This is a genomic window from Acinetobacter sp. GWC1_38_13, from assembly GCF_001767535.1.
Lineage (GTDB): Bacteria > Pseudomonadota > Gammaproteobacteria > Pseudomonadales > Moraxellaceae > Acinetobacter > Acinetobacter junii.
Genome location: NZ_MELG01000035.1, coordinates 1 through 57,671 on the forward strand (window position 1 = coordinate 1; position 57,671 = coordinate 57,671).

At 40.7% G+C, this 57,671-nt stretch carries 55 protein-coding genes and 1 pseudogene (1 of these 56 running past the window's edge); 28 read left to right on the forward strand and 28 right to left on the reverse strand.

Annotated elements, in window-relative coordinates; translation table 11 throughout:
- The first annotated feature begins 542 nt into the window (after window positions 1-542).
- Complete coding sequence (locus tag A2003_RS03345) at window positions 543-1,334, forward strand: hypothetical protein (protein WP_286686799.1); 792 nt, start codon at window positions 543-545, stop codon at window positions 1,332-1,334.
- Between the two features lie 104 nt (window positions 1,335-1,438).
- Here the strand turns inward: A2003_RS03345 and asd are convergent, their stop codons facing one another.
- From asd to pncB, 3 genes are all read right to left on the reverse strand, one after another.
- Window positions 1,439-2,290, reverse strand: a complete 852-nt coding sequence (asd, locus tag A2003_RS03350) for an archaetidylserine decarboxylase (protein WP_286686800.1) — start codon at window positions 2,288-2,290, stop codon at window positions 1,439-1,441.
- Window positions 2,287-3,135, reverse strand: coding sequence for a sulfurtransferase (locus A2003_RS03355; RefSeq protein ID WP_005403448.1), 849 nt, complete (start codon window positions 3,133-3,135; stop codon window positions 2,287-2,289). Before A2003_RS03355 ends, asd begins: the two co-directional genes overlap by 4 nt.
- Window positions 3,136-3,521: 386 nt before the next feature.
- On the reverse strand, window positions 3,522-4,724 hold the full coding sequence (gene pncB, locus A2003_RS03360) for a nicotinate phosphoribosyltransferase (protein ID WP_286686801.1): 1,203 nt from the start codon (window positions 4,722-4,724) through the stop codon (window positions 3,522-3,524).
- Window positions 4,725-4,873: 149 nt separating this feature from the next.
- Between pncB and dtd the strand changes: the two genes are divergently transcribed.
- Complete coding sequence (gene dtd / locus A2003_RS03365) at window positions 4,874-5,314, forward strand: D-aminoacyl-tRNA deacylase (protein ID WP_004951153.1); 441 nt, start codon at window positions 4,874-4,876, stop codon at window positions 5,312-5,314.
- A 47-nt stretch (window positions 5,315-5,361) separates the two neighbouring features.
- Here the strand turns inward: dtd and A2003_RS03370 are convergent, their stop codons facing one another.
- The 3 genes from A2003_RS03370 to serB form a co-directional block, all read right to left on the reverse strand.
- Window positions 5,362-5,841: a hypothetical protein gene (locus A2003_RS03370; protein ID WP_004910100.1), complete on the reverse strand. Its 480-nt coding sequence runs from the start codon at window positions 5,839-5,841 to the stop codon at window positions 5,362-5,364.
- 150 nt (window positions 5,842-5,991) lie between these two features.
- Window positions 5,992-6,327: a ciprofloxacin tolerance protein AciT gene (aciT, locus tag A2003_RS03375; RefSeq protein WP_004951151.1), complete on the reverse strand. Its 336-nt coding sequence runs from the start codon at window positions 6,325-6,327 to the stop codon at window positions 5,992-5,994.
- Between the two features lie 407 nt (window positions 6,328-6,734).
- A complete protein-coding gene (serB, locus tag A2003_RS03380; protein ID WP_286686802.1) occupies window positions 6,735-7,955 on the reverse strand; it encodes a phosphoserine phosphatase SerB in 1,221 nt (406 codons plus the stop codon).
- A 61-nt stretch (window positions 7,956-8,016) separates the two neighbouring features.
- Between serB and A2003_RS03385 the strand changes: the two genes are divergently transcribed.
- From A2003_RS03385 to glmS, 8 genes are all read left to right on the forward strand, one after another.
- Window positions 8,017-9,303: a hypothetical protein gene (locus tag A2003_RS03385; RefSeq protein WP_286686803.1), complete on the forward strand. Its 1,287-nt coding sequence runs from the start codon at window positions 8,017-8,019 to the stop codon at window positions 9,301-9,303.
- Window positions 9,304-9,695: 392 nt separating this feature from the next.
- Window positions 9,696-10,817 carry a bifunctional 3,4-dihydroxy-2-butanone-4-phosphate synthase/GTP cyclohydrolase II gene (gene ribBA / locus A2003_RS03390; RefSeq protein WP_004951142.1) on the forward strand — a complete coding sequence of 374 codons (1,122 nt, stop codon included), beginning with the start codon at window positions 9,696-9,698 and terminating at the stop codon, window positions 10,815-10,817.
- An 11-nt stretch (window positions 10,818-10,828) separates the two neighbouring features.
- Entirely contained in the window at window positions 10,829-11,299 is a 471-nt protein-coding gene (gene ribH, locus A2003_RS03395) for a 6,7-dimethyl-8-ribityllumazine synthase (RefSeq protein ID WP_004637206.1), read from the forward strand.
- 3 nt (window positions 11,300-11,302) lie between these two features.
- A complete protein-coding gene (nusB, locus tag A2003_RS03400; protein WP_004679125.1) occupies window positions 11,303-11,752 on the forward strand; it encodes a transcription antitermination factor NusB in 450 nt (149 codons plus the stop codon).
- Between the two features lie 15 nt (window positions 11,753-11,767).
- Window positions 11,768-12,685 (forward strand): thiamine-phosphate kinase, encoded by a 918-nt coding sequence (gene thiL / locus A2003_RS03405; RefSeq protein ID WP_286686804.1) that lies wholly within the window; start codon window positions 11,768-11,770, stop codon window positions 12,683-12,685.
- Complete coding sequence (locus tag A2003_RS03410) at window positions 12,663-13,184, forward strand: phosphatidylglycerophosphatase A family protein (protein WP_004910111.1); 522 nt, start codon at window positions 12,663-12,665, stop codon at window positions 13,182-13,184. The genes thiL and A2003_RS03410 overlap by 23 nt, the downstream gene beginning before the upstream one ends.
- 22 nt (window positions 13,185-13,206) lie before the next feature.
- Window positions 13,207-14,571 carry a bifunctional UDP-N-acetylglucosamine diphosphorylase/glucosamine-1-phosphate N-acetyltransferase GlmU gene (glmU, locus tag A2003_RS03415; protein WP_286686805.1) on the forward strand — a complete coding sequence of 455 codons (1,365 nt, stop codon included), beginning with the start codon at window positions 13,207-13,209 and terminating at the stop codon, window positions 14,569-14,571.
- A 12-nt stretch (window positions 14,572-14,583) separates the two neighbouring features.
- Window positions 14,584-16,422, forward strand: coding sequence for a glutamine--fructose-6-phosphate transaminase (isomerizing) (glmS, locus tag A2003_RS03420; RefSeq protein WP_286686806.1), 1,839 nt, complete (start codon window positions 14,584-14,586; stop codon window positions 16,420-16,422).
- A gap of 60 nt (window positions 16,423-16,482) precedes the next feature.
- Here the strand turns inward: glmS and A2003_RS03425 are convergent, their stop codons facing one another.
- From A2003_RS03425 to pncA, 3 genes are all read right to left on the reverse strand, one after another.
- The gene (locus A2003_RS03425; protein WP_112986312.1) at window positions 16,483-17,121 is read right to left on the reverse strand and encodes a YitT family protein; all 639 of its coding nucleotides are present in this window, start codon (window positions 17,119-17,121) and stop codon (window positions 16,483-16,485) included.
- Between the two features lie 212 nt (window positions 17,122-17,333).
- Complete coding sequence (locus A2003_RS03430; RefSeq protein ID WP_042892121.1) at window positions 17,334-17,798, reverse strand: Lrp/AsnC family transcriptional regulator; 465 nt, start codon at window positions 17,796-17,798, stop codon at window positions 17,334-17,336.
- Window positions 17,799-17,876: 78 nt separating this feature from the next.
- A complete protein-coding gene (gene pncA, locus A2003_RS03435; protein ID WP_286686807.1) occupies window positions 17,877-18,509 on the reverse strand; it encodes a bifunctional nicotinamidase/pyrazinamidase in 633 nt (210 codons plus the stop codon).
- 289 nt (window positions 18,510-18,798) lie between these two features.
- Between pncA and dapA the strand changes: the two genes are divergently transcribed.
- Genes dapA through purC form a run of 3 tightly spaced genes read left to right on the forward strand, consistent with a single transcriptional unit; the run spans window position 18,799 to window position 21,065 of the window.
- Window positions 18,799-19,692, forward strand: a complete 894-nt coding sequence (gene dapA / locus A2003_RS03440; RefSeq protein WP_004951127.1) for a 4-hydroxy-tetrahydrodipicolinate synthase — start codon at window positions 18,799-18,801, stop codon at window positions 19,690-19,692.
- Between the two features lie 15 nt (window positions 19,693-19,707).
- Complete coding sequence (locus tag A2003_RS03445; protein ID WP_130576323.1) at window positions 19,708-20,310, forward strand: lipoprotein-34 precursor (NlpB); 603 nt, start codon at window positions 19,708-19,710, stop codon at window positions 20,308-20,310.
- Window positions 20,311-20,345: 35 nt separating this feature from the next.
- A complete protein-coding gene (purC, locus tag A2003_RS03450; RefSeq protein ID WP_005403468.1) occupies window positions 20,346-21,065 on the forward strand; it encodes a phosphoribosylaminoimidazolesuccinocarboxamide synthase in 720 nt (239 codons plus the stop codon).
- Window positions 21,066-21,135: 70 nt separating this feature from the next.
- On the opposite strand, the pseudogene A2003_RS03455 reads toward purC, so the two are convergent.
- The 6 genes and pseudogenes from A2003_RS03455 to A2003_RS03480 all read right to left on the reverse strand — a co-directional run bounded on the left by A2003_RS03455 (window position 21,136) and on the right by A2003_RS03480 (window position 28,308).
- Window positions 21,136-22,855, reverse strand: a pseudogene (locus A2003_RS03455) (amidohydrolase).
- 176 nt (window positions 22,856-23,031) lie between these two features.
- Complete coding sequence (gene yddG / locus A2003_RS03460; protein WP_286686808.1) at window positions 23,032-23,916, reverse strand: aromatic amino acid DMT transporter YddG; 885 nt, start codon at window positions 23,914-23,916, stop codon at window positions 23,032-23,034.
- Between the two features lie 100 nt (window positions 23,917-24,016).
- Entirely contained in the window at window positions 24,017-25,291 is a 1,275-nt protein-coding gene (locus tag A2003_RS03465) for a replication-associated recombination protein A (RefSeq protein WP_017397391.1), read from the reverse strand.
- Between the two features lie 83 nt (window positions 25,292-25,374).
- Window positions 25,375-26,562, reverse strand: coding sequence for a class C beta-lactamase (ampC, locus tag A2003_RS03470; protein WP_286686822.1), 1,188 nt, complete (start codon window positions 26,560-26,562; stop codon window positions 25,375-25,377).
- Window positions 26,563-26,587: 25 nt separating this feature from the next.
- Window positions 26,588-27,745: a PQQ-dependent sugar dehydrogenase gene (locus tag A2003_RS03475; RefSeq protein ID WP_286686809.1), complete on the reverse strand. Its 1,158-nt coding sequence runs from the start codon at window positions 27,743-27,745 to the stop codon at window positions 26,588-26,590.
- A 110-nt stretch (window positions 27,746-27,855) separates the two neighbouring features.
- Window positions 27,856-28,308 carry a YcgN family cysteine cluster protein gene (locus A2003_RS03480; protein WP_099947846.1) on the reverse strand — a complete coding sequence of 151 codons (453 nt, stop codon included), beginning with the start codon at window positions 28,306-28,308 and terminating at the stop codon, window positions 27,856-27,858.
- Window positions 28,309-28,492: 184 nt separating this feature from the next.
- Between A2003_RS03480 and A2003_RS03485 the strand changes: the two genes are divergently transcribed.
- The 7 genes from A2003_RS03485 to ahr all read left to right on the forward strand — a co-directional run bounded on the left by A2003_RS03485 (window position 28,493) and on the right by ahr (window position 33,285).
- Window positions 28,493-28,651, forward strand: coding sequence for a DUF1328 family protein (locus A2003_RS03485; RefSeq protein ID WP_004910276.1), 159 nt, complete (start codon window positions 28,493-28,495; stop codon window positions 28,649-28,651).
- A gap of 161 nt (window positions 28,652-28,812) precedes the next feature.
- Window positions 28,813-29,550 carry a dienelactone hydrolase family protein gene (locus tag A2003_RS03490; RefSeq protein ID WP_075695988.1) on the forward strand — a complete coding sequence of 246 codons (738 nt, stop codon included), beginning with the start codon at window positions 28,813-28,815 and terminating at the stop codon, window positions 29,548-29,550.
- Window positions 29,551-29,771: 221 nt separating this feature from the next.
- Window positions 29,772-30,809, forward strand: coding sequence for an A/G-specific adenine glycosylase (mutY, locus tag A2003_RS03495; RefSeq protein WP_112986317.1), 1,038 nt, complete (start codon window positions 29,772-29,774; stop codon window positions 30,807-30,809).
- Between the two features lie 15 nt (window positions 30,810-30,824).
- Window positions 30,825-31,385 carry a M23 family metallopeptidase gene (locus A2003_RS03500; protein ID WP_374050024.1) on the forward strand — a complete coding sequence of 187 codons (561 nt, stop codon included), beginning with the start codon at window positions 30,825-30,827 and terminating at the stop codon, window positions 31,383-31,385.
- A 9-nt stretch (window positions 31,386-31,394) separates the two neighbouring features.
- On the forward strand, window positions 31,395-31,640 hold the full coding sequence (locus A2003_RS03505; protein ID WP_004910282.1) for a hypothetical protein: 246 nt from the start codon (window positions 31,395-31,397) through the stop codon (window positions 31,638-31,640).
- Between the two features lie 35 nt (window positions 31,641-31,675).
- A complete protein-coding gene (locus tag A2003_RS03510) occupies window positions 31,676-32,230 on the forward strand; it encodes a DNA-3-methyladenine glycosylase I (RefSeq protein WP_112986319.1) in 555 nt (184 codons plus the stop codon).
- 29 nt (window positions 32,231-32,259) lie between these two features.
- Entirely contained in the window at window positions 32,260-33,285 is a 1,026-nt protein-coding gene (gene ahr / locus A2003_RS03515) for an NADPH-dependent aldehyde reductase Ahr (protein ID WP_112986320.1), read from the forward strand.
- Here ahr and A2003_RS03520 read toward each other — a convergent pair.
- Window positions 33,282-34,709 (reverse strand): aminotransferase-like domain-containing protein, encoded by a 1,428-nt coding sequence (locus tag A2003_RS03520; protein WP_112986321.1) that lies wholly within the window; start codon window positions 34,707-34,709, stop codon window positions 33,282-33,284. The genes ahr and A2003_RS03520 overlap by 4 nt on opposite strands.
- A 90-nt stretch (window positions 34,710-34,799) precedes the next feature.
- On the opposite strand from A2003_RS03520, the gene A2003_RS03525 reads away from it, so the two are divergent.
- Complete coding sequence (locus A2003_RS03525; protein ID WP_286686810.1) at window positions 34,800-35,210, forward strand: hypothetical protein; 411 nt, start codon at window positions 34,800-34,802, stop codon at window positions 35,208-35,210.
- Here the strand turns inward: A2003_RS03525 and A2003_RS03530 are convergent.
- Window positions 35,158-36,060 carry a LysR family transcriptional regulator gene (locus A2003_RS03530; protein WP_286686811.1) on the reverse strand — a complete coding sequence of 301 codons (903 nt, stop codon included), beginning with the start codon at window positions 36,058-36,060 and terminating at the stop codon, window positions 35,158-35,160. The genes A2003_RS03525 and A2003_RS03530 overlap by 53 nt on opposite strands.
- Window positions 36,061-36,193: 133 nt before the next feature.
- On the opposite strand from A2003_RS03530, the gene dkgB reads away from it, so the two are divergent.
- A complete protein-coding gene (dkgB, locus tag A2003_RS03535; RefSeq protein WP_286686812.1) occupies window positions 36,194-37,000 on the forward strand; it encodes a 2,5-didehydrogluconate reductase DkgB in 807 nt (268 codons plus the stop codon).
- A gap of 2 nt (window positions 37,001-37,002) precedes the next feature.
- Window positions 37,003-38,190, forward strand: a complete 1,188-nt coding sequence (locus tag A2003_RS03540) for an MFS transporter (protein ID WP_286686813.1) — start codon at window positions 37,003-37,005, stop codon at window positions 38,188-38,190.
- A 35-nt stretch (window positions 38,191-38,225) separates the two neighbouring features.
- Here A2003_RS03540 and A2003_RS03545 read toward each other — a convergent pair whose 3' ends face one another.
- The 6 genes from A2003_RS03545 to A2003_RS03570 form a co-directional block, all read right to left on the reverse strand.
- Window positions 38,226-38,873 (reverse strand): START domain-containing protein, encoded by a 648-nt coding sequence (locus A2003_RS03545; protein WP_194596946.1) that lies wholly within the window; start codon window positions 38,871-38,873, stop codon window positions 38,226-38,228.
- A 100-nt stretch (window positions 38,874-38,973) separates the two neighbouring features.
- Complete coding sequence (gene dapB / locus A2003_RS03550) at window positions 38,974-39,795, reverse strand: 4-hydroxy-tetrahydrodipicolinate reductase (protein WP_004910297.1); 822 nt, start codon at window positions 39,793-39,795, stop codon at window positions 38,974-38,976.
- A gap of 251 nt (window positions 39,796-40,046) precedes the next feature.
- The gene (gene dnaJ / locus A2003_RS03555; RefSeq protein WP_286686814.1) at window positions 40,047-41,159 is read right to left on the reverse strand and encodes a molecular chaperone DnaJ; all 1,113 of its coding nucleotides are present in this window, start codon (window positions 41,157-41,159) and stop codon (window positions 40,047-40,049) included.
- A 141-nt stretch (window positions 41,160-41,300) separates the two neighbouring features.
- Window positions 41,301-41,678, reverse strand: a complete 378-nt coding sequence (locus A2003_RS03560) for a hypothetical protein (RefSeq protein WP_004910303.1) — start codon at window positions 41,676-41,678, stop codon at window positions 41,301-41,303.
- Between the two features lie 132 nt (window positions 41,679-41,810).
- Complete coding sequence (locus tag A2003_RS03565) at window positions 41,811-44,939, reverse strand: efflux RND transporter permease subunit (RefSeq protein ID WP_286686815.1); 3,129 nt, start codon at window positions 44,937-44,939, stop codon at window positions 41,811-41,813.
- Window positions 44,940-44,941: 2 nt separating this feature from the next.
- A complete protein-coding gene (locus A2003_RS03570) occupies window positions 44,942-46,042 on the reverse strand; it encodes an efflux RND transporter periplasmic adaptor subunit (protein ID WP_286686816.1) in 1,101 nt (366 codons plus the stop codon).
- A 153-nt stretch (window positions 46,043-46,195) separates the two neighbouring features.
- Between A2003_RS03570 and A2003_RS03575 the strand changes: the two genes are divergently transcribed.
- From A2003_RS03575 to A2003_RS03585, 3 genes are all read left to right on the forward strand, one after another.
- Window positions 46,196-46,819, forward strand: coding sequence for a TetR/AcrR family transcriptional regulator (locus tag A2003_RS03575; protein WP_112986328.1), 624 nt, complete (start codon window positions 46,196-46,198; stop codon window positions 46,817-46,819).
- Between the two features lie 83 nt (window positions 46,820-46,902).
- Window positions 46,903-49,584, forward strand: a complete 2,682-nt coding sequence (gene ppc / locus A2003_RS03580) for a phosphoenolpyruvate carboxylase (protein ID WP_112986329.1) — start codon at window positions 46,903-46,905, stop codon at window positions 49,582-49,584.
- 300 nt (window positions 49,585-49,884) lie between these two features.
- Window positions 49,885-51,174, forward strand: a complete 1,290-nt coding sequence (locus tag A2003_RS03585; RefSeq protein WP_004910321.1) for a solute carrier family 23 protein — start codon at window positions 49,885-49,887, stop codon at window positions 51,172-51,174.
- A gap of 36 nt (window positions 51,175-51,210) precedes the next feature.
- On the opposite strand, the gene A2003_RS03590 is transcribed toward A2003_RS03585, so the two are convergent.
- The 3 genes from A2003_RS03590 to ilvD all read right to left on the reverse strand — a co-directional run bounded on the left by A2003_RS03590 (window position 51,211) and on the right by ilvD (window position 54,938).
- Window positions 51,211-51,618 carry a DUF4259 domain-containing protein gene (locus tag A2003_RS03590; RefSeq protein ID WP_286686817.1) on the reverse strand — a complete coding sequence of 136 codons (408 nt, stop codon included), beginning with the start codon at window positions 51,616-51,618 and terminating at the stop codon, window positions 51,211-51,213.
- A 42-nt stretch (window positions 51,619-51,660) separates the two neighbouring features.
- Window positions 51,661-52,947, reverse strand: coding sequence for a hypothetical protein (locus tag A2003_RS03595; RefSeq protein WP_286686818.1), 1,287 nt, complete (start codon window positions 52,945-52,947; stop codon window positions 51,661-51,663).
- Window positions 52,948-53,108: 161 nt separating this feature from the next.
- Window positions 53,109-54,938, reverse strand: a complete 1,830-nt coding sequence (gene ilvD, locus A2003_RS03600) for a dihydroxy-acid dehydratase (protein ID WP_125272764.1) — start codon at window positions 54,936-54,938, stop codon at window positions 53,109-53,111.
- A 211-nt stretch (window positions 54,939-55,149) separates the two neighbouring features.
- On the opposite strand from ilvD, the gene fmt reads away from it, so the two are divergent.
- Both fmt and rsmB read left to right on the forward strand, forming a co-directional pair.
- The gene (fmt, locus tag A2003_RS03605; protein ID WP_136700137.1) at window positions 55,150-56,112 is read left to right on the forward strand and encodes a methionyl-tRNA formyltransferase; all 963 of its coding nucleotides are present in this window, start codon (window positions 55,150-55,152) and stop codon (window positions 56,110-56,112) included.
- Entirely contained in the window at window positions 56,109-57,416 is a 1,308-nt protein-coding gene (rsmB, locus tag A2003_RS03610; protein WP_286686819.1) for a 16S rRNA (cytosine(967)-C(5))-methyltransferase RsmB, read from the forward strand. The genes fmt and rsmB overlap by 4 nt, the downstream gene beginning before the upstream one ends.
- Window positions 57,417-57,458: 42 nt before the next feature.
- On the opposite strand, the gene A2003_RS03615 is transcribed toward rsmB, so the two are convergent.
- Together A2003_RS03615 and A2003_RS03620 are read right to left on the reverse strand one after the other, a co-directional pair.
- Window positions 57,459-57,602: a methionine/alanine import family NSS transporter small subunit gene (locus A2003_RS03615; protein WP_004910340.1), complete on the reverse strand. Its 144-nt coding sequence runs from the start codon at window positions 57,600-57,602 to the stop codon at window positions 57,459-57,461.
- A gap of 12 nt (window positions 57,603-57,614) precedes the next feature.
- Window positions 57,615-57,671: the end of a sodium-dependent transporter gene (locus A2003_RS03620; RefSeq protein WP_004910343.1), read on the reverse strand. The gene runs 1,422 nt beyond the window's last position; the window shows 57 of its 1,479 coding nt (coding positions 1,423-1,479); its start codon lies off the right edge, out of view; the stop codon is at window positions 57,615-57,617.

Sequence of the window (57,671 nt, forward strand, 5' to 3'; positions counted from 1 at the left end):
CATGCGATTTGGCCTAGTTATAAACCTCTCACTAAAACGCTTCAATTGCTGATAGAACTTTGGGCAACACAACAGCTTTAAAGGAAAAGAAAAAAGCCCGACATCCTGTCGGGCTTTTTCGTATTTCTTTCACTAGATACAACTCCTGTCATATCTCACATCCTGATGCTCAAACTTATTATTATTGTTTTATGTTTTGGAACTTCCTGTTCCTGATGAGTTCATATTAGGGAATTTAACTTAGGTTGAAAATGGGACATTGACGTTAATCGGTGTAGGAAATGGCTTACAGAATTAGTTTTATGTTTGGCAAGAAATATCAAACATGCTCAAAAAGCAGGCGACTTGTGTCTAAGTCAGTTTCTTTATCTTTTTTAGGACGGTATAAAAACCATTAAGGAACTGATTTAATATAATTTTTCCAATATGTGTTTCACATAACGCCCATTATGTTAAATGGATTAAAAATCAGTGGATATTTTACCTTTTTACAAATTAGTAGCTAAAATCACTTTAAAATTTAAACTTATAAGGAATTTAAAGTGCAAAGCCCTTTTTCTAAAATATTTATACTAAATATTTTCATAATGATAGGCAGTGTTTCGCATGCTATTGAAGTCAAACCATTCAAATCTATAAGAAATAATGATGGTCATCCAGAAAATATTTCTTTATATAAAATAACAAATAAATATAGTGATTTATATGTAAGACAATATCCATTCTCTATTGAGAACAGTAATCGCAATGCTGATTTTATTAGTGAGATAGATCCACAATGTGAAATCTTAGAAAAGATATATAAGCAGCAGACTACTTATGTTGTGACAAGTACATGTGGCTCATGGTTTGGTATGAGTAGCCCAGAAAGCCATTATTTTATATATGAGTTTAACGATCTAGCAAAATTAATTAAATCTGAAACTATTGAATTCAAAGAGTCATTAGATATTACTATTTCAGAGCTTAATTCAGGTATAAAAATAACATCAAGCCAAAGTCCCAAAACTGGGAAAAAATATGATTATGAATACAAAAATGGGAGCTTATATGACTTCTCAACATCTATGAATAGAAATTTAGTTTCAAAAGAAAATGATAGAATCTGTAAGGGATTCTATGATCAAGTTTATACTCAATTTAAGTATTCTTATGTACCAGGTATGAACAATCTTTTTGAAATTTTACCTAGACATGGTTATTCATGGGTTCCCAACAAGATAAAATCTAATGAAGAATTATCAGATAAATTAGCCAATGATTTAAAAGGGAAAGATCTTACACAACGTAGAAATATTCCTTATTCAATATTTAAACAAGACTATTGTTCTTAACTAACTTAAGCATTCCCAAAATTAACATAATACGCCTTATGCGAAATACAACAACAACATAAAATAAAAAGCCCCTATCTAGGGGCTTTTTATAATTATATAGATTAAATCGAATGTCCTAAACGCTCACCCATCACCACAGTCGAGTTCGCTTTAAACTGCTCTTCCCATACTATTTTATCTTTTTCAAATAAAACCACAGCAGTAGAACCTAAGTAGAAACGACCTAACTCAGCACCTTTATCTAACTGCATTTGATGATGCTGTAATTCAACTTTACCTGAAGGTTTTACCTTGCCTGTCGCAACAGTTTCAATCCCAGCCACAATCATCGCGCCAACTAAAACCACTGCCATACGACCAAGTTCTGTATCAAACAAACATACCATACGCTCATTACGCGCAAATAAACCTGGTACATTTTCAGCAGTCGTTTGATTAACTGAGAACAACTCTCCTGGAATGTATAAAGTTTCAGTCAATGTACCTGCAAATGGCATATGTACACGGTGATAATCTTTCGGTGATAAATAAACTGTTGCAAACTGACCATCTACAAATGACTTCGCAAGTTGCGGATCACCAATCAATTTCTCTACAGAAAAACTTTGACCTTTGGCTTGGAAAATATCCCCTGCCTCAATCTTACCCAACTGAGAAATTGCACCATCTGCAGGACAAACAATACTATCCGCACGCTCGTCCACACCACGTACACCTTCCTTCAATGCACGGGTGAAGAACTCATTAAATGATTTATATTGATTCGGATTAGTCTGCTCAGCAATGCTCATGTCAATGCCGTATTTCGCTTTGAATGCCTGAATCACAGCAGTTTTTACCAAAACATTTTCACTGGCTGCCACTTTGCCGATAACACGGCTCAGTTGATGTTGAGGTACTAAGTTTTGTGCTTTGATAAAAAGTTGTTTTTTTAGGTCTGCTGAAAAACTCAAGATGGTGACTCCCCTGAAATAATAGGACTATCGAGGCGATTGCCCCATTCACTCCACGCACCATCGTAGGCTCTCACTTGCCAATTGAGTAATTTTGCCAAGATATACGCCAAGCCCGAACGGTGATGTGACTGACAATACACCACCACAGGTTGTTGTAAATTAAAGCCTAATTGTTCCAAACGTTGTTGAGTGCGTTCAAGCGGGTGTAATTTTAGATGATTTTCACGATTTAGGGCAGTACTCCATTCAAAATGCAAAGCATTTGGGATGTGACCACCGCGTCGCGCAGCAAGACGTAAACCCGTATATTCATCTATGGTACGGCAGTCCCAAAGTTGAATATTCTTATGATTGACTGCATTGAGGAGTTCATCATATTCAATACGATGCTGTTGTACTGCCTGCTCATCAATAGCAACTAACTCTGCAACAGGTTTGTATGGTTCAACTTCAGACGTGGTTGGTAAACCTGCACCTAACCAGCCGTGAATACCACCATTAATCAAACTGGTACGTGTGAAACCTAAGCAGTGTAAATTCCAAATCAAACGCCCTGCCCAAGCACCACCCTCGTCGTCATACACCACTACATGATGTTGCGGTGAAATATTTAATTTCTCAATCAAGGTTTTTAAACCATCGACATCTGGCAATACACCATTCGCTTGTTCATTCTGTGCAACTAAATATTTAGGTTGCAAATGAATGGCATGTGGAATGTGCAATTGCTCATAAACCGAAGCTCGGCTTAGATCGATCACTCGAATCAACTCATGACCCAAGTATGGTACAAGTTGTTCAGGTTCAATCAATAAACCTAATTTAAAATCTGTGTCAGTCATTGTTATGGTGTCTTGTGATTACAGCATTGCATCAAATTTTAGCATAGCTCACTTTTTATCTTTGTCTGATTTTTCGTATTCATTTAGCAGAAAACAAGATATAGGAAAAAACCCAACGATTTTAGATTTAAAGCATAAAATTTGCTGACAATTGCGAAAGTTAAGCCATATAAACCTGTCGAAAAAACTTAATGGTGCAGAGGCGACATGAATGCCGCCTGTGTGGCTGCCTTGCGTTGCTTTGAAATTGCTCAGGATGTGCCAACAGTTCAACAAAAGATTTTTGCTACTTTGGATCTTTCAAAAGTAAAGAGTACCTATTACAGATCTCTCATAACATTTGAGCTATTCAATAGCCGTACCAAATTTTGAGTATGAAAGAATAACTAGGCCTCTTCAATCTCAAACACCTGACGCAAATACGCCAAAAACGTTTCATTATCGCTCATGGTCTTGCCTGAACTATCAGAAATTTTTGCTACCGATTGCCCATTACATTCCACCAGTTTTAAAACAATATTAAGCGGTGTCTGTCCCATGTCATTGGTGAGATTAGTTCCAATACCAAAACTAACCTGAAAGCGATCTTTAAAATATTGATGCAATAACCATGCTTTCTCTAAATTTAAACCATCACTAAAAGTTAACATTTTGGTCTTGGTATCTATTTTTAATTTGCGATAGTGCGCAAAGGCTTTATCACCCCATTCATAAGGATCACCACTATCATGGCGCAAACCATCAAATAATTTGGCAAAATACAGATCAAAATCTCGCAAGAAAGCATCCATCCCAACCACATCGGTCAATGCGATACCCAAATCCCCTCGATACTCTTGTACCCACGCTTCTAAAGCCGCTTTTTGGAAATTACGTAACCGAACATCCAATGCCTGAAAAGCCTGTAAAAACTCATGTGCCATGGTTCCGATCGGGCTAATGCCTAATTCTTTCGCTAACAGCACATTGCTGGTGCCACGAAAAACTTTGGGTGCAGCTGAGTGAAAGGTTTGAACTACATGTTTTTGCCATTCAAAACTATAACGTCGTCGTGTTCCAAAATCTGAGACTAAGAATGGAGGATCACTTTCTTGCTGTTGCTGAGCATAATCTTGTAGTTGAACCAGCTTCTGCTGTAAACGGCGCTCGCCTTCTACAAAAACGTCATCATTACGGATGCGTTGGAAATACAGCTCATTGACGATAGCTAAAACGAAAATCTCAAACATCATGGCTTGTACCATTGGACCTTCGATTCGAATATCGAGCCGACCTGCCTCATCCATACTGGCTTGGATAAAACGACGTTTAAGTTGAAATAACTCTAAGTAATCAACAAAATCACTTTTAATAAAACGCAAGGAACGTAAATACTGTAACTCATCATCGGTGAAGCGCAGCTCACACAACAAATCAAGTTGATAGTTCAAATCATCCAAAATCTCAACTAGCGGATAAACCGTGTCATCTAAATTGCGGCAACGAAATAAATAAACACTGTGAGTTTGCGGAAACTGATGTAGCACGACTTGCAACATCGTGAATTTATACAAGTCCGTGTCGAGTAAAGATCGAATAATGGCAGGCATAAAGGATGGTTTTAACCAATTTTTATTAGATATCTGTTGTTATACAACCAAACGCTGGAGATTGAATAGTAGACTTTTGCTGCACGACTCATTTTTATCCTTTTGCTCTGCTAAAATTGCGCATCTCCTATCATCCAATTTTTAAAGTTATGCGTGCATTAATTCAGCGAGTTCTTGAAGCAAAAGTGGTTGTGGACGGACAAACCACGGGCGAGATTGAAAAAGGCTTATTGGTTTTTCTAGGCTTAGGGAAAGACGATACTTTAGAAAAGGGTAAGAAACTGATCGATAAGATTCTCAAATATCGAATCTTTGACGATGAAAATGGCAAGATGGGGTGGAATGTGAGTCAAGCCAGTGGCGGTATTTTATTGGTATCTCAATTTACCCTCATGGCACAAACTCAAAAAGGGTTACGACCAGACTTTGGACCTGCGATGCCACCTTCAGATGCCAAAGCACTCTATGAGCAATTGGTTGAATACGCACAACAGCAATTTGAAAATGTACAAACAGGTATTTTTGCTGCGGATATGAAAGTACATTTGGTGAATGATGGACCTGTGACTTTTAACCTAGAGATTGAATAACTTTAGGCAATAAAAAACTCCCATCTAGGGAGTTTTTTTCAGGCTTGTTATTTACCTGTTTTTTCTTTAATAAACGCACGTGCTTGGCGAATTTTTTCTTTTACAGGTTTTGGTACTTTAGGTGGAATCAATTTCGCTGCTTGGTTGAACCAAACCAATAAGCTAAAGTCACCTTCCATTTTAATGCTACCGTCTTGCATACCTGTCATGAATGCTGTTGGGTCGCCTTTTACTAAAGTTTTTACGCCTTGCTCACTTGAAGCAAATTGCAAAATAAAATCCGCTTTTTCAGGATTGCCCGCAACTGTATCGATCTTACCGTGATTGACAATAATCTGACGTGCCATACCCAAGTCTGTACCAATTTGAATACGAAATTCACGATCATGAACTAACTCAATAAACTTAGGGCTAGTACGTGCCAATTGCTTCATACGCAACGCCAAACCTGCCACCAACAAATCCAGTGGATCTGTACTTACATCAACGATAGGTAACTTAACCACAGGTAGAGAAGAAAGCTTCATGACAATTATGCCCACAGTATAATGATGAAAATTAAGACAACCCGTATCCTAGCACAATTGTGAAGAACTCTGTAAAAGCTTTGTTTCAGAAAGTGAATGTAAAAAAGGCGTGCTGAGCACGCCTTTGATGTGATTAGAATTATTATGTATTTATCGACTAGAACATTGTTGTTGGTCATCCTTATAAACAGGCGTGTGTTCAATATACTGGCGATTAGCCAGTTGTTTTTGTGCTTGTTTGTCTTCACGTAAAAGAATAAATGTCACCGTCACCATCGCAAGGCTGAGCGCTGTCAGATAACTATAAGCGACAGACATTTCGAACATGGTTTGCACACCAAAGCGTACCACTTCGAGCAGTCCCCAACTAATCATACCCGCCAACATAAAACCTAACCAACGACGATAAGGAGAGAAGAAAACAGCAATAACTGCGACAGCGATCAAGCCAAATCCAACCCACATGGTGAAATTCGCTGCTTCCATAGAAACCTCCGTCTTTAAAAGGATGTCTGAATCAACGTTCAGACCTTATATTGTTCTGTAATCTCTAACAGTACTTCGTGTTGCATTAACGTCTTTATGCATTATGGAGCGTTTTTTTTAGAAAAAAAGAGCTTAAAATTAACGATACGACACAAGATGTCGCAATATGCTTTTGTAATTACATTTTTTAAAAATCAAAATTCTGAAATTTCTATATAGCATCAATTACTGAGTGTCATTACAAAAAAATACGCTTAATTTTGACCTCAAAAAAACTTTTTTCTGAATTTTTTAATTGTAGGTTTTCTATACATTTAGACATAAATATGACGAAGTGATGACAGCCAATAAAATCAATAAAGCCACATGATCTGTGGCTTTATTTGAGGGCTCAGATCTACATTTATCTATGCTCGATTGAGGTCTTTATCATGCATACCTAAAAGATAAAGCACGCCATCTAAACCCACACTCGAAATTGCCTGATTGGCATTTTGACGAACTAGAGGTTTGGCACGAAAAGCCACACCTAGCCCAGCGATTGACAGCATTGGTAAATCATTTGCGCCATCACCAACAGCCATCGCCTGCTCTAATGAGATACCCATTTTATCAGCCAACTGGCGTAACAGCTCTGCCTTACGCGCACCATCAACAATCGCACCTTTCACTTCACCAGTGACAATCCCATCTTGCACATCCAAAATATTGGCATGCACTTCATCAATGCCAAGTTTAGCTTGTAAATACTCTGCGAAATATTGGAAGCCACCTGAAAGAATTGCTGTCTTATAACCTAAGGCTTTCAACGTTGAAATTAAGCGCTCTGCACCTTCTGTCACAGTTAGACGCTCAGCAATTTTAGGCAGAACAGATGCATCTAAGCCTTTTAACAACGCAACACGTGCACGGAAACTTTGTTGGAAATCAAGCTCACCTTGCATTGCACGTTCTGTAATTTCAGCAACTTGCTCACCTACACCCGCTTCTAATGCAAGCTCATCAATCACTTCTTGCTCAATCAATGTAGAGTCCATATCAAAGCAAACCAAGCGACGATTACGGCGATAAGCATTATCTTCTTGTACGGCAACGTCGATGTTTAACTCACCTGATAAACTCAAACAAGCAGCACGCATTGCTTGTGCATCAAGCATTTGTCCACTTAATCCGAACTGAACGCAAGCGCGTCGTGGGAACTGACTTTGTTCTTCTAGTTCTAAACGTCCTGATAAACGTGTTACCGTTTCTATGTTAAACCCTTGACCCGAAACAATTTGAGTCACAGCTTGCAAATGTGCAGCGGTCAGTTCAGGTGCAAGAGCCGTCACGATATAGCGTGTACGTCCACCCTCACTCACCCATTGGTCATATTCTGCGTTGCTGATTGGTTTAAATCGCACAGTTAAGCCAATATCATGTGCTAAAATCAGAATCTCTTTCATTGCTAATGCTGTTGCAGTCTCGTTATCTGATGCAACAACGATCCCAAGGGTCAGTTGATTGTGAATAACCGCCTGACCGACATCGAGTATTTGCAAAGAATGTACGGAGAGTACCTGCATTAATCGAGTAAACTGATTCGGTTGATCTGGTCCTAAAAAGGATATAAGAATGATTTCTCGCATGAATTGACTCGTGTTAGAGCGACAACTATTGTAAGAATCATAACATAACCCATGAATCTATTTGCCTTGGAAGTTTAACTTGAATGCGCCTCGCCAAGGGCTATTTGCTAGCCTACTGATCGTTAGTTTTGCCTTGCATACCTTTTTATTGGTGATTGCAACGACTCATCAACTCAATGAAAACCGCGCCAGCCAAGGACAACTGATGACCAGTCAGTTAGTGGCAGATACTCTTTCTGAAATGGAACCCGCCAATACTGTTTCTTTAGCATTGGTTGCTAATCGCTATGCGACCAATCCAAGTGTTGCCTCAATCCGTATTTTGGATGCCAACAAACAAGTGTTAGCAACTAGCGGTATGGCTAAAACTCGTCAAGGCGAAGTATTTGTCCGTGATGCTTTACAGAATGAAAAGAAAGTGGGAACAGTCGAAATAACGCTGATACAACCAAGTATTGGTGAAATTTTGCGTACACAGTGGTTGGCGATTCTATTGTCTCTATTGATTCATGGATTAATTTGGTTAGGCTACCGTGCTATTGCACGCCCAACGCGAACCGAATATCTTGCTCGTATCAATCAAGAAAATCATCTCAAGCATGAAATTCAACGTTTAACTCAAGCTTTGGCATTAGAAAAACAAAATACGGTTACTTTGGTCGCTCAAGCACAACAACAAGCAAAAGTACAACCCAAAACGCGAGTTGAAAAAGTCAGCACTGAAACACCTCCAGTTGATCAGCATACATTGGCGCTTAACATCCAGTTTTATGATCCAAAACAACTCTTAAATAGTGTTAACCAATCCGTTTCATTGCCTTACTTTAAGCTTTGTCAGTTATTTTTGGATAAAAGTATCGATCTATGTGCTAAACATTATCAAATTGATCCATCTAAAATTTGTGTTGAACAAGAGTTTAATGCTGAAGGGGCAACCTTAAGTACTCAGTCAGATCAAACACATGCTTTAGAATGTCTTATGATGATTGGTGCTGTTTTCCAACTGCTCGCAGAGGTACTGTATAAACGTTATCGCGAAGACAAACGCTTTGCCTTGCAAACGCGTGGTTCTGTTGCTAGCCCTGTAGATGCCATGCAGCTCGATGCAATTGAAGCTTCGAAACGCCTAACTCAACATTTACATGCAAAAGAAGCTGCCTTGCATTTGAATCACGAGCAATTAAAAGCGATTCAACATAGCTATGAATTAGTTGCTATGCCTAACCCAAGCAACATCATGACACGTCATGCATTTATGATTAATGGTATGAATGAGGAGTGTGCAACTTTAGCTCAAAATCTGCGCACTGAAATTTTAATGGGTAAAAAGGCAAAAGTCTCATCTTGAATCATCCAGCCTTTCTTAATTCACTTCGATAAAATAGCCCCATTTTTTAAGTATAGAATGGGGTTTATTATTTGAATAACTATTAAGTTTATTCCATCAAAAAGTGCTTGATTTGCATAAAACAACAACACACTCAAACTATATTCTTAAATCGATTCAGCGCAGCTTGAGTTAAAAAATTATTGCAAAGCAATGAAATTTTTAGAAAAAACAAAATATTATATTCTGAATCAAAACCAAATATTTAGATCAATAAAAGCGTTTACTCAGCATGATGTATAAATTCGTCACGTGCGATAAGAAGCACAGGCGAAAAGTTTTAAAATGCGGTAAACTATGCCAAATTTATCGAATACTAATGCCTTAAAAGGCTGCTTAAAAGGTGAAAGCGAATGCCGCTGAGTCGTGTTGAAGAACTTGTCGCAGATATTCGTGCAGGCAAAATGGTTATCCTCATGGATGACGAAGATCGAGAAAATGAAGGTGACTTAGTCATCGCTGCTACCCATGTTCGTCCTGAAGACATTAACTTCATGATTACACATGCACGTGGTTTGGTCTGTCTGACATTAAGCCGCGAACGTTGTAAGCAACTCAACCTTCCGCTTATGGTTGATCAAAACGGCGCTCAACATGCCACGAACTTCACCCTTTCAATCGAAGCAGCCGAAGGCATCAGCACAGGTATCTCAGCAGCAGAACGTGCACATACTATTCGCACAGCTGTAGCTGCCCATGCTAAACCAAGTGATATTGTTCAACCTGGTCATATTTTTCCATTAATGGCTCAACCAGGTGGTGTCTTACATCGCGCAGGTCATACCGAAGCTGGATGTGACTTAACACGCTTAGCAGGTTTAGAGCCTGCTTCAGTGATCTGTGAAATTATCAATGAAGATGGCACTATGGCGCGCCGTCCTGATTTAGAAGTATTTGCAGAAAAGCATGGTCTCAAGATTGGTACGATTGCGGATTTAATTCACTACCGTATGACCAACGAGCAAACTGTTGAACGCTTATCTCAAGAAACCATTCAAACTGAATACGGGACTTTTGATCTTTATAAATACCGTGAAATCGGTAACCCAGACATTCATTTAGCTTTGGTAAAAGGTGAGCCGAAAGAAGGCGTGACCACTGTTCGTGTTCATGGATTCAATCCTGTTCGTGATCTTTTAAAGCTCAATAAAGCTGATGGTTCTCCAGCATGGAATCTTGATCTTGCAATGAAAACGATTGCTGCAAGTGACCGTGGTGTATTGGTTTGGATTGGACAAGATCACTTGGAAGATTTAGGTCATGCCATTCATCATTTGAACCAACCAAAGCCACTGAAATCAAATGCAGCGCTATCGCAGCAATATCAAACAATTGGTGTCGGTGCACAAATTTTACGTGATCTTGGTGTTGAGAAAATGAAGTTGTTGAGTTCTCCGCTTCGTTTCAATGCTTTATCAGGATTTCATTTAGAGGTGGTGGAATACATCACTGCCGATCAAATCACAGCAAAATAATCGAGGTTGCTATGGCAATTCGCCGAATTGAAGGTTTATTACATCTCGCAAGCGAAGGTCGTTATGCGATCTTAGTTGGTCGTTTCAACAGCTTCGTTGTAGAACATTTACTTGAAGGTGCGATCGACACATTAAAACGTCACGGCGTTGCAGAAGATGCGATCACCGTGATTCATGCACCAGGTGCATGGGAGCTGCCGATCGTTGCGAAGAAATTAGCGGCTTCAAACAAATTTGATGCCATCATTGCTTTAGGTGCAGTAATTCGTGGTAGCACACCTCACTTTGACTTCGTTGCTGGTGAATGTGCTAAAGGTCTAGGTGTTGTAGCACTTGAAAGCACAATGCCTGTGATCAACGGTGTTTTAACTACCGATAGCATCGAACAAGCGATTGAACGTTCAGGTACGAAAGCAGGTAATAAAGGTAGCGAAGCTGCACTTACTGCTATCGAAATGGTTAACTTATTAAAGGCAATTTAAAGCATGTCGCAAACACTTCAGGCCGCTTATGCAGCGAAACGCAAAGCACGTCGTTTTGCTGTACAAGGGATTTATGAATGGCAAATGAGTCAAAATCCTGTTCATGAAATTGAAGCACGTACACGTGTTGAAAATGCCATGCACAAGGTTGACCTCAACTACTACCATGAATTACTCACTCAAGTGGTTGCTCAACATGAAGCTTTAGATGAGTTACTCATTCCTGTACTTGACCGTGAGCTATCTGCACTTGATGGTGTAGAACTTGCAACCTTACGATTGGGCGCTTATGAATTACGAGATCATCTCGAAGTTCCTTATCGCGTTGTACTTGATGAAGCAATTGAGCTAGCAAAACACTTTGGTGGTGCAGACAGTCATAAATACATCAATGGTGTATTAGATCGTCTTTCTTCAAAGCTTCGTGAAGCTGAAAAACAACAAGCGAAATAATAGGCTTGATGTTTCATGGCTGAGTTTTCAATTATTGACCGTTACTTTAAACGAGCATCTCATCAGGATGTCAGTTTAGGTATTGGTGATGACTCAGCCATCCTCACCCCTCCTTCCTCGCAACAACTCGTCATTTGCACAGACACTCTAGTCGCTGGGCGCCATTTCCCTTTAGACACCTCAGCACATGCTGTGGGTTGGAAAAGTGTAGCCGTGAATTTATCAGATATCGCGGCAATGGGAGCTCAACCACACAGCATCTTGCTTGCACTCAGTTTACCAAGTGTAGATGAGGCATGGTTGGCTGAATTCAGTCGAGGACTCTTTGAATGTTGTGACCAATTCAATGTTGCATTAATCGGTGGAGATACAACGCAAAGTTCCCAATTAACGATTACAGTGACAGCGCTAGGTTGGATAGAACAAGGACAAGCAATTACGCGAGCTGGTGCGCAAGTCGGTGACTATATATGCGTGAGTGGGCAAGTCGGTGATGCTGCGTATGGACTGCACCATTTAGGTCATGCACTACAACAACGTTTAGATTATCCAACACCACGTTGTCAGTTAGGTCAGCGACTGAAAGGTCGAGCGACCAGTATGATCGATGTCTCGGATGGTTTAGCACAAGACTTAGGACATATTCTGAAAGCTTCTAGCGTGGGTGCGACCTTATTTTTAGATCGTTTGCCAATAGATTCAGCACTAAAAGCATTAGACCAACAACAAGCTTGGCAATATGCGCTCGCTGGTGGGGATGACTACGAATTATGCTTTACAATATCACCGCAAAAATTCGAAGAACTATCGCGACATCAATCTGATGTACCGTTTACAATAATCGGCGAAATTACCCAACAAACTGGATTGTTATTTAAGTATATGGGCGAAGTTTACCCATTACATGTTCATGGATATCAACACTTTGCATAAACCCCCTATTCACTTTAGCCAAATGACTTGGTTTGACCGCTTTATTGTGTTCTGCGGTGTAGGATTTGGCTCTGGTCTCAGTCCCAAAGCCCCTGGTACTTTTGGGTCAGCGTTTGCTCTTCTTTTCGTCCCCCTGTGGCTAATACTTGGCTTCAATGCCAGTGTTTTTGCAATCCTACTCATGTCGATTGCAGGCATTTATATTTGTGGTCACACTGCTAAAGTGATTAATGTCCATGATGATGGTCGTATCGTTTGGGATGAATTTGCTGGACAATCGATTACCTTTTTACCTCTGCTCTACTTACAGCAAATGAATTGGTTATGGGTCATTGCAGGTTTTGTCTTATTCCGTATCTTCGACATCTGGAAACCATTTCCAATTAATTGGGCTGACCAAAAAGTTTCTGGCGGCTTTGGTATTATGCTTGATGACCTGATTGCAGGACTTTGGGCTGCATTATGTATTTTTCTTATTCAATTTTATTTTTTGACCTAACACATTAATATTAGGGTTAATTATGTCAACAACCGTCATTATTCTAGCTGCAGGGAAAGGAACGCGAATGCGTTCAAAGCTTCCTAAAGTATTACAACCACTTGCAGGTCGTCCACTTTTGGGACACGTCATTGAAACCGCAAAAAAACTCAACGCCCAAAATATTATTACCATTTATGGGCATGGCGGTGAACTTGTTAAACAAAGCTTTGCACAAGAACAGATTGAATGGGTTGAACAAGCTGAGCAATTAGGTACTGGTCATGCTGTACAGATGACATTACCAGTTTTACCGCAAGATGGTATCTCACTCATTTTATATGGTGATGTGCCTTTAGTTCGACTCAGTACTCTTGAACAATTACTAGAAGCATCTAGCCAGTCGGGTATTGGGATGATCACACTCGATGTCGAAAATCCAACGGGCTATGGTCGTATCGTTCGTCAGGCAGGAAAAGTTCAAGCCATTGTTGAGCATAAAGATGCCAATGAAGAACAACGTCAGATCCAAGAGATCAATACGGGGATCTACTGCGTTAGCAATGTAAAATTACACCAATGGCTACCAAAGCTGTCGAATAACAACGCACAAGGTGAATATTATCTTACCGATATCGTAGCGATGGCGGTTGCAGATGGTCTAGAAATCGCTTCCATTCAACCTGAACTGGCATTTGAAGTTGAAGGCGTAAATGATCGTCTACAACTCGCTACGTTGGAACGTCAATTTCAACAACAACAAGCCAAAGAATTAATGCAACAAGGCGTTCACTTAATTGATCCAAATCGTTTTGATCTACGTGGCACATTAAAATGTGGGCAAGATGTTCAAATCGATGTGAATGTTATTATTGAAGGTCACTGTGAGCTCGGTGATAACGTACAACTTGGTGCAGGCTGTATCCTAAAGAACACGCGTATCGCAGCAGGCACTAAAGTTCAGGCTTATAGTATTTTTGAAAATGCAGTAGTAGGCGAAAATACTCAAATTGGTCCTTTTGCTCGTTTACGTCCAGGCGCAAATCTTGCAAATGATGTGCATATCGGTAACTTCGTAGAAGTTAAAAATTCTAATATTGGTGTAGGTTCTAAAGCCAATCATTTCACTTATCTTGGTGATGCTGATATTGGTGCGGATTGTAATATCGGTGCAGGTACGATTACTTGTAACTATGATGGCGCAAATAAGCATAGAACTATTATTGAAGATCATGTATTTATTGGCACCAATAATTCACTGGTTGCTCCGATCAAAATCGGTACTGGTGCTACAACTGGCGCTGGTTCAACCTTAACACGAGATGTGGCTGACCATAGTTTAGCTGTCGAACGATCTAAACAGTTTGAAAAAGCAAATTATCAACGTCCCCAAAAGCTGAAAAAATAAGAGGATAAAATTATGTGTGGTATTGTTGGAGGCGTTGCTGAACGTTGCGTAACTGATATTTTGATCGAAGGACTTAAGCGTCTTGAGTATCGTGGTTACGACTCTGCTGGTTTAGCATTACTCAATAATCAAAAAATTCTACGTGAGCGTCGCGTAGGGAAAGTTGCCAATCTTGCCGAAGCTGTTTCAGAACAACATTTAACGGGTAATATCGGAATTGCACACACACGTTGGGCAACTCATGGTAAACCAACTGAAAATAATGCACATCCACACGTTTCTGGAAATGTCGCTGTCGTACATAACGGTATTATTGAAAATTACCAAGAATTAAAAGACGATCTACAAGCCTTAGGTTATGTATTTACCTCTCAAACAGATACCGAAGTTGTTGCTCATCTCGTACATGATGCATTAAAACAGACCGATAGCTTGCTTGAAGCCGTACAAAAAGTTATTCCTCAACTGAAAGGTGCTTACGCGCTTGGGATTATTCATACTGAACATCCAGATGAATTAATCACTGTCCGTGAAGGTTCTCCTCTCGTGATTGGTGTGGGTATCGGTGAAAACTTTATCAGTTCAGATCAATTGGCTCTACTTCCAGTCACGAATCGCTTTGTTTATCTAGAAGAAGGCGATATTGCTCGCTTAACTCGTACGAGCATTGAAGTTTTTGCGCAAGGTGAAGCTGTTCAACGCCCAGTGAAAGAACTGGATGCTACGGTTAGCAACGCATCTAAAGGTGAATATAAGCACTTCATGCTCAAAGAAATTTATGAGCAGCCAGAAGCGATCCAGCAAACCATTTCACAAGCCTTAAATGGCAATTATTTGCGTGAAGATTTTCTTCAATATGCTAATGCTGATTTTGCTAAAATCCAACAGGTACAAATTATTGCCTGTGGAACCAGCTATCACGCAGGTATGATTGCAAAATATTGGTTTGAACAATTAATCGGCGTACCTTGCCAAGTCGAAATTGCCAGCGAGTTCCGCTATCGTACGCCTGTCATTGTGGCAAATACGCTGTATATCTGTATTTCTCAATCTGGTGAAACGGCAGATACCCTAGCAGCCTTACGTGAAACCCAAAAACGCGCTAAAGCCAACTCGATTGACACTAGCACGATGACGATTTGTAACGTTGCGACATCATCGATGGTTCGCGAAACAGATCATCATTTACTCACCCTTGCTGGCCCTGAAATTGGTGTTGCTTCAACCAAAGCATTTACCACGCAACTTGCTGCATTAATGTTACTGATTCTAAAAATCGGTCAAGTGAAGCAACGTCTCTCTGATGCCCAGTTAACAGAAATTACTGAAGCTTTATGGCATTGCCCGAAAGTAATTCTAGATACTTTGCAGCACAATACTTCGATTCTTCGTTTGTCTGCGTTATTTGTAGAAAAGAACCACTGTTTATTCCTTGGTCGTGGAACACACTTCCCAATCGCACTAGAAGGTGCTTTGAAGCTCAAAGAAATTTCATATATTCATGCTGAAGGTTATGCGGCAGGTGAACTCAAACATGGTCCATTGGCATTAGTTGACAATGAAATGCCTGTGGTGATTTTGGCACCAAATGATGACATGCTCGATAAATTAAAATCGAATATGGAAGAAGTACAAGCGCGTGGCGGCGAGCTTTTTGTTTTTGCTGATGAAAATAGCGGAATCCAAGAAAAAGATCGCCAACACGTGGTTCATATCCCAGCAGTCAATGAATGGTTGGCACCTATTGTTTACAGTATCCCTGTACAGCTTCTGTCATATCATGTCGCTGTATTGCGTGGTACTGATGTGGATCAGCCACGTAACCTTGCAAAAAGTGTAACGGTCGAATAATAAAAAATGGAAGAAAGGTTCGCCTTTCTTCCATTTCCTTTTGAGAAACTTTTAATCGTATTAAGCAATATAACGACTGGTTTTATGATTCAATAAAATAATTAAATTTAAAATTACCGCACCCAAAATTGAAAATAGAACTAACTTCCAATCCACATAAAATAACGATGCCAGTAAAATTGCAACATCGATGCCCATCTGTACTTTTCCAGCAGGAATTTTAAATCGCTCTTGCAGATATAAAACCAACAAGTTAATTCCACCTAAACTCGAACGATGTCGAAATAAGATTAAAAAACTGACTCCCATCAACACATTTGCAAAGATAGTTGCATAAATCGGATTGACATCAGACAACTGAAAAAAATGTGGAATGGTCTCTGTAAAACTAGCCAGCAAAGCAACAGCAATGAAGGTTTTGACCACCAATCCCATACCCATCTTTTTATAAGCAAAATAATAAAATGGAATATTAATCAGGAAAAAGAGTACTCCGAATTTAATATCGGTCACGTAGTGGATCAATAAGGATAGACCCGCTGTACCACCTGTCATAATGCCCGCTTGCTGCAATAGGGTCATCGCAAAAGATAAAATGAAGGTACCGATTAACATGGCCAAGGCATCCTCAATCTTAGAATGCTGATCTATTGCAGACATGACTGGACTTACCAAAGATACATTTTGATCGGTATTCATAATGGTATAACTCAATAGGAGAACAACAGAAGGGAGAGATCTTTAAAAAAGATATGACATATTTGATCATTTTTATTCAATTTTCGCAATTTTTTCTTATATTTTTATCATAAATGCAATTTATATTCACAATAACGGATTCCGAATGATCAATCAGATATGAATATACAGCAATTTGACTAATCAGCTTTTAGCGTCATAGATCAAATTTTTTATTTCATCGCGATGCCATTTTCTTTTAATTTTTCTAAAACAATTGAGGTATTTAAGTTACTTACACCAAAATCACTTGAGGACAAGATCCCAATCAGTTTTACCATTTCATCTAAGCTTTTAACAGCGACTTTAAGTGCAAAGTCATAACTGCCTGTAAGTTTATGAATATCTTTAACCGCAGGTTCTCTTAAGAGAAAGTCGACAAAGCGATCATGCGTCGCATCATTATAATTCTGCAATTTAACTTCAATAATTCCCATAATTGGCGTGGGATCTGCGCTCAGAGCCACCTGAGCATAATATCCTGTAATCACTTTGGTCTGTTCTAAATAGATTCGTCGACGAGAACATTGCGAGGTTGAAAGCCCCACCAGCTCAGCTAATTCTTGATTAGCTAAACGACCGTTGAGTTGTAAATGATGAATAATTTTTTTATCAAAATCATCTAATTCGTCAATCATACAACTCTCAAATAAATCTGGGTAAATACAAAGCATCACTCGATAAAGTGTAGCTTTTTTGGGATATAAACCACAAGTTTAAAGCAAAATACTGGAGGCTTCGATGCGATGCACACCCTTTTGCAACATATCTTGCCATGCTTGTTGCAAAGAGCCGTTTAAATCAATTGCCTTGCAGGCATCTTCTATCACATAAGTATCAAAACCCAGTTCAACAGCATCAATCGCAGTCCAAGCGACACAAAAATCTGTAGCAATCCCAACGATATACACAGTATTTATCTGATGTTCTCTCAAATATCCATTCAATCCAGTTGGTGTCTTACGATCTGCTTCCATAAAAGCTGAATAACTATCAATATTTTGATGGCAACCTTTTCGAATAATCAGTTGGGCTGTCGGGATATTTAAATTGGGATGAAATTCAGCATCATGCGTCCCTTGAACACAATGTTTAGGCCATAATACTTGGCGACCATAATCCAATTCGATGGTCTCAAAGGGCTTTTTATTGGGATGATTATCTGCAAAAGAAATATGTTGGTCAGGGTGCCAGTCCTGCGTTAGCACAATATGCTCAAACTTTTGTGCAAGTTGGTTAATCTTCGGAATAATTTCATCGGCGTTTGCCACCGCTAAATTTCCTCCTGGCGTGAAACCATTTTGCACATCCACTACAATTAAAACACTTTGTTTTACTTGCTTAAGCATTTGATCACCCTATTTAAATTCCATCATTTTAAAATACGCTGCTGCTTGTTCTATGACTAGTCATGTTTAACTTTTTCAGCAAATGAAAAGAATTCAATACAAAGATCAATTAAAGTTTTCCACAGTTTAACTAAAGCATATTGTTCTTATGTCGCTGATCAGTCATAATTTGCATAATTGTCATTCAACTCACCATATTGATTGAGTGACGAATCAAAATACTGCAACCATCCAATATTTCGTTTCAAATACTTCAATCTCGGATGGGAAAATAGGATATTTTTTCAAAATGACTCAGCTAGCACAGAATATTCAAGGCTCAATTGTCGCAATCGTCACCCCTATGTATGAAGATGGCAGCGTAGATTGGAAGAGTCTTGAGAAGCTTGTTGAGTGGCACATCCAACAAGGTACTCACAGTATCGTTGCGGTCGGCACAACAGGCGAAGCATCGACCCTTAGTATGGAAGAACATACTCAGGTCATTAAAGAGGTGATTCGTGTTGCAAACAAACGCATTCCGATTATTGCGGGTACAGGTGCAAACTCAACACGCGAAGCGATTGAGCTGACCAAAGCTGCGAAAGAATTAGGCGCAGATGCAGCATTACTTGTAACGCCATATTATAATAAACCAACTCAGGAAGGCTTATACCAACACTATAAAGCTATCGCTGAGGCCGTTGATATTCCACAAATTCTTTATAATGTTCCAGGTCGTACAGGCGTGGATATGCAAAATGAAACTGTTATTCGTCTTGCAGATGTGAAAAACATTATTGGTATCAAAGATGCAACAGGCGATGTTCCTCGCGGACAAGCTCTCATCGAAGGTTTAGCTGGTAAAATGGCTGTTTACTCAGGCGATGATGAAACTGCTTGGGAACTGATGCTACTAGGTGCTAAAGGCAACATCTCTGTAACTGCGAATGTTGCACCAAAGCAAATGAGTGACGTCTGTGAAGCTGCTTTAGCTGGCGACAAAGAAAAAGCTCAACGTTTAAATCAACAAATTGCAAATCTACACAATATTTTGTTTTGCGAATCAAACCCAATTCCTGTGAAATGGGCTTTGCATGAGATGGGTTATATCAGCACTGGTCTTCGTTTACCGCTAACCCCTCTCGCTGAACAATATCGTGAACCTATCCGTAACAGTCTAAAAGCTGCGGGAATAATTTAATACGAGCAATTTATGATGCAATTACGTCTTGGTGTTGTCCTTGTTATTTCAGCTTTAAGTTTGGCTGGTTGTGGTCGCTTTGCCCTCAATAATCATTCATTAGATTATAAAAATGCGAAAACACTGGAACCTCTCAAATTCCCTGAGAATGCAACGGTAAGACCATTTACACCATTGTATCCAGCTCCAACGGTTGATCCACTTGCGATTCAACATGCACCTACATTCGAAAATAAAAGTGGCAACCGTTACGCTTTACCTCGCCCTGATCCGATGCAGGCAACAGCGAATACCAGTGAAGCGACTACAGCAACTTTAGGTCGCCCTCAACTTGTAATGGATGGCAATAAAAACCCATTACTTAAAGTTGAAGGTCCAACTGCTGCAGCTTGGCAATACACTTTCGCAACATTGAGTAGTCTCAACTATAAGATCGTCTCTCAAGCAGACAATGGTTATGAGGCGACGATTACTGTAGGTGATCAAAATTACCTACTCAAACTCTCTGCTGTGGGCTCAAGTAATACTGTTGCTCTGTTTAAGCTAGATACAACTTTTGCTGACCCTACTGTCGCAACTGAAGTATTAGCCCAGATTTATCAAAATTGGCCAGCCTAGTCGTTTACTAGGCATATTTTTCAAAAGGTTCCCCCATGTTAAAACAAACCTTGCTCTATACTGGTAAAGCAAAATCTGTGTATGAAACAGATAATGCTGACCACCTGATTTTAGTCTTTCGTGATGATGCCTCTGCGTTCAATGGCGAAAAAATCGAACAACTAGATCGTAAAGGCAAGGTCAACAACCGTTTTAACGCCTTCATCATGGAGAAGTTGGCTGAAGCAGGTATCGAAACTCATTTTGAAAAGTTACTTTCTCCAACGGAAGTACTTGTTAAAAAGCTTCAAATGATTCCTGTAGAGTGTGTCATCCGCAACTATGCTGCTGGTTCACTTTGCCGTCGTTTGGGTGTTGAAGAAGGCAAAGAGTTAACGCCTCCTACATTTGAATTATTCTTCAAAGACGATGCTCTTGGCGATCCAATGGTAAATGAATCGCAAGCAATCGCTTTAGGTTGGGCAACTGCTGATCAACTTGAAAAAATGAAAGAACTTACTTACCAAGTGAATGATGTACTTAAAGCATTATTCGATGCAGGTAATATGATTCTTGTTGATTTCAAACTTGAATTTGGTGTGTTCCATGACCGCATCGTATTGGGTGATGAATTCTCTCCAGACGGTTGCCGTTTATGGGATAAAGATACCAAGAAAAAATTAGATAAAGACCGCTTCCGTCAAGGTTTAGGCGGTGTGGTTGAAGCTTATGAAGAAGTTGCTGCGCGTTTAGGCATTAACTTAGATGATATCTAATCATTTTAAGCATTCATGATTTATAAAAAACCAGCTCCTTTGAGCTGGTTTTTTTATGTCTACATTTTGACTACTGCTGATAAATAAGTTTACCTTCTTTATAGGTCGCCAAAACTTTAATTTTTTTGATTTCTCGGCTTGGTACAGTCAGTGGGTTCTTATCTAAAATCACTAAATCAGCGAGCTTTCCTTGCTTTAAGGTACCCTTATATTGATCTTCAAAATATTGATAAGCAGCCCAATCTGTCATGAATTTTAAGGCAAGATAAGGACTTATACGTTCATCGGCACCTAGAACATAATCACTACGCGTCACGCGATTGACTGTAGCATCTAGCATCATCATGCTATGTGGCGGAACAACGGGGGCATCATGGTGCTCGGTAAAGATTAAATTTTTCTTTAGTGCAGTTGCTGTCGGGGAAATATGTGCTGCTCGCGTCTCGCCTAGTGTTTGTTGGCGATGCCAATCCCCCCAATAATAGGTATGTAATGAGAAGAACGAAGGAATAATATCTAAAGCCTTCAATTGGTCTAGTTGATCATCTCGAATCGTTTGCGAGTGAATCAATACACTTCTGCGGTCTGCTTTACCTTGTTTTGCCGTAGCATCTTTGACAGCACCTATAAACTGATCTATTGCCGCATCTCCATTGGCATGAGCGAGCACTTGCCAGCCATGTTTGAAGGCTACATTAATATATTGATCGACCTGTTGATCGTCTTTGATCGCTGGATAGCCTTTATAATTTTTATCTTTACCTTCAGGTGGAATCTTATAGGCTTGAGTTAACCATGCAGTCTTACCTTGAGGTGAACCATCTAAACTGATTTTAACGCCACCTATACGGAAGTGATGATCGTATTGTCGGCTACTTCCTTGCTTAAGCATATATTCTTGGCTAGTGGTGATATCAGGATAAGACACGACATCTATCGGAAGTTGATTTTGCTTGGCAAGCGCCTGCCACATCTCCGTCGTACCTTGATCTGCTCGTTCCTCTTGTACTGTAGTGAAACGATTTTTGACATAAGCATCAAGACCTTTACGAGCAATTTCAAACATCACTTGCGGTGGCACATCTTTGAATATTGAACCAATCGCAGTAAATAATGCGGACTCTTCCAGCGCCCCATTAGGAACATTCGAATTTGCTTCTCGACGAATAATCCCCCCTGCTGGATTTTCAGTATTTTTATTGATATTTAGCTTTGTGATTCACTGAAGCGAGATGCCCTGATTGATGTAAGATCATCACGGGCTGATCTTTGGAGACTCGATCTAAATCGGTTGCTGTCAGATGACGCTGTTCACTTAATTGCGCATCATCATAGCCATTTCCTAAAATCCATCCCCCCATCGTTTGAATGACTTGAGGATTTTGCTTTTTCCATTGTGTTAATACTTGAACCAAAGAATCAATATCAGAAACTTGACCGTCTGGCGCAGGATAGAGATTTGCAACCATCTGATGGAATCCAACCATATTTACATGGCTGTGTGCATCAATAAAACTTGGCAAAAGTGTTTTATTTTTTAAATCAATGGATTGAACATTCGAATTTGCTAAATGCTCTGCTTGCTTTTTTGAACCAACAAAAATGATCTTTCCATCTTTAACCAGCAAGGCTTCTGCATATGTTGGCGTCATACCTTCCATCGTTAAGATCGGACCACCAAAGAACAATTGTTCTGACCGATCTTGATCAAGTGGAGTACTTGCACAACCTGATAAGGTAAAGGCGATGATTGTTGCTGTCGTGAGTTTATTCAAATATTTAAAAGTCATAGATTAAAACCATATTTTTATTATGCCTTTTTAGATTAAAGCGCATTCTTTTTGATATAAAAGGGCATAACTTGTTATTTTTGTAATGCTTGATAAATTTTTGAATCAATAAATAGTTTAAACCATTGATCAATAGCTATTTCACCAAGCTGATTTGAATAAAAATCACTGTTTGTTTATGACTTCGCCTTTGTCGCCAACCAACACAGTATAGAACCGACACACACCATCAGCGCACCATACCAAAAAGAAAGACCTAATGGCGTACTCAGTAACAATGCAGCAAAAAAAGCGGAAAGCACAGGAATAAAATAAGATGCTCCTGCCAGTAATGTCACATTACCATGCAAAATTCCAACATTCCAAGCTGCATAGCCGAAGCCCATCGCAGCAGCAGCAAAAACCAAGGAAATAGAGGATGACCAATCAAAAATAAAGCCATCCCCCCCCATCACAAGATATTTAATCCAAAGCACGATCGAAACCAAAATAAAGAATAAAGTAATTCCATTTGCTCCCTGAGCGATTCGTGCTGTAAGGGTACAATAAGCCGCCCACAACAATGTCCCAAGAAATGCCAATCCATAACTCAGTGGGTTCTGTTGAATATTGTTAGCCATGCCAATCAAATCAAATCCTTGCTCTCCTCCCAAAACCCAACAAATACCGAGTAGAGAAACAACGAAGCCAGGAATGATCAGAAAATTTGCTTTTTGTTGATTAAATAAAATCGCCGCAACCATCGTGAAAGTTGGCCATAAATAATTGACCATTCCGACTTCAATTGCTTGTCTATTTGTTTGGCTATATCCAATTGAAAGTGAAAGACAAATTTCATAGGCGACAAATAAAAAAGCACCCCAAATCAAATAAGTTTTTGGAAAACTTTTGAGAGGCGTCCAACCAATAGAAAGTAATAAGAATATTGAAGCAAGTGTATAGATTAATGCCGCACCACCAACTGCACCAAACTGAGTACTTACTTCTTTAATGAGCGCAACAATTAAACTCCAAAGCAAAATGGCAAGCAGTCCAATCAGTGTTGCTGTTTTTGAGTTCATATTGATATCAATTGAATCTTGGAACCAAAGCAACATGCCATCAATCGGGACTAAAATGCTGCTTTGATAAATTTAAAATGAGGCATGCGCCCAGAAAGAATTATTGCTGTTGCTGTTCTTGCTGCCAGCGGCGCTGTTGCAAACGTTCAGCTTCAACTTCACGTTTATTTAAGGCTCGTTCATACAGCTTCGTACCACGCAATTCAGGTGGCAAATAGTCTTGTAATACAAAATGTTCAGGATAATTATGTGGATACAAATAATCCACCCCATATCCTTGTTGCTTCATCAGTTTGGTTGGCGCATTGCGCAAGTGCAATGGTACAGGCAAATTTGCCGTTTTCTCTGCCAACTCTAAGGCACGATTGATGGCTAAATAGGTACTATTACTTTTCGGGCTGGTTGCCAAATAAACTGCGCATTGTCCTAAAATAATACGTGCCTCAGGCATACCCACCGCTTGAACTGAACGGAAGCACTCCCCTGCAAGTAACAAGGCATTTGGATTAGAATTTCCAATATCTTCTGATGCCGCAATCAACATGCGACGAGCAATAAATACTGGGTCTTCTCCACCTTTCAGCATTCTTGCCATCCAATACAAGGTAGCATCTGGATCACTTCCCCGAATCGATTTAATAAATGCTGAAACCAAATCGTAGTGCTGCTCACCTGACTTGTCATAACGCGCAATATTCTGCTGTGCAACTTTGACTACAATCGCGTTGGTCACGACATTTTCAACATCAGCTTCAAAGGTACTGGCGATTAAATCAATCAGATTAAGCGCCTTACGTGCATCACCTGCAGCAAATTGAATCAGTGCATCATATTCTTCAACTTGAATAAAACGCTCTTTGAGAAACTTATCACTTTGAATCGCTTTATTGATGAGTGTTTGAATGGCATCAGCATCCAAACTATTCAGCGTGTAGACCTGACAACGCGACAGTAAAGCGCTATTAACTTCAAAAGATGGGTTCTCTGTGGTTGCGCCGATCAGCGTAATTTTGCCTTTTTCGACTGCATTTAGTAACGCATCTTGCTGCGATTTATTAAAGCGATGAATCTCATCAATAAACACCACTGGAGTCAGCAGATCACCACTTTCCGCAATCACTTCTCGCAGCTCTTTTACACCAGTATTCAGCGCAGATAAGCTAATAAATGGGCGATCAACTGCTTGCGCCAGCAATAATGCGATCGTAGTTTTACCTACCCCTGGCGGACCCCAAAAGATAATCGAAGGTAAATGCCCTTGATCAATCATTTGGCGCAAAGGTGCATTTTCACCTAACAAATGATCTTGTCCGATAATTTCGGATAAGTCACGAGGACGTAAACGTTCAGGTAAAGGAATATGCGTATCTGACATCATCACTGGCTTTATGCTGTTTTATCCTAGTCTATTGTGTCTGAATCAAATCTACAATTTGAATCTACCAACAACTGATCAAGTTAAGGGGCTGCCTTCTGTTTCAGAATCTGCTGCATCGCTTGATAGGTTGCTTTAATACGCGCTTCATTTGGGAAATTGGTATTGGCGAGCATCACCATACCGATTTTATGCTGAGGGACAAATGCGGCATAAGCTCCAAAGCCATTGGTAGATCCTGTTTTATTAAAATAAGTGGATTGTGAGGCAATTTGGGGGTGTTTGATCAGCGTTACTGCATGGCTTTCTAAAGCCATTTTACTTGAGTTGCCTTGTAAAAGTGTTTCAAGCTTAACGGGATAAGCATATTGCTCCCATCCCAAACCCTGCGTCATTGCACCGACTTTATAATAACCGATATGGGTATTTTCAACGCCTTGACGAATTGGCCGATCTAATTGAGCTGAATTGATCTGTGCATCTAAAAATTTCAGCATATCCGAACTACTGCTTTTAACACCATAGGCTTCAGCATCAAACATCCCCGCTGATACACGGATTGCTTCATTATTCTTATAGCCCCAAGCATATTGTGACATCTTTTGTTCAGGGACATGAATATAACTCTGCGTCATTCCTAATTGAGGAAGTAAGGTTTTCTCTATCAATTCCGCATATGGCTTTTTCATCGCCAAAGCTGTGACATAACCCATTAAACCAATACTCGGATTTGAGTATTGACGAGCCTCCCCGATTTTGGTTTTTGTTTTCCAGTTTTGAAAATATTGAACCATATCCTGCTGAGTAACAACTTCATCTGGAAATTGCAGTGGAAAGCCACCTGCACTATAAGTTCCCAAATTCAGCAATGTAGCCTGATTCACGGCTGTATTTTTAAGTTCAGGGAAGTATTTGGCAGGATGATCCGATAATGACAACCGCCCTTGTGCTTGCGCATACCCCGCTAAAGTCGCATTGAACGTTTTACTGACTGAACCAAGTTCAAACAAGGTACTATTGGTCATAGCTTGGTTGCTTTGTAGCGAAGCAACACCATAATTTACAAAGTAATGTTGACCATCTAAAGTCACGGCAACGGCTAAGCCAGGAATTTTATATTCCTCTAAAAGTGGTTTAAACTGCTGATCTACAATCTTTTTTATCTGTAGCTCAGTTAAAGGTTGTGCCCATAAACTAGAGCTAGAGAACAATAGCCCAATCAACATCAATGTTTTATTTGAAAATAAATTTTGGTATTCCGACTGCATCATTAATCTTTTCACTTTGAGTTCATATTTAGTTTGCATTGAGCTTTAGCAATTTTGCTTGTGGACCATCTTGAATCACCCAAATCGAACCGTCTTGTGCTTGTTGTAACCCACGAATTCGTTGCTTCATATCCAAACGTTGCACTTCTTTAACGGGTTGCGACTTTAAATCAACCACAACAATCGACTTGGAAGACAAACCGCCAATCAAAGCTTTCTGCTGCCATAACGGGAATTTATCACCCGTGTAAATAATCATGCTTGAAGGTGAAATCACTGGTGTCCAATCGATTGCAGGCGCTTTAAATTCTGGGCGAGTTTTATGATCTGGAATTGGTAATCCTGAGTAATGATCGCCATTCGATACGATTGGATAACCATAGTTCGCGCCTTTAAGAATCTGATTAAGTTCATCACCTCCTTTCGGCCCCATTTCCACTACCCACAATTGTTTTTGGTCATCAAACGCCATACCCAGTGGATTACGATGACCCAATGACCAAATTTCAGCAGTCACGCCACCTTGTTGGCTAAAAGGGTTATCTGATAAAGGAGTTCCGTCTTCATTTAAACGTAGAATCTTACCCAGATTGCTTTTCATATCTTGGGCAGGATCGAATTTTTGTCGCTCACCTGAACTTACCCAAAGTTTTCCATCAGCACCAAATAACATACGATGAGCATAATGTCCTTGCCCTGACACTTTAGGTACTTGCTGCCAAATTCGTGTTAAATCCGTTAATTTCGGTTGCTCAGGATTAGATAAATCAAGTTTGGCACGAGAAATTTCAGCACCATAACCACCACTGCCTTGCACAGCATAGCTGAGATAAATCCAATGATTATTTTTAAAATCAGGATGCAAGACTACATCACCTAAGCCACCTTGCCCCCCATAACTTACAGTTGGGATGCCTTGAACATTAAGATTCTTCTTCGTTTTAGGATCAAATAATTTTAACTGTCCTTTACGCTCAGTGATCAGTAAACGCTGATCAGGTAATACAACAACAGCCCAAGGTTCATCAAACTGGGCAAAAGTATCAACTTGAAAAGTTTGGTTGAGCGTATTTTGAGTATGTTGAACAGAGTTTTCTGGTGCCTTAGAGTTGGTGTTATTGGGACCACAAGCGAGTAGCAAAAGTACACTGCTACAAATTAAAGGTGCTACAAATAATTTTGACATGACTGATCTCCCTTCGCATTCATTCATATTACGGAGATCAGCGCATAGAAATACTGTAAAATTGTTGTTTTTGATCAAGATCCATTTAACCAAATGATATGATTAAAAGATCAACGCACCCACCGTACGACATAATCTTCAATGTCATCTTCATTAATTTCAGTTTCTGAAATACAACGTCCTGCCGCAGATTTTTTTGCTTTTAGAACACTCTGACGAGAGCCAGTATTCAAATAATGCCATGACGGAAGATTTTTCCCCTCATTCAAACGTCTGTAAGCACAGCTTGGGGGCAACCATGTAATCGTTTGCAAACGTTCAGGGGTTAATTGTAGACAATCAGCAACATGCTCTTGGCGGTGTGCATAGTCTGAACAGCGTGCCGTTTTACAGTCTAGAAGCTTACATGCCACTTTGGTATATACGACTTCTGCGGTGTCTTCATCTTCAAGCTTGACCAAACAGCACAAACCACAGCCATCACATAGGGCTTCCCACTCAGCAGGGTTTAGCTGATCAAGTGAGTAGTTTTTCCAAAAGTTTGGACGCAATTCTAAAGACATGATTTTAAGCTGAAGAGGAGAATGCGCATAGTATAGCATTCCAATTCAAAAAACTGAGTTACTGAAATCATTCGCTTTTTAACACTTCTTTCTATAGTGAACATTTCAACCACAGAAACACCACATTTTGCTCAAAAAATACACGCTATAGTAAAAACATAATAAAATTAGGAGGGTAACTCATATGTTCCGTTGGGCTATAATATTTGCAATCATCGCATTAATTGCTAGTTTACTTGGCTTTGGTGGTGTAGCAGGTTTATCCAAAGATTTTGCCGTTATTTTACTGGTTGTCGCTGTTATTCTCGCTGTCGTGGGCTTTTTGTCACGTGGCAAAGTATAGAAAATTAACATCTCAATTTATAAAAAGAAGAATCTTTGTATTCTTCTTTTTTATTGCCATTATTTAACAAAAGCAACAGTTTATTAGTTTTCTCAGCGTATCAACTTTTGCTTTTTATGTTTTAATCAATGCATTCTAAAAATACAGATTAGGATTTGAAAATGAGCTTCCCGATTACAACTCGTGAAATTGAATATACAGCACCAGATGGTCAACGTTTGGTAGGTTATTTTGCTGCACCTGCAATCGATATGCCGACGGCAGGCGTAATCGTTGCACCTGAATGGTGGGGACGTAATGAATATACAGAACAACGTGCACGTGAACTGGCTGAACACGGCTTTGCTGCTCTCGCAATTGATATGTATGGTGATAAGAAAGTAACAACAGCTTCAGCACAAGCATACGAATGGATGATGCAAACGTTTGAGCATGTGGATACTGTAGTTGATCGTGCACAAGCAGGTCTAAATACTTTGGCAAATCAGCCTGAGGTAAATGCCGAAAAACTTGCAGCGATTGGCTTCTGCTATGGCGGCAAAGTGGTATTGGATCTAGCTCGCTCAGGTGCTAACTTAAAAGCGGTAACAACGTTCCATGCGAATCTCAGTCCCAAAGCTCCTGCTGAAAAAGGTAAGCTAAAAGCAGAAATCTTAGTGTTACATGGTGAACTAGATAGCATGGTGACTTTGGACGATGTTGCAAGTTTCCGTGAAGAAATGCACGCTGCTGAAGTGAACCATGAAGTAATTATTTTCGAAGATGCTAAACATGGTTTTAGTAACCCTCAGGCTGATGAGCGTGCTAAAGCCAATAACGTAGATTTGGGCTATAACGCAGAAGCAGAGCGTCAAGGTCTTGAAGCGATGTATGAGTTGTTAGATAAGCATTTAAAGTAATTTTAAAATTCGTATTTATACCAATACTCGCCAACATTGACTTGCGAAACGGCGACATGGATGTCGCCAACAGAATGTAAATTTTTTCGAGAGTTTTTAGAAATTTCAGATGATCCTCTCATCCTCCTAGATAGAAATCGTAAAGCTCATAAGCTCCTCACACAAACCCTCTAGTGCATATTTCCGCTATACTATAATTCTACTTTTCAATGTTCTGATTCATGTCTGATTTCTCATTTTCTGATGCTTTACTTACATGGTTTGATCAACATGGTCGCCATGACCTACCTTGGCAAGTTGCCGATGACCCGTATAAAGTTTGGGTGTCAGAAATTATGTTGCAACAGACTCAAGTCAAAACAGTGTTGCAATATTTCGATCGTTTTATTCAACGCTTTCCTACCGTAAATGATCTAGGTCAGGCAAGCTGGGATGATGTTGCTCCTTTTTGGGCGGGTCTTGGATATTATGCAAGAGCAAGAAATTTGCACAAAGCCGCAGCGATTGTTCATCAGCAAGGTAAATTCCCCGCAACCTTAGAACAATGGATTGAACTTCCTGGGATCGGACGCTCAACCGCAGGGGCGCTCATGTCGCTCGGTTTGCGTCAATACGGTGTGATCATGGATGGCAATGTGAAACGTGTTTTGGCTCGTTTCTTTGCGATTGAAGATGATTTGTCCAAGCCACAACATGAACGTGCTTTATGGAAAATTGCTGAAGATTTATGTCCAGAACAGCGAAATCATGACTATACCCAAGCCATTATGGATTTGGGTGCAACAGTCTGTACTCCGAAAAAACCTCTCTGTTTATATTGCCCTATGCAACAACACTGTCAGGCATATCAACAAGGCCTAGAACAAGAGTTGCCATTTAAAAAGGCCAAGAAGCCTGTTCCTGTTAAAACAGCAAGTGTCGTTGTGATTCAGTCAGGTAAAGAATGGTTTTGGCAACAGCGTGAAGCTCATGGTCTTTGGGGTGGATTGTATTGTCTTCCTATCATTGAAAGTGCAACTGAATTACAACAGATCGAACAGCACTTTAAGTTACAAGCTCAAGTATCATCCTTACAGATCAGTCATAGTTTTACACACTTCACATGGTTGCTCGATGAAAAAATGTTCCACGTGGAACATGATCAGAAAGAACAACTGAGCATAGAATTAAATGGGATATGGCTCACACCAGAATCTGCGATTGCTAAAGGTATTCCAACCGCGATGAAGAAACTGATCAATGCAAAACAAAAAACTTAAACACTTTAAAATGCGATGGATCAAAACATAGGAGTTTATGTGCGACATTCAATTTCGTATACGGTGATTGGACTGCTCATTATTTTTCTATCTGCGTGTACCACTACACCCCAAAAACCATCTCCTTTACGCAGCGCACAAGTCAGCAAATTAAAAAATATGCGCTTAGACACTCGCCTCCCCATACCTGTAAAAGGTGTTCGCAAAAACGAGTTACGCGATACTTGGGGAGCTGCACGTAGCCAAGGACGAAGCCATGAAGGGATTGATATCATGGCAGAGCGTGGCACGAAAGTGTATAGTGCAACCGAAGGACTCATCGCAGATTTACGCAATAATAATTTGGGTGGCAAGGTCATTTGGATCTTAGGACCATCAGGTTCTTGGCACTACTATGCACATCTGGATGACCACAAACGCGGACTTAAAGTTGGGGATTATATTCGCAAGGGTGATGTGATTGGCTATGTCGGCAATACAGGTAATGCACGTCATACTGCTCCGCATTTACATTACGGTATTTATTTAAATGGCAAAGGGCGTGGAGCAGTCAATCCATACCCATATTTACGTTAGGAACACACAATGTCAGAAGCATTGATAGAACGTCTGGTTACATTTGCAGAATCAGGAAATCAGCAAAAAATTATTCTGAATGGCACCAGCTATCAAGGTTGGATTATGGAAATCACAGAAGATGCTTTGCTGATCAGCACAGGTTTCGCAGATAAATCTGGTAAAGACTTTTGGTTGAAATTCACTGATTTGAGTTCTGCTGAGTTGTATTATTGGGATACTCGCCCAAATGAATGGGTTGCATTCAAACTTTAATTTTCTCGATATTTATAACGATAAGGAGCATCAAAATGACAAGTCAACGCTGTGGTTGGTGCTCTGATGATCCCCTGTATATCGCTTACCATGATGAAGAATGGGGTAAGCCTGAATACGATGAAGCGCGTTTATTTGAAATGCTTTGCCTAGAGGGTCAACAAGCTGGCCTTTCTTGGATTACTGTACTCAAGAAAAGAGAACACTACCGTGCTCATTTCTTTCAACATCCTGTAGCAAAAATTGCCGAGCTTACAGATGATCAACTGGAACATAAACTGAGTGATACAGGTCTGATTCGCCATTTAGGTAAACTAAAAGCAATTCGAGACAATGCGATTGCTTGGCAACAATTAAAGCAGGATGTGGACGATGTCTCTGCATGGCTGTGGGCTTTTGTCAGTCACGATGTATTGAACAATGATGTGATCAATTATCGAGAAGCCACAGCACAAACAGAGATCAGCCAAACCCTCTCTAAAACCTTAAAAAAGCGTGGATTTAAGTTTGTGGGTCCAACGACTTGTTATGCATTCATGCAAGCTGTGGGCATGGTCAACGATCACGAAAATCATTGTCCCTTTAAATAAAATACAATCCTATCCAAAGGAGTCCTTCCATGAGCAACAATCAAATACGTGCTTATGCTGCGATGCAAGCAGGTGAACAACTGGTTCCTTATCAATTTGACGCAGGCGATTTACAAGCCCATCAAGTCGAAGTCAAAGTTGAATATTGTGGTTTATGTCATTCAGATATTTCAGTGATTAATAATGATTGGCGATCATCTACTTATCCTGTGGTTGCTGGTCATGAAATTATTGGAACCATCACTACTCTTGGTTCTGAAGCGAAAGGGCTCAGAGTAGGTCAACGTGTTGGTATCGGATGGACAGCAGAAAGTTGTCAAGCTTGTGATCCCTGCATCGGTGGTAATCAAGTGTTATGTACTGGCGGCAGTGTTGCAACGATCGTAGGACATGCTGGTGGATTTGCAGATAAAGTTCGTGCTGGCTGGCAATGGGTGATTCCGCTACCCGATGATTTAGACCCAGAAAGTGCAGGTCCTTTGTTATGTGGTGGGATTACAGTTTTCGATCCTCTACTTAAACATAAAATCCAAGCCACGCATCATGTCGGTGTAATTGGTATCGGTGGCTTAGGTCACATGGCGATTAAACTACTCAAAGCATGGGGTTGTGAAATTACGGCATTTAGCTCAAATCCTGAGAAAACTGATGAGCTGAAAGCCATGGGTGCAGATCACGTTGTGAATAGCCGCGATGCGCAGGCCATCAAAGCTCAACGAGGAAAATTTGATTTATTGTTGAGTACAGTCAATGTGACGCTAAACTGGCAAGCCTTTCTCAGTACTTTAGCACCTAATGGCTCATTGCATTTTCTAGGTCTGACTTTAGAACCTATTCCAGTTTCAGTCGGTGCTTTGATTGATGGTGCCAAATCAGTAACTGGTTCACCGACGGGTTCTCCTTTAGCACTTCGTCAACTTCTTCAATTTGCAGCACGTAAAAATATCGCCCCGCAAATTGAACTCTATCCTATGTCACAGCTCAACGATGCCATTGAGCGACTTCATTCAGGTCAAGCACGTTATCGCATCGTCTTAAAAGCAGACTTCGACTAACTCAATTTCGACTTGAGACTTTCTCTGACCCAATCCGCCAACTGCTGAATAGCTTGGCGGATTTCATCAGTCAAAGCATGGCCAGCGTTTAATCGTAGAAAATGCTGATAACGCTGATCTTCACCAAATACCTCACCTGGAACGATATTGATTCCATATTGCTGCGCGCGATAATACAACTCTAAACCTGTAATGGTGTTTGGTAGTTGCATCCACAGCACATATCCACCACTCGATTGGCTAAGTGCGATCGGAATCCCCTGAAACTGCTCCAAAATACATGCACGATATTGTTCGACTTGCTGCATGAGAGCAGGTCTTAAACGCTCCAAATGCTCTCGATAGGCACGACTATAGATAAAGTCGGCTAAACCAAGCTGTAAGGGGGTATTAACCCCAACATTATTTGCTAACAGAGCTGGTCTTAAGTGCTGTAATTGTTGACCTAAACAAAACCACCCCACACGATAAGCACTGGATAAAGATTTAGAAACAGAACCACACCAAATTACATAGCCCTGTTGATCCCAATAACGAATCGGTAAAGGGCGTTCTTTTTGAAAACTACATTCAGCATAAATATCATCTTCCAAAACAAAGCATTGATACTTTTGTGCCAACTCGGCAATTTTTTGTTTTTGCTGATTGCTCAGACAATAGCCCAAAGGATTTTGAAAATTCGCAGTCAGTAAGCATAACTTCGCACTACCCTGCTGCATAAAATATTCTAACCGCTCTAGGTCTATGCTTTGATGATCCGCAGGTATTTCAATAATTTTACGTTTCAATCCTGCAAGGAGCTGAAGCTGACCGTTAAAGGTTGGTGTTGGAACGATAATACTATCGCCCTCTCGACTCATTTGCTGAATCAACAGTGACAGTGCAGGCATACATCCATTACTAATAAAAGTATCGTCTGGGGCGATATAGATACCATCCTCACGCCAATGATCAGAAAGTGCTTGTCGGAGCTGTAGATGTCCTTGTTTATTACAGTACAAAAAATCTTCAGGTTGGCAATGCTTCAAAGCTCGCTGCAAAGAACGGCGCAAACCATCCACAGGTATTAAATGAGGAGATAACTGAATCGCACCTAAGGGCGTTAAATGACTTTGTATGGATGCCGTTTGGATTTGATTTTGCAACTCTAAATTTGAAACTCGTCTTGGCATCGATTCAAATTTTGGGCTTTCAGGTACCGGACTTTGGTATTGTCTCGAGCTAACAAAGTAACCTGATTTGGGTTTGACATAGATCAAGCCTTTGGCTTCTAACAATTCATAACATTGCTGCGCTGTGCTTAAACTGATTTTTTGTTGGCGTGCAAATTCTCTTAATGAACTTAACTTCTGTTGCGGTTGCAGTTCATGTTGGTAAATCTTTTGTGACAGCTGTTCCGCCAAGCGTTGATATTGAAATGTCATGTCTGTACTGATTTTTTAAAATTTTCTGTATCTGTATTGGTTTATACAACACCTTTAAGCTATAAAAATCAACAGCAGAGGAGTAAAACAATGAAAATTAATAACTTATTTTTAGTAAGTATATTGCTACTTACAGGTTGTCAGTTGCCTGATCAGAAAACATATCAGCAGCAAGAAATTTGCAAATCTCTCGCTGAAGGTTATTTGAAAATTCAAAACCGACAAGGTTATGAGCTATGGAAACTAAAAAATCATAACCCTCAAACCAAAACAGATACGGTAGAGTTGACCTATAAAAAACCCAATGAAAATGGTGTGGTCGTAAGCGCATCATTATTACCAACAGTTGTTTTGGAGTGTACGCGCAAAGAGCAACAGATTGTCATGTCTATCCCTCAAACAACAGGAGAATCTATTCCTGTTCTGGAAGTTCAAGTTCCACCTACGTCTACTGACACACAGAAAAACCTTGGCTTAGTTGCTCAGACAAAAATTCAATAAAGAGACGAACACGTTTGGGTAAATGCTCTTGTTGGTAATAAACAGCATGGATGCTTTGATAAGAGTGCTCAATTTGGTCTTCAAATAATGCGACCAAACGTCCTTCGTTTAAATCTTGCCAGATTTCAAACTCAGATAATCGTGCAACCCCCTGTCCTCGTAGACACAATTGCCGTACTGTCTCCCCACTAGATGCTTTGATTTTGGCTTGTGCAAAGAAGTATTCATCATCTACTTTAATCGGCCACTGATTAATATGAATCGGGCGTGTGAAGCCAATTAAATCATGCTGTAACAATTGTTTTGCTTGCGTCGGTGTCCCCATCCGTTTTAAGTAATGGGGACTAGCCACAATATACAAACGACTTTTACATACCAATTTTGCATGAAGACTTGAATCATGTAATTCACCAAAGCGAAATGCGACATCAGTTTTATGCTCCAGTAAATCAATCACTTGATCATTACTGTTTAATTCAATCTCAATATTCGGATAGCGCTGCCGAAATACGCGCATCAAAGGAGCAATCACGTGCAAGATAAATGGCGCGGCCGAATCAACACGAATCAAACCAGATGTATCTTGATCTGAACGCTGCAAAGCTTCTTCGGCCGCACTCAAATCATTTAAAATCTTTCGGGCATGCGCTAAGAACTGCTGACCTTCTTGAGTGAGTTTTAATTTTCGTGTGGTGCGTTCCAGCAAAGTCACTTCAAGCTTAGACTCTAAACGACTTAAAGAACGACTCAAGCCAGATGCTGTTTGACCTAATCGCTCAGCAGCTGCAATAAATGAACCTGTATCAACAATCGTTATAAAGGCGAGCAATTCCTCAATACTTGATTTCATTATCACCCCCTATTGTTGATATTCAGTCAACTATATTTTGCAAATTCATCTATTTTTTAGCAACAATAATCATCGCAAAATTGCCTTCATCAACAAATTAGACTCTTTTGAGTTAAAAAATTAGGTGAAGAATGTGCAAATCCCTCAATTTGGTTTAGGTACTTATCGTTTAAATGATCAAATCCTGATTGATTCAGTCAAAACTGCCTTAGATGTCGGCTATCGCGCTATTGATACAGCACAAATTTATGAGAATGAAGCAGCAGTAGGACAGGCTATCCGTGAAAGCGGGATTGCTCGCCAAGATTTATTCTTAACTACAAAAATATGGGTCAATAACTTTTCTGAACAACGCCTGATCCCAAGCCTAAAAGAAAGTTTGCAAAAATTAGGCACTGAAGCAGTTGATCTGACCTTAATCCATTGGCCAGCACCATCACAAGGGACAGATATCACAGAAGTGATGCAATTATTATTAGAAGCCAAACAACAAGGCTTAACCAAACTCATTGGGATTTCAAATTTCAATATTGTACTTACTCAACAAGCGATTGATAGCATTGGCGCAGAACATATTGCCACCAATCAAATCGAACTAAGCCCTTATTTGCAAAATCAAAACTTGGCAAATTACCTGACACAACAACAGATTGATGTGACCTCTTACATGACTCTTGCTTACGGGAAAGTGCTCAAAGACCCAACTTTGCTTGAGATTGCAGCACAACATCGGGCTACTTCAGCACAAGTTGCTTTAGTTTGGGCATTACAAAAGGGTTATGCGGTTATTCCATCATCAACCAAACGTGAGAACCTGATCAGCAACTTGAAAGCACAAGAATTAAAACTAAGCGAACAAGAAATGCAGCTGATTGCGGAACTGGATCGTAATGGTCGTGAAATTGACCCACCTGAACTTGCACCAGTATGGGATAAATAAACATGAAGCAGCGGATCAATCTTCCTTTGCTCGCATTAGCTATTGGTGCGTTTGCCATTGGAACCACTGAATTCTCGCCTATGGGCTTATTGCCGAACATTGCCCATGATCTTGGTGTTTCGATTCCAAGTGCAGGTATGTTGATTACAGGTTATGCCTTGGGGGTGATGCTAGGTGCCCCAATCGTCACTTTATGGTTCGGTGGTTTTGCTCGTCGCAATGCTTTAATTCTTCTGATGGCCATTTTTACCATTGGCAACTTAATTGCGGCATTTGCACCAAATTATATGAGCCTGATGGGCGCACGCTTGATTACCAGTCTCAATCACGGTGCTTTCTTCGGGATTGGCTCAGTCGTAGCTGCGAGTGTCGTACCTGCACATAAACAAGCCAGTGCTGTAGCTACCATGTTCATGGGACTAACAATTGCCAATATTGGTGGCGTTCCTTTAGCGACATGGGTAGGACAAACCATTGGCTGGCGAATGTCTTTTCTTGCGATTGCGGTGTTGGGTGTAGTGACGATGTGGTCTCTATGGAAAGCACTGCCTGTGGGTGCTGTTGGACAAAAAACCGACGTTAAAATGGAATTAAAAGTTCTCACTCGGCTCCCTGTGATTTTGGCACTTCTTACCACCGTGTTCGGTGCCTCAGCAATGTTTACCCTTTACACCTATATCGCCCCGAGTTTAGTTGCTTTCAATCACGCCTCACCGATGTTTATCACCATGATGTTAGTTTTAATTGGGGTTGGCTTTTCAATTGGAAACCATCTAGGTGGCAAGCTTGCAGATCGATCTATTGATAAAACTTTAATTGGTTTCTTCATCGCCTTGATTGTATTGATGGCCGTTTTCCCTCTGCTGGCTCAAACCCAAGTCGGAGCAGCTGTTGGGCTGGTTCTATGGGGCGCGGCAGCATTTGCAATTGTACCATCACTGCAAATGCGGGTTATGTCGGTAGCACATGAAGCATCTGGTCTCGCTTCCTCTGTAAATATCGGAGCATTTAACTTAGGCAATGCAGTTGGTGCGGCGGCTGGAGGAGCTGTTTTAAGTCTAGGTCTGAGCTATGCCTCAGTATCAATGATCGGAGCAGCTCTTGCGGCGATTGGATTACTTTTGGTGTTTATCCAAATCTTTCTCGCATCTCGATCTAAGCTTAACTATCAGCACTGCACCCAAACCTAGAACATAAAAAAGCCTGATTGAATCAGGCTTTTTTATTACTTCAGTACATCTGGTAATTTCGGTTGTACATACAAAGGATTATTCACTTCCTTTTTCATTTTCATCAGCATTTGATAGGGTTGTTGCTGTACAAACATATTCACAAAACTAAGCGGAATTGCACCAGCTGGATCTGCATAACCTGTTGTAGATACTTTGACTTTATTATTTGCTAACTTTTGAAAAGTCCAATCACCCTCATAGCGGGTTAAACGAATCACATCAGGCTGTTCAGGATAGTTATTTTTAATGGCATTGTTTTTAATACTAATACTGCCATCCGCATTTTTACTCATTTTCCCTTTTATCACCACATCGCGATCTTTTAATGGAAAAGGAAAATCAAGCACCATATATAATGTGAACTCACCCTTCTTCTCGTCTCGAGATAATAGTTGAGCCTTACCCACATAAGGAACCCATTGTGGGGTGCGTTCAACATCAAGAACTACGGCTACAGCCCGTTCTAATGGCACATCAAACGTTGTTTCTGCTTTATATTGGAATACTGGATTATTTTCAGTTTGATATGTCCAAACTTTAATATTATTTCGGTGCAAACTGAGTTTCGGAGCTTCTGCGGCACTGACGACCAAACTCGTCGCACTTAGCAGCGTAGCAAGAACAATATGTTTTTTATTCATGTCATGCTCAATTGTTGTAATGAGGTTTGGAGCTTATCGTGCTTTTTGGGATGTATTGAAAGCGCAATAAGCTCTTTTTATAGTGCAAAAAGGGAACTTTTTATACTTGAATATCGTTAAAGCCTAAGACATCTTTCATGTCATATTTACGAGCTTCACGCCCTACAACCCATGCTGCTGCACGTACTGCACCCGAAGCGAAGTTCATACGGTTTGTCGCTTTGTGCGTCACTTCAACACGTTCACCTTCACCGATAAACATAACGGTATGCTCACCCACAATATCGCCACCACGAATGGTTTCAAAACCGATAGTTTGACGATCACGTGGACCCGTATAGCCTTCACGACCATAGACTGCAACTTCTTTTAAGTTGCGCCCTAAGGTATCAGCGATTGCTTCACCCATCATAAATGCTGTGCCAGACGGTGCATCTACTTTATGACGGTGATGTGCTTCAATGATTTCGATATCGACCGTATCACCAAATACTTTTGCTGCAAGTTCCAAAAGTTTGATTGATACATTTACACCTACAGAATAGTTTGCAGCATAAACAACTGGGGTTTGAGTTGCTGATTCATCTAAGAATGCTTTTTGTTCCTCAGACATGCCCGTCGTTCCAATCACCATCGCTACACCAGCTTCACGACAAAGCTTTAAGTGTTGTTCTGTTGCGGCTGGTGCAGTGAAATCAATCACCACGTCACAATCTTTTAATACTTCAGCTAAACTGCCAACGATCTTTACGCCCAAACTTCCAACGCCTGCAAGCTCACCTGCATCTGCGCCGACTAAACTGCTTTCAGGGCGTTCTACTGCTGCTGCAAGTTGATAGCCTGCTTCTTGTACAGCCTGAATCAGAATACGGCCCATGCGTCCGCCAGCACCTAAGATCCCAATGCGTGGAGAAGTTGACATAATGTTTCCCAGTCTTTTATTTAAACAATTTCGCTACTATAGCAAATGAATGGCATCTATACATCTATAAAGTATTACTTATCATAGACTTAAATCCCCCTAACACCTCTTTAAAAATAGAGGGTAAATTTCTGCTAATTCAGTATGTTATAGGATAGACAATGCTCCCTCATTTGAAAAATGAAGGTTGCGGAGGATTTAAAATTTCCCATAAAAAAACCTGCCGAAGCAGGTTTTTTTATTGATGCCTATTAATCAAAGAGGCGATCAAAGAATGATTTTTTCTTTGGAGACGATGCATGACCATCACCATCTAAAGATGCTTGTAATTCTTTAAGTAACTCGCGTTGACGGCTAGTTAAATTTACTGGGGTTTCTATAACGATGCGGCAAAGTAAATCACCCACCATACTGCTACGTACAGGACGAACACCTTTGCCACGTAAACGGAACAATTTACCCGTTTGAGTCCCCTCAGGAATCTTCAAACTCACACGACCGTCCAAGGTTGGGATTTCAATTTCTTTACCCAAAGCGGCATCCGCGATACTAACTGGCACATCCATATATAGATCAGCGCCATCACGTTGGAAAATTTCATGCTCGCGCACAACCACTTCAACGTATAAATCACCTGATTGACCATCACGAATCGCTTCGCCTTTACCTGTTAAGCGAACACGATCACCGTTGTCCACACCCGCAGGGATGGTAACTTCAAGTGTTTGTTGACGATCTGCAACACCAGAGCCATGACAAGTATTACAAGGATTTTTAATAATTTTGCCTTGACCACGACAGGTGCTACAAGTTTGCTGCACAGAGAAGAAGCCCTGTTGCATACGAACTTGACCTGAACCATGACAAGTACGGCATGTTTCGACATCGTTTGGATTTTTAGATCCTTTGCCATCACAAGTTTCACATGGCGCAGGAGCCGTAAAAGTAATGGTTTTTTTAACGCCTTTAACTGCTTCTTCTAACGTCAATTCCATCACATAGCGGAGGTCTGAACCACGGCGTTGGCGTTGCTGCTGGCGACCGCCTCCAAATGCACCACCAAAAATATCACCAAATTGGCTGAAAATATCTTCGGCACTAAAACCGCCACCGAAGCCACCGCCACCACCAAAACCGCCTTCAAATGCACTATGTCCAGCACGGTCATACATACTTCGCTTTTCACTGTCAGACAGGATTTCATAGGCTTCTGATGCTTCTTTGAATTTTTCTTCAGCTTCAGCGTTGTCAGGGTTACGGTCAGGGTGATACTTCATCGCCAACTTACGATAGGCTTTTTTGATCTCATCATCACCTGCGGTTTTCGAAACGCCTAAAACCTCATAATAATCACGTTTAGCCATGGTTGGCGATGCTCCTCACGGAATTTATTAAATCTCTACGAATAAATAGGCTCTGTTGATCTTATTTTTGAGATCAACAGAGCCTAGATAGGGGCTATATTACAAATTTACAAGGTCTAAGTTAATAAAAAAGCAGCTTTATTAGAAAACTGCTTTATTTTTTAAATACTTAGAAAGTCCTTTCAGCCAAGCATTCAACAAGAATAACCAAGCAATTGAACTAAATACAACACCTGCGACTGTTGTAGCAGTCACCCAAATTGCACTGTCCCATGCAAAAAAGAACAATGGGATAAACCACAAAGAGGCAAAAAAAGCCATCATAATAAATAACAGCACATTACGCATGATCCATAGGGCATGCGCATGAATCCAAACTTCGGCATTATCCACAATCGCAACTTTTCGTGCAAACATGTATGCAAACGCAGCAAACAAAATTGTAAATAATGCAAGAAACATGAACACGTAAGAAATCGCTACATAGCGACGATGCTGCTCAATATTGTCTTGCCCCATGCTCTATTTCACCTCAATCCATGCATTTTGCCAAATCAATCATGCAATGAAATTCAATTATTTTTTGGTCTTAAAATATAGGTGCTACTATATTGAAATTTTCAATATTTCGCACCTTTATTCACAAAATAATTACGTTAGATATGTTGCTTTTTTGACCTTAAACCACGCTGCATAGAGTGCAGGCAGGAAAAATAGGGTTAATAAGGTCGCAACAATCAATCCACCCATAATTGCAACAGCCATTGGACCAAAGAAAATACTGCGTGAAAGTGGGATCATTGCAAGAACTGCAGCAAGTGCTGTCAGCACAATCGGACGGAATCGTCGCATCGTCGCATCAATCACCGCATCCCATGCTGCTTGTCCAGCCTGAATATCTTGCTCAATCTGATCAATCAAGATCAATGAGTTACGCATGATCATACCAGACAAGGCGATTGTCCCAAGCATAGCCACAAAACCAAAAGGCTTATTAAACAGTAGCAAGAATGCAACAACGCCTATCAACCCTAATGGTGCGGTTAACAACACAATCGTCGCACGCGACATACTGCGTAATTGAATCATGAGCAAAGTCATCACTACAGCTAGGAATAATGGCATTCCTGCATTGACTGAACTTTGACCCTTAGCAGATTCTTCAACAGTTCCCCCAACTTCGAGCAAATAACCATTTGGCAGATCATCACGCAAGTCCTGCATCTGATCAGCTAACTGCTGAACCACCGTGGCAGGTTGTAGATGGCTACGAATATCTGCTCTTACAGTAATGGTTGGTAAACGGTTACGATGCCAAATCAAGCCTTCTTCAAATCGTGATTCTATTTTTGCAATCTGTGCCAATGGGACTGTTGTGCCCTGCGTTGTCGGAACTGCTAAAGATGCTAAAGATGCCACTTCTGCACGCTCAGCCTGATCTCCTCGCAAGCGAATTTCAATTAACTCACGTTTTTCGCGATACTGATTCATCACTGTACCAGTCACCGAAGCATTCAAGAAATTGGCTAAATCAAAACTCGTAACACCCATTTGACGCGCACGGTCTTGATCGATTTCGATAGCAATAATCTTGCTTGGCTCACCCCAATCTAAATGCACATTGGTGGTATTCGGATCTTCACTCATCACTTTTGCCACTTTTTGTGCCCATAGACGCACGGTGCTTAGATCTTCTCCTGAAACACGATATTGCAATGGGTATCCCACTGGTGGACCATTTTCGAGCAACGAAACACGCGTACGCACTTGAGGCAATAATTGCTTGATTTGCGTTTCTAAAGAACGGCGAATTTCATCACGATCATCTAAAGACGATGCGAGTACGACAAACTGCGCAAAACTGGCTTGCGGTAGTTGTTGGTCTAAAGGTAAGTAAAAGCGAGGAGAACCTGTTCCAACGTAGGCAACATAATTATCGATCCCTTTTTGTTTAGATAAGAATGACTCCACCTTTTTAACAGCCTGTTCAGTCGCTGTCAGTGACGCACCTTCTTCAAGCTTTAAATCCACTAAGATTTCTGCACGGTTAGATGGTGGAAAGAATTGTTGAGGAACGAATTTAAACATCGCAACTGATAAAACAAAGATTGCCACCGTGACTCCGATTACTGTTTTACGATACGTAATACAGAGCTCTACCATACGACGGAAAGACTGATAAAACTTGGTTTGATAGGGATCATGGTGCTGTCCATGTGCCTGTACAACAGGTTCAGGCTGTTTCCGCAATCTCGCCCAAAGCCTCAAATACCATGCTGCTTTCTGTTGTTGCTTGGTGAAGTCAGGGAGTAATTTTTCACCCAAATATGGAACAAAGAGTACGGCTGCTATCCATGACACAATTAACGCAATGGTTACGACTTGGAAAATAGAACGTGTATATTCGCCAGTTCCTGATTGTGCCGTTGCAATCGGTAAGAAACCTGCTGCGGTAATCAATGTTCCTGTCAGCATTGGAAATGCCGTGGTTTGCCACGCAAATCCCGCTGCTTTGAGTCTGCTGTAGCCCTGCTCCATTTTAATTGCCATCATTTCAACAGCAATAATGGCATCATCGACCAACAAACCGAGTGCAAGAATCAAGGCACCGAGGGAAATCTTATGCAGACCGACATCAAATAGATTCATCCCTGCAAAGGTCATTGCCAAAACGAGTGGAATAGACAAAGCCACCACCAGTCCTGTGCGAAACCCTAAGGAAAAGAAGCTGACCAATAAAACGATAATGACCGCTTCAGCCAATACCTTTAAAAATTCCTGAATACTGCGTTGTACTGCGACTGGTTGATCTGAAACTTTTTGAAGTTTCATGCCCACAGGCAATGATTTCTGCAAATGATTAAATTCGGTTTCTAAGTTTTTGCCCAAAGCGATGATGTCACCGCCTTTGCGCATCGAAACCGCGATGCCAATTCCATTTTCCCCCATAAAACGCATGCGAGGTTGAGCAGGTTCACTGAAGCCCCGATAAACATCAGCAACATCCCCCAATTGAATGGTTTTATCACCGACCAATAGCGGCATTTTTTTCAGATCATCTACACTGTGCAAATGTCCACTGACGCGAAGTTGAATACGATCTGTGCCAGTCTCAAAAAATCCTGCACTTGCCATATCATTTTGCTTTTGTATCGCTTCTTGAATCGCTGTCACAGGTACACCGAGCTGCACTGCTTTGGTATTGGATAATTCAATCCATATTTTTTGATCTTGTAATCCGACTAAATTGACTTTGCTCACATCTTTGACTCGTTGCAATTGCAGTTGCAAACGATCGGCATATTCTTTCATTACCGCATAGTCAAAATCGTTCCCTGTAAGGACATAGATGTTGCCAAAAGTATCGCCAAACTCATCATTGAAAAATGGTCCTTGTACACCACTGGGTAACTGATGGCGGATATCATTGACCTTTTTTCTGACGTTGTACCAAACATCAGGTATTGCACTCGAAGGTAAACTGTCTTTAGCAACAAAAGTCACCAAAGATTCACCGGGACGTGAATAAGCCATGATGCGGTCATACTGACCTGTGGTCATTAATTCTTTTTCAATTCGATCGGTCACGAGTGTCGAGACTTCTTTAGCCGTTGCACCAGGCCAGTAAGTCTGTACCACCATCACTTTAAAGGTAAAAGGTGGATCCTCACTTTGCGACAGCTTGGAATAAGACATAATCCCGACGATGCTGAGTAGCAGCATAAAATAAAGCACAATGCCTTTATTTTTCAGTGCCCATTCTGAGAGGTTAAATTTCATGATTAACCTCCAGTTTTGATCGTGACTTCACGATTCTCTCGGTCTACAGGATGAATCTTTTGTTGCTCACGTAACAAATGTACACCGCCAACCACAACCCAGTCCGTTGCTTTTAAACCAGACAGGACAGGAACACTATCTCGACCATAAGCACCCAAGCGAACTGGAACTTTACGTAAGGTCTTATTTGTCGTCACGACCCATACAAATGCCTGCTGATCATTAGCCGTCACACTAGAGAGTGGGACGCTGAGGACATTTGTTTGATTTGCAACAAAGAATACACGCGCACTTTGTCCCAACTGAATGCTAGATTGACCTTCCAATAAGGAAACCTTGACCGTAAATGTTCGAGATTGATCAGCAGCAGGAGAAACCTCTCGTACTTTAGCTGCAAATCGAAGGTCTGGCTGAGACCACAGTGTGACCCAAGCAGGCTGCCCCACTTTAATCGTTGCGACTGCTTGTTCAGGGACTCCAAATACAACTTCACGCTCTCCATCAATCGCGAGCAGATAGGCAGCCTGTCCTGCTGCAACCACCTGCCCCACTTCAATTTGACGTTCGGTAATCACGCCATTTTTATTGGAGATCAGCTGGTTATATCCCGTTTGATTCGAAGAAACTTCATAGTTTGAGCGTGCTTGTTGCAAACTTGCTTGCGCCGCTTCGTATTGATTTTTGATGGCATCAAATTGTGAGCGACTGACTGCATTTACTGGCAATAATTGCTGATAACGCTGATATTCTTGCGCTGCAATTTTTGCTGCTGCTTGTGCACTGTCTAGCTGTGCTTTAGCTGCATTAAGTTGTAACTGAGCATCTTTAACATCTAACTTCGCTAATACTTGCCCAATTCTGACTCGATCACCAACATCGACAAAGCGTTCGGTAATTTGTCCTCCAACACGAAATGCCAATGCCGTTTGCTGTCTCGCCTGTACATCACCTGCATAGCTTTTTTGATCAATATGATTACTACTCGGTTGCGCGACCATGACATAAGGAATTTCTTCCGTCTTTGGAACCTCTTTTTGACATGCTGTTAAAGTGACACTGCTGAGTACGAGCAATCCCACAATTACATGATTTAGCAGATTCATCTCTTTTTCGCTCTTATTCAAATTGATTTTTTAAGGCACAATATGAATATCATGATAAATTGTTTATTTTTTAATTAATATACCCATGAGTACACTAATTAAAAATTAAAGTTATTTATTTGATTTTTAATTTAATTAAAAGAGAACGATAACGTGCAAAACAGTAGTGGTCGCCCTAAAGATTTGGAAAAAAGAGCTAAAATTTTACAGGCTGCGAAATCTCTTTTCCTAAAAATGGGTTATCACGCTGCCAACATGAATCAAATTGCCAAAGAAGCAGGCGTCACGAAACTGACCGTGTATAACCACTTTCAAGACAAAGCCAATTTATTTATCTGTGCAATTGAAGAAACCTGTGAAGAATCTATTTGTGCTAAAGAAATCATTCTCACGGCAGAAACCAATTTTACACAAGCACTCTATCTGATGTGCCATCGTGCTTTAACTATTATTTATCTTCCTGAGGCATTAAAACTTGATCGTTTATTGTTCGAACTCGCAGCAGAACAAAGCCCTTTAACACAGCAGTTTTTCGATGCTTCACATACACGTATGAGCAATGTTTGGTGTAATTTTTTTGAGCAGGCAATTGCACTTAAATTTATTCGTGCTGACGATCCTTTAAAACAAACTGAATTATTCGTGTCTTTAATGTTGGGCTTACGTCATTACCGAGTTCTACTCGGATTGGATGAAGTGCCGACCGCGAATGAAATCGATCAGATGATTCAACAAGCGATTGAGCTTTTTTTGCTTAAATATCAACCCAAAAATTAAATAAAATTCACATTTTTTACGTTCTGCTCTTGGATTGTCTCTCAATCGCGTTATAGTCGAATGAGAACATCAGGAGAAATAGAATGATTCAACAAATCACAGCTCCATTACGAGAAGACGTCCGTTTATTGGGCAACTTACTCGGCGAAACATTAAAACTACATGCTGGGCAAGATTTGTTTAATCAAATTGAGCAAATTCGCGCTTTAGCAAAAGGCGCACGTGACGGTCAAATAGAAGCAGAGAAGCAGTTAGAACAGCTTTTTCTTGGGCTAAAAGATGAGGAGATTTTGCCTTTAACACGAGCATTCTCACATTTTCTTAACTTCGCTAATATTGCTGAACAATATCACGTGGTACGTAGTCGACGTCATGCGGAGTTTGACGAGCATGCGCCTAGCCCCAATCCGCTCACTCACCTGTTTGAAAAATTTAAAAATCAGCAAATTTCTGAACAGCAATTATTTCAACAAATTTGCGATCTAAAAATTGAGCTAGTACTGACAGCGCATCCAACAGAAGTTAGTCGTCGTACCCTGATCCAAAAATATGATGATATTACGGATTGTCTATCACAGCTTGATCAAAAGAAATTAACGCCTCGTGAACGTCAACAGACCATCGCCACACTCAAACAGCTAGTCACCTCTGCATGGCAAACCGATGAAATCCGTCAACACCGCCCGACGCCTGTAGATGAAGCAAAATGGGGGTTTGCAACGATTGAACAAACGTTATGGAATGCTGTACCTAAATTTATTCGTGAATTAAATGAATTAACACAACAGCATTGCCTGCAAGCTTTGCCTCTCAGCATAGCACCGATCCGTTTTGCCTCATGGATGGGTGGCGACCGCGATGGTAATCCGAATGTCACTCATCAAGTGACACAGGAAGTCCTGTGGTTATCGCGTTGGCAAGCTGCAGATTTATACCTCCGAGATATTGAAAATCTACGTTGGGAACTTTCTATCCAAAATTGTTCTAAAGAGCTTAGTGAAGCTTTAGGTTATGAACATCCTGAGCCATACCGTGAATATCTACGCATTACCCGTGAACGACTTAAAGCAACACGTTATTGTTTAGGTCAACGTTTACAAGGTTTGGATGCCGACGATAGCAATATCATTCGAAATAAAGATGAATTATTGGCTCCTCTTCTGCTTTGCTATCGCTCCCTTGTGGACAGTAACCTTGCTGAAATCGCCAACGGACAACTGCTCGATTTTATCTATCGTGTGAATTGTTTCGGAATTGAACTACTCAAACTCGATATCCGCCAAGAATCAGGTCGTCATCGTCAAGCCATTTCTGCGATTACGGAATATTTAGGTTTGGGTAATTTCGAATCGTGGACAGAACAAGCGCGTCAAAACTTCTTGATTCAGGAATTACAAAGTAAACGTCCATTATTACCTAAGTATTTGAATGAGCCAGAAGGTAGTCTCATTCAACATCCAGATGTGCTCGAAGTGTTTGCCACTATGCGTACTCTAGCTGAGCAACCAGCAGAGAGTTTAGGGGCTTATATCATTTCAATGGCTGAATATCCTAGTGATGTGTTGGCTGTATTGCTCTTGCAAAAAGAAGCGGGCATTCAAAATCCTCTGCGTGTCGTGCCATTGTTCGAAACCTTGAAAGATTTGGACGGCGCTGCCAAAACCATGGATACCTTGTTTAATATGCATTGGTACAAGCAGCATATCCATGGCAAACATGAAGTGATGATTGGTTATTCTGACTCTGCCAAAGATGCAGGCTTTATGTCAGCAAATTGGGCTCAATATCGTGCACAAGAAGAACTCACCGCGGTTGCAAAAAAACATGATGTGCAATTAACCCTATTCCATGGTCGTGGTGGTTCAATCAGTCGTGGCGGTGCTCCAACCCAACAAGCACTCTTTTCTCAACCACCAGGCTCAATCTCAGGTGCTATTCGTGTCACTGAGCAAGGTGAAATGATCCGCTTTAAATTTGGTTTAGAAGGGATTGCCTTACAAAACTTGGAAATCTATACCGCTGCAACCTTAGAAGCGACTTTATTACCACCGCCAGAACCTAAGAAAGAATGGCGTGATTTGATGAATCAGATGACGGATCTCTCCGTTAAGGTATATCGCCAAACGGTTCGTGAGAATCCAAATTTTGTGAGTTATTTGCGTACGGTTACACCAGAATTAGAGCTGCAAATGCTGCCATTGGGATCACGCCCAGCAAAACGAAAAGTCAGTGGCGGCATCGAATCCTTACGTGCAATTCCATGGGTATTTGCTTGGACACAAATTCGTTTGATGTTGCCCGCTTGGCTGGGAACTGGCACCGCAATTAATCAAGTGCATGAACAACATAAAAATACGCTCAATGACATGCTAGATCAGTGGCCGTATTTCCAAACCTTAATTGATATGTTGGAAATGGTACTGTCTAAATCAGATGCAGACATTGCGTTGTATTACGAATCTCATTTGACCGATGATCAGGACCTCAAAGCACTCGGGATAGAGTTAAGACAACGATTACAAAATGCGGTTGATACACTTTTGAATCTGAAAGGTGAGTCTAAACTTCTGAGCAATAATGAGGTCTTAGATCAGTCGATGCAGGTTAGAAAACCTTATCTACTGCCTCTTCATTTGTTGCAAGCTGAGTTGATGAAACGTCGTCGTTTATATTTAGCTGAGCATCAAACAGAACATACTCCTGTTGATCATGCCTTAATGGTGAGTATTGCAGGTATTGCAGCAGGGCTTCGCAATACAGGTTAATCATTCTCTATGTCTAGCCCTCATCAAATAATTCAGTTTGATGAGGGCTAAATTGGCAAAATATGCCAACTGGACAAATTTTTTTTAAATTTATTTTAAAAATTAAATTGAGCTATTTTGCAAATACAACAATCAAAATCAACAATGAATTCTAAAGTTTATTTACATATATATTTTACCAAAAGGTAAAAATATGAAATTTATGACCATTTGCGTTCATTCAGATCAATGACCAATAGATGAAAGCATAATTTAAGACAGGGTATCATACGCGCTGATATCACATAATGAGTCTACTTTATGTCAAATTGGTTTCCAAAATGGCAGCCGTATCAGGGGAAGATTGATCATCGTCCTGTTGCGACAAACGAATATTTACCGCCCTTACAAAGCGCGGTACTCGGGGTACAACACGCATTTGCAATGTTTGGAGCAACTGTTCTTGCGCCATTGTTGATGGGTTTTAATCCAAATCTCGCGATTTTAATGTCAGGGATTTGTACGATTATCTTCTTCTTGATCACAGGTGGACGTGTACCGAGTTATCTCGGTTCAAGTTTTGCGTTTATTGGTGTGGTTGCAGCCGCTACAGGTCACATCACCGGCTCTGGTGCAAATCCGAATCTATCAGTTGCACTTGGAGGTATCGTTGCTTGCGGTATCTTATATGCTTTAATTGGTTTTGCCGTCATGTTGACAGGCACACGTTGGATTGAAAAATTAATGCCACCTGTTGTAACAGGTGCGATTGTAATGATCATTGGTTTAAATCTTGCCCCAGTAACTATCAAAGGCGTTGCAGGTCAGCCTTTTGAAATGTGGATGGCACTTATCACTGTGCTGAGCATGGGTGTTATCGCGGTATTTACCAAAGGCTTATTACAGCGTTTATTACTGTTGGTAGGTTTACTGATTGCCTATGCCATTTACGTCATCGCGACGAATGTGCTTGGCTTTGGAAAACCAATCGATTTTTCACAAATCGCGGCAGCACCATGGTTTGGTATTCCAAGCTTTTCTCATCCTACTTTTGATATGAATGCCATGTTAATTATTGCACCTGTTGCATTAATTTTAGTTGCAGAAAACTTAGGTCATATCAAAGCAGTGGGTGCAATGACAGGCGAAGACCTGACTCCTCAACTAGGTAAAGCATTTGTTGCCGATGGTTTAGCAACCACGTTATCAGGTGGTGTAGGTGCACCAGGGATGACGACTTACGGTGAAAATATCGGTGTCATGGCTGTTACCCGTGTTTATTCAACCATCGTCTTTGTAATCGCTGGTGTCTTTGCAATCTTTTTAGGTCTATCACCAAAATTTGGTGCCGTGATCAGCACAATTCCTACCGCGGTACTTACGGGTGCCTCAATTGTGGTCTTTGGTTTAATTACTATTGCTGGCGCAAAAATCTGGATCGAAAACAAAGTCGACTTCTCTAATAATAAAAATCTGATCGTTGCATCTGTGACAATTATCTTGGGTGCGGGTAATTTCGAGTTATTATTCGGAAGCTTTAACTTAGGTGGAATTGGTACAGCAACCTTCGCCGCTATCTTTCTAAATGTTCTGTTTAGCCTAAAAAAATAAAAATTTAATTATCAAAGGCAGCATGAGCTGCCTTTTTTACTGTAAAGCATTTTTTAACTGCTGAATGTTCCCCAACCATAACTCATATTCATCGGACTCTAGCCACAATTCCTTGAGTTCAGAATCATCAGCAACTATTCGTTCCAAAACACGCTTCGCCAATGACAACAGATCATCACTTGGTTGCTCCGAAATGGTTTCTAACCATTGATCTACTTTCTCAGTGTAAACATCGGATTGAGTCCCTTTGCCAAGACGCTTTGCAATGACTTCAACCGCAGCAATGGCTTCCATCGCTAAATCAGCATCTAAATACTCATCGCCCTCATCAAGTGCCACCTGTAAAGCAGCCTCAATCACTGAAAAGTCTGTCGCATCCTCTAGTTCGTATGCCCAGTCATTTGCAGTGTCATTTCCAAACGATTCGTGTGACCATGTTCCCATCATTTTTTCCTTTTTTATTGTTCAGTATTAAAATGCTCAAAGTTACTCTTGGCTTTGTTGTTTATACTTTTCTTCTAAAACATTACTAATAATGCTTTCAATCATCCACACTCGATACAAACTATTAAACACATAAGTTTGTCCGTCTATACGAAACTCTAAGACTGGAAAATCAGGTTGATGCTTTTCCTGACACAGAACATCATTTTGCTTTAAGCATTGTTCAACATCTTGTTCAGTCAGTTGCTCAATATCCAGACGCTTTTGCATTTTTTGAAAATGCGCCTTAAAGGATAAGTCTTTTCCACGTGTCCAAACCGCTTCTAAAATCTCATGCATGCAGTCGACTTGTTGCTCAACAGGGACGCTATAAAACAATTTTGCCATTTCATAGGTTGCCTCTTTGGTTGGTCGACAAAAAGGTGTAAATGCAACTTGTGTCCGCTTAGACACTCGTGTTGCCAAACTCCAATCAAACCAATCACGTCCGTGATAACTTAATGGATACACGCTTAATTGGATATTGTAATAATTTGCCAGTTCTTCTTTGATGTAGGCGAGTAATAGCCAGCTCATTGGATCTTCAAGAGCGATATATAAATCCAGCTCTGGATGCAAACCTTGAACTTCAGTTATAGACTCACCGTCATTGATTAAATGCTCTCGCCACTCAATATGATTAATCAAAAAGATGGGATTACCCGTAAGTAGTTTTTGTTGTTTTAAACGGCGGGTCAAACGTAATAAATCATCAACAGCTTGATACTTACGCTCACCAAATTCGAAATAGCTAGCAATCACTGGCACATCTTTAAAAATGCGTTCTGGGTAATTTTGTGGAGTTTGATGCTTGCTGGCCATGGCATGCAAAGTACGTAATTTTCCATATTGCTGCTGCCAAAGCATATGAAAAACATCTTCTAGTAAATGTAAAAAATTTTGTTCTCTTAATGGCGTATTTCTTAGAATTGTTTCTGCTTGTTGTAAGGCTTCAGCTGTTGGTATTTCGGGTGTATCGTCAAATCCAAAACGATGCTGTTTTGCTAGAATCTTGGCATCATTTAGACAATATTGAAGCCAATCTTGAGCAGTCATTCCATTTGGAGGCTCTGCACCCTGTCTAGATATAATCACCTTTAATGGTTTGAGTTCGTCACTCAAAATCTCATTCAACTGATCCAGTTGTTGTACCGCAAGATAACTATAAACATCGTCTAAACGAAGATAAATGCTTAAACCCTGTTCCGTGGGTAATTCCGCCTGACGAGAAGGTTTTTGGTAAAACCAACGCGATCGGATGGGATCAAACCAACGACGTAACAAAGACATGTCGATAGCCTCTAATGGTCATAAAATCTGTAAGTGAATGAAATTGTACTCACGTATCAATTTATACGTCAGCAAAAATTATCTTCAGTATCTAATAAAATCAAAAAAAAATCCCCCTTTTATTGTAAGAGGGATTTCGCCGCTTTAAGCGGCGATCAGAATTACAGAACGCGAATAGCGCCTTTTGCTGCGCTCGTAGAGTGCATTGCATAAATCTTAAGTGATTTAGAAACTTTACGCTTGCGCTCTTCAGCTGGATGCCAGCCTTTCGCTTCTTGAACCGTACGACGATGAGCCATCGTTGCATCATCTACATTCAAGTGAATCGTACGATTTGGAATATCGATTTCAATGGTATCGCCATCTTCAACTAACCCAATCGCACCGCCTTCAGCAGCTTCAGGAGACACGTGACCAATTGATAAGCCTGAAGAACCACCAGAGAAACGACCATCCGTAATCAAAGCGCAGTCTTTACCTAAACCTTTTGATTTCAAGTAGCTTGTTGGATACAACATTTCTTGCATACCTGGACCACCGCGTGGACCTTCGTAGCGAATCACAACAATGTCACCTGCAACGATTTTATGATCTAAGATTGCTTCAACCGCTGAATCTTGGCTTTCAAAAACACGTGCTGTGCCGGTGAATTTCAGAATCGATTCATCTACACCCGCTGTTTTAACGATACAACCATCTAATGCGATGTTACCGTAAAGTACAGCTAAACCACCGTCTTTAGAGAAAGCATGTTCCGCATTACGGATTACGCCTTTCTCACGGTCACCATCAAGCGTTGAATAATAACGGTTTTGTGAGAATGCGACTTGCGTAGGAACACCGCCTGGTGAAGAGCGATAGAACTCATAAACATCAGGATCTTCAGTGCGAATAATATCCCACTTATCTAAAGCATCTTTCAGTGTTTTTTCATGTACGGTTGGGCATGAAGTATTCAGTAGATTAGCACGATCAAGCTCACCTAAGATCGCCATAATACCGCCCGCACGATGCACATCTTCCATATGTACATCAGATTTTGCAGGTGCAACTTTAGACAACACTGGTACTTGGCGAGACAAGCGGTCAATATCATCCATTGTAAAATCAACTTCAGCTTCATGTGCAGCTGCAAGTAAATGTAATACAGTGTTGGTTGAACCACCCATTGCAATATCAAGCGTCATTGCATTTTCAAACGCAGCTTTAGTTGCAATTGAACGTGGCAAAATGCTGTCATCATTCTGTTCGTAATAACGTTTCGCAAGTTCAACAACTAAACGACCCGCTTTTAGGAATAATTTTTCACGATTGGCATGCGTTGCAACAATTGAACCATTGCCTGGTAATGATAAACCTAATGCTTCTGTTAAACAGTTCATCGAGTTTGCAGTAAACATACCTGAACATGAACCACAAGTAGGACACGCAGAGCGTTCGAAAGCAGCAACTTCTTCATCGGTATAGCTTTCATCAGCAGCAACAACCATCGCATCTACAAGGTCAATCGCTTTTTCATCGCCACGGAATTTAACTTTACCCGCTTCCATCGGACCGCCAGACACGAATACCACTGGGATATTCAAGCGCATTGCAGCCATGAGCATTCCCGGTGTGATCTTGTCACAGTTCGAGATACACACCATTGCATCGGCACAATGGGCATTGACCATGTATTCAACTGAGTCCGCAATCAAATCACGTGATGGCAATGAATACAACATGCCGTCATGCCCCATCGCAATACCATCATCTACCGCGATGGTATTAAATTCTTTCGCTACACCACCAGCAGCTTCAATTTCTCGTGCAACCAGTTGCCCTAAATCTTTAAGATGCACGTGACCTGGAACGAATTGGGTAAATGAGTTGACGACCGCAATAATAGGTTTGCCAAAATCTTCATCTTTCATACCTGTCGCACGCCATAAACCGCGCGCGCCAGCCATATTTCTTCCATGTGTTGATGTTTTCGAACGATAATCAGGCATTTTTTATTCCCAACAAGTTTGTGCTCGAGATGAATAGGACATTCTCTCTGGCGAAATGATACTGAGCTTTTCCCATCATACTACAAGTTATCGTTTAACTGATGACCAGCGAACCTATCTTTTTTTGTTCAAAGACAATTCCTTTCACCTAATTAGGGGCTAGTGGCTTTTTGGCTTATAATTTGGGGTAAATTTTCTGTGGATTATCTTTGTGAAGATCATTTTTGCTGGTACGCCTGAATTTGCGGCAACCGCATTGGCGGCATTATTAAAAACACCACACCAGATTATTGCGGTTTACACTCAACCTGATCGTAAATCAGGACGCGGACAAAAGCTTACGCCTTCTCCTGTAAAGCAACTTGCACTTGAACATGGCTTACCTGTTTTTCAACCGCTGCATTTTAAAGCGTCGACTGAAGAAGGTTTAGCTGCTCAACAAGAGTTAGCAGCTTTGGGTGCTGATGTCATGGTAGTCGCTGCTTACGGTCTGATCTTGCCACAAACAGTGTTAGATACACCTAAATACGGTTGTTTAAACATTCACGGTTCTCTATTACCTCGTTGGCGTGGAGCAGCTCCGATTCAACGTGCAATCGCAACAGGAGATGCTGAAACAGGTATCACCATCATGCAAATGGCAGCAGGTTTGGACACAGGCGATATGATGTACAAAACCTATTGCCCAATTACTGCAGAAGATACCTCTGCAACCTTGCATGACAAGTTGGCAACTCAAGGTGCTGAAGCCATTTGTACCGTGCTTGAAACTGAGCAAAGTTTGCAATCATTTATTGCCAAACGTGAAGTTCAAGATGAATCCCTGACGGTTTATGCACATAAATTAGTAAAATCAGAAGCACGTATTGATTGGACACAAACTGCAATCCAAATCGACCGCAATATTCGTGCGTTCAACCCTTGGCCTGTGGCTTTTATTCAATTGGATGAAAATAACGCCTTACGTGTTTGGAGTTCAATGCGCTCCGAGATCAGTAAAGCAAATGCTCAATTAGGTGAAATTCTTGCAATTGATAAGCAAGGCGTACATGTCGCTTGTGGTGAAAACAGTGTCGTGTGCTTAACCAGTTTACAGTGGTCAGGTGGTAAAGCGCTCAATGCTGTCCAAATTGCCCAAACTCAAAAATTACATCTTGGACAAATTCTCCCATGAGCCAATCGAATCAATCATCTACAAAAAATCTGAATCTACGTGCGCAAGTGATCAAAACACTTTTGGCTGTTCAAAATGGGCAATCTTTGACTTCTGTATTGAATCAACATATCAATATGGTCTCTGAACGTGATCGTGGTTTATATCACGAACTGACTTTAGGTTGTTTACGCCAGTGGTTTTCATTAAAAGCCATTACCTTACCATTGCTCACCAAACCGTTAGACAATGAAGCATTAGAAAGTTGTTTATATCTTGGTTTATATCAAATTTTATGTACCCGTATTCCTGTACATGCTGCAATCTCGGAAACTGTAAATGCGGCTAAGCAATTAGGTTTCGAGCCAATGAGTGGTTTGGTCAATGCGATTCTGCGTCGTGTTTCACGTGAAACAGATGAATTTCAAACAGCTTTGAATAATACACATGGTTTACCAAGTTGGTTATTCAAACGAATCAAAAAAGATTGGCCTGAGCAAGCAGAGCATCTGTGCCAAGCCTTAAAACAAGTCGCGCCACTCACCCTGCGCGTCAATGAACGCCAAGTTAGTCGTGATGAATATTTAGAGATTTTGGACGAAGAACAGATTAATGCTCGTCCTTGCATGCTTTCTGACGTTGGTATTGTTTTGGAACAAACGGGCAATATTACCCATTTACCAGGTTTCGAAGAAGGTGGCTTTTCTGTTCAGGATGAACATGCACAATTGTGTGCCACGCTTTTACCGAACCTAGATGGCAAAGTGGTGGTTGATGCTTGTGCTGCACCAGGTGGAAAAACAGCACATATCCTTGAGCGCTTTAATCCTAAAAAGCTGATTGCATTAGATCATGATGCAAAACGTTTATTGCGTGTTTCTGAAAATATCGAACGTCTTGGTTTAGATCAAACTGAGGTGGAGATTATCGCAGCCGATGCCACCACATGGCAGGCACCAGAACCCGTCGATTGTATCGTGCTGGATGCACCTTGTTCTGCAACAGGTGTTATTCGTCGTCATCCGGATATTCGCTTGCTCAGACAATCCACAGACATCGCACAAACCGTGGCTTTACAGCAACAGATTTTGAGACAGATGTGGCAACAGCTTAAAGTTGACGGTACGCTGCTTTATATCACCTGCTCAATATTAAAAGTCGAGAATGAGCAGCAGATGGTCGAGTTTTTTGCAGACCATCCCGATGCAAAAGAAATTAAAATCTCTGCGGATTGGGGTATAGAACAGATTCATGGTCGTCAGCTGTTGCCTTCAAATCAATCAGGTGATGGTTTCTATTATTGTCATATCCAAAAACAAGCGTAATAAAAAAGCAGGCTTAAAAGCCTGCTTTTTTTTAAGAATCAATCACAGCGTATGCTGATCTTTAACTTCTTCAAGAACATCATCTAAATCTTCTGGATTCTTCATTAGGTGGCGAATCGACAAAGCGAGTCCACCCCATAAAAACACCATTGAAATAATCATCATTACGATTGCTGAAGTATTCATAATTTTATTCTCCTAGCGATCTTTCATTCTGCTTAAAACTAGCGCAACGACAGCACAGAAAATGACACT

What these genes read in the sequence shown, in the direction of transcription:
- A2003_RS03355 (WP_005403448.1), bottom strand. Translation starts at nt 3,135, where the DNA reads ATGACTGACACAGATTTTAAATTAGGTTTATTGATTGAACCTGAACAA.
- pncB (WP_286686801.1), bottom strand. Translation starts at nt 4,724, where the DNA reads ATGCCTGCCATTATTCGATCTTTACTCGACACGGACTTGTATAAATTC.
- dtd (WP_004951153.1), top strand. Translation starts at nt 4,874, where the DNA reads ATGCGTGCATTAATTCAGCGAGTTCTTGAAGCAAAAGTGGTTGTGGAC.
- A2003_RS03370 (WP_004910100.1), bottom strand. Translation starts at nt 5,841, where the DNA reads ATGAAGCTTTCTTCTCTACCTGTGGTTAAGTTACCTATCGTTGATGTA.
- aciT (WP_004951151.1), bottom strand. Translation starts at nt 6,327, where the DNA reads ATGGAAGCAGCGAATTTCACCATGTGGGTTGGATTTGGCTTGATCGCT.
- serB (WP_286686802.1), bottom strand. Translation starts at nt 7,955, where the DNA reads ATGCGAGAAATCATTCTTATATCCTTTTTAGGACCAGATCAACCGAAT.
- ribBA (WP_004951142.1), top strand. Translation starts at nt 9,696, where the DNA reads ATGCCGCTGAGTCGTGTTGAAGAACTTGTCGCAGATATTCGTGCAGGC.
- ribH (WP_004637206.1), top strand. Translation starts at nt 10,829, where the DNA reads ATGGCAATTCGCCGAATTGAAGGTTTATTACATCTCGCAAGCGAAGGT.
- nusB (WP_004679125.1), top strand. Translation starts at nt 11,303, where the DNA reads ATGTCGCAAACACTTCAGGCCGCTTATGCAGCGAAACGCAAAGCACGT.
- thiL (WP_286686804.1), top strand. Translation starts at nt 11,768, where the DNA reads ATGGCTGAGTTTTCAATTATTGACCGTTACTTTAAACGAGCATCTCAT.
- A2003_RS03410 (WP_004910111.1), top strand. Translation starts at nt 12,663, where the DNA reads ATGGATATCAACACTTTGCATAAACCCCCTATTCACTTTAGCCAAATG.
- glmU (WP_286686805.1), top strand. Translation starts at nt 13,207, where the DNA reads ATGTCAACAACCGTCATTATTCTAGCTGCAGGGAAAGGAACGCGAATG.
- glmS (WP_286686806.1), top strand. Translation starts at nt 14,584, where the DNA reads ATGTGTGGTATTGTTGGAGGCGTTGCTGAACGTTGCGTAACTGATATT.
- A2003_RS03425 (WP_112986312.1), bottom strand. Translation starts at nt 17,121, where the DNA reads ATGAATACCGATCAAAATGTATCTTTGGTAAGTCCAGTCATGTCTGCA.
- A2003_RS03430 (WP_042892121.1), bottom strand. Translation starts at nt 17,798, where the DNA reads ATGATTGACGAATTAGATGATTTTGATAAAAAAATTATTCATCATTTA.
- pncA (WP_286686807.1), bottom strand. Translation starts at nt 18,509, where the DNA reads ATGCTTAAGCAAGTAAAACAAAGTGTTTTAATTGTAGTGGATGTGCAA.
- dapA (WP_004951127.1), top strand. Translation starts at nt 18,799, where the DNA reads ATGACTCAGCTAGCACAGAATATTCAAGGCTCAATTGTCGCAATCGTC.
- A2003_RS03445 (WP_130576323.1), top strand. Translation starts at nt 19,708, where the DNA reads ATGCAATTACGTCTTGGTGTTGTCCTTGTTATTTCAGCTTTAAGTTTG.
- purC (WP_005403468.1), top strand. Translation starts at nt 20,346, where the DNA reads ATGTTAAAACAAACCTTGCTCTATACTGGTAAAGCAAAATCTGTGTAT.
- yddG (WP_286686808.1), bottom strand. Translation starts at nt 23,916, where the DNA reads ATGAACTCAAAAACAGCAACACTGATTGGACTGCTTGCCATTTTGCTT.
- A2003_RS03465 (WP_017397391.1), bottom strand. Translation starts at nt 25,291, where the DNA reads ATGTCAGATACGCATATTCCTTTACCTGAACGTTTACGTCCTCGTGAC.
- ampC (WP_286686822.1), bottom strand. Translation starts at nt 26,562, where the DNA reads ATGATGCAGTCGGAATACCAAAATTTATTTTCAAATAAAACATTGATG.
- A2003_RS03475 (WP_286686809.1), bottom strand. Translation starts at nt 27,745, where the DNA reads ATGTCAAAATTATTTGTAGCACCTTTAATTTGTAGCAGTGTACTTTTG.
- A2003_RS03480 (WP_099947846.1), bottom strand. Translation starts at nt 28,308, where the DNA reads ATGTCTTTAGAATTGCGTCCAAACTTTTGGAAAAACTACTCACTTGAT.
- A2003_RS03485 (WP_004910276.1), top strand. Translation starts at nt 28,493, where the DNA reads ATGTTCCGTTGGGCTATAATATTTGCAATCATCGCATTAATTGCTAGT.
- A2003_RS03490 (WP_075695988.1), top strand. Translation starts at nt 28,813, where the DNA reads ATGAGCTTCCCGATTACAACTCGTGAAATTGAATATACAGCACCAGAT.
- mutY (WP_112986317.1), top strand. Translation starts at nt 29,772, where the DNA reads ATGTCTGATTTCTCATTTTCTGATGCTTTACTTACATGGTTTGATCAA.
- A2003_RS03500 (WP_374050024.1), top strand. Translation starts at nt 30,825, where the DNA reads ATGGATCAAAACATAGGAGTTTATGTGCGACATTCAATTTCGTATACG.
- A2003_RS03505 (WP_004910282.1), top strand. Translation starts at nt 31,395, where the DNA reads ATGTCAGAAGCATTGATAGAACGTCTGGTTACATTTGCAGAATCAGGA.
- A2003_RS03510 (WP_112986319.1), top strand. Translation starts at nt 31,676, where the DNA reads ATGACAAGTCAACGCTGTGGTTGGTGCTCTGATGATCCCCTGTATATC.
- ahr (WP_112986320.1), top strand. Translation starts at nt 32,260, where the DNA reads ATGAGCAACAATCAAATACGTGCTTATGCTGCGATGCAAGCAGGTGAA.
- A2003_RS03520 (WP_112986321.1), bottom strand. Translation starts at nt 34,709, where the DNA reads ATGACATTTCAATATCAACGCTTGGCGGAACAGCTGTCACAAAAGATT.
- A2003_RS03525 (WP_286686810.1), top strand. Translation starts at nt 34,800, where the DNA reads ATGAAAATTAATAACTTATTTTTAGTAAGTATATTGCTACTTACAGGT.
- A2003_RS03530 (WP_286686811.1), bottom strand. Translation starts at nt 36,060, where the DNA reads ATGAAATCAAGTATTGAGGAATTGCTCGCCTTTATAACGATTGTTGAT.
- A2003_RS03540 (WP_286686813.1), top strand. Translation starts at nt 37,003, where the DNA reads ATGAAGCAGCGGATCAATCTTCCTTTGCTCGCATTAGCTATTGGTGCG.
- A2003_RS03545 (WP_194596946.1), bottom strand. Translation starts at nt 38,873, where the DNA reads ATGAATAAAAAACATATTGTTCTTGCTACGCTGCTAAGTGCGACGAGT.
- dapB (WP_004910297.1), bottom strand. Translation starts at nt 39,795, where the DNA reads ATGTCAACTTCTCCACGCATTGGGATCTTAGGTGCTGGCGGACGCATG.
- dnaJ (WP_286686814.1), bottom strand. Translation starts at nt 41,159, where the DNA reads ATGGCTAAACGTGATTATTATGAGGTTTTAGGCGTTTCGAAAACCGCA.
- A2003_RS03560 (WP_004910303.1), bottom strand. Translation starts at nt 41,678, where the DNA reads ATGGGGCAAGACAATATTGAGCAGCATCGTCGCTATGTAGCGATTTCT.
- A2003_RS03565 (WP_286686815.1), bottom strand. Translation starts at nt 44,939, where the DNA reads ATGAAATTTAACCTCTCAGAATGGGCACTGAAAAATAAAGGCATTGTG.
- A2003_RS03570 (WP_286686816.1), bottom strand. Translation starts at nt 46,042, where the DNA reads ATGAATCTGCTAAATCATGTAATTGTGGGATTGCTCGTACTCAGCAGT.
- ppc (WP_112986329.1), top strand. Translation starts at nt 46,903, where the DNA reads ATGATTCAACAAATCACAGCTCCATTACGAGAAGACGTCCGTTTATTG.
- A2003_RS03585 (WP_004910321.1), top strand. Translation starts at nt 49,885, where the DNA reads ATGTCAAATTGGTTTCCAAAATGGCAGCCGTATCAGGGGAAGATTGAT.
- A2003_RS03590 (WP_286686817.1), bottom strand. Translation starts at nt 51,618, where the DNA reads ATGGGAACATGGTCACACGAATCGTTTGGAAATGACACTGCAAATGAC.
- A2003_RS03595 (WP_286686818.1), bottom strand. Translation starts at nt 52,947, where the DNA reads ATGTCTTTGTTACGTCGTTGGTTTGATCCCATCCGATCGCGTTGGTTT.
- ilvD (WP_125272764.1), bottom strand. Translation starts at nt 54,938, where the DNA reads ATGCCTGATTATCGTTCGAAAACATCAACACATGGAAGAAATATGGCT.
- rsmB (WP_286686819.1), top strand. Translation starts at nt 56,109, where the DNA reads ATGAGCCAATCGAATCAATCATCTACAAAAAATCTGAATCTACGTGCG.
- A2003_RS03615 (WP_004910340.1), bottom strand. Translation starts at nt 57,602, where the DNA reads ATGAATACTTCAGCAATCGTAATGATGATTATTTCAATGGTGTTTTTA.